Origin of the sequence: Marinobacter maritimus (assembly GCF_007671675.1) — a bacterium.
GTDB lineage: Bacteria > Pseudomonadota > Gammaproteobacteria > Pseudomonadales > Oleiphilaceae > Marinobacter > Marinobacter maritimus.
The window spans coordinates 1-57,463 of sequence record NZ_VCGW01000003.1; the positions used below are offsets into that span (position 1 = coordinate 1).

The following is a 57,463-nucleotide window of genomic DNA, read 5'->3' on the forward strand; positions in this document are numbered from 1 at the left end:
GAGATTGTGGTGGGGTTAATGATGATTGTCATTATATATAAGACTCATATTGGCGCTAAAAAACGCGTTATAACAGTATTCTAGTATACAAATGACAAGATGGTGAAATTAGTAAAATTCAAGAGCGCTCCCTGCAAGCCGACCTGGGCCTGGCTCTGGTGCGTGAAACACAGGAAGCATTGCGGGAAGATCTAAGGGTGCTGGTAATGTCCGCTACGCTGGACACCGGACCCATTGCCCGCCTTCTTGGTGGTGTGCCGGTGCTAAGCAGCGAAGGACGCGCGTTTCCGGTAGACCTGTTCTACCGGCCGGCGCCTGCAGCGCAGCGCAACCCGCGGCTGATGGACCAGGTGGTAGCGGTGGTTTTCGAGGCTTTGGCACAGCAAACTGGCTCGGTATTAGTATTCCTGCCGGGGGCCGGAGAGATTCACCGGGTAGCTCAGGCGCTGGCCGGACAGGTGGCTTCCAACGTCGTGATCGCACCCTTGTTTGGCAATCTCAAAGCGGCCGAGCAGGATCGGGCTATTGCACCGGCGGCATCGGGTACTCGTAAAGTGGTGCTGGCAACCGCCATTGCTGAAACCAGCCTGACCATTGAGGGTGTGCGCGTAGTCGTTGATAGCGGCCAGCAGCGCCGGGCGGTGTTTGACCCCAACAGTGGCATGACGCGATTGCTTACCAGCAGAGTTTCCAAAGCTTCGGCCGAGCAGCGCAAAGGCCGCGCAGGCCGTGTAGAGCCGGGCGTGTGTTACCGGTTATGGAGCGAGTCAGAGCAATTCGGGTTGGCGGAGTTTACGCCTCCGGAGATTCGCGAGGCGGATCTGGCGCCCCTGGTGCTAGAGCTGGCCCAGTGGGGCGCCCGGACGCCGGATAAGCTGGGGTGGATCGACCCGCCGCCTCCCGCCCACTGGCAACAGGCCCTGGAGCTGTTGCAGTGGCTGGATATGTTAGACGATGCAGGTGCAATCACCGAACACGGTAAGTCCGCGCGGGCTTTGGGCATTCACCCCCGGCTGGCGCACATGGTCGTATTAGGACGATCGCTCGGGTTGGGCGGGCTGGCTGCTGAACTGGCCTCGTTACTGGAAGATCGGGATTTGCTGGGCCCAGGCGCCGGTGCCGATATGCATGAGCGCATTCGCGCCCTTCGAGGTGAACGCGGCTTCCAGCGCATAGACCCGCACCGGCTTCAGGCGTTGCGCCATCAGGCAAACCGCTTGTCTGAGCGTGGCGCTGCTAACACAAGCGAGCAGAATAGGGCGCCAACGTCCACGGAAGTTGGTCGTCTGTTAGCGCTCGCTTATCCTGATCGCATCTGCAAACGTCGGTCCGGAGACACGCCGCGCTATCAGCTCAGTAACGGTAAAGGGGCGTTGTTACGGGAAGATGATGGGCTGGTCCGGCATGAATGGCTGGTGGCCGCAGACCTGGACGGCAAAGCCAGAGAAGCCAGGATTTATCTGGCGGCGCCGGTAGATCTGCCAACTCTGGAAACCGATCTGGCGGCCCATATCCTTGAGCAGGATGAGGCGGAATGGGATGACAAACGCGGTACGGTAGTCGCCCGAAAAACCCGCCGGCTGGGAGCCCTGCTTCTTGCCGAGAAACCTTTGACAAAACCCTCGCCCGAGCTGATTCAACAAGGTTTGCTGACAGCCGTGCGGCGTAAAGGGCTTGATAACCTGCCTTGGACACCTGCAACGCGGCAGTGGCAGGCGCGAGTTGCGCTGCTTGCCAGGCACTTTCCCGGGCAGTGGCCCGATGTCCGTGAGCAGGCACTCACAGAATCGCTGGAACACTGGCTGGCGCCCTTCCTGAGCGGCATCAGCCGTTGGTCAGAGTTGGGCAAAATGAACTTGCAGAACGCCCTGAACAGCCTGCTGGAGTATTCGCAACAGCAGCAGCTGGCTGAGCTTGCCCCTACCGCTCTGACCATTCCCACCGGCAACTCCGTTACCCTGGATTACACCGCTGACAATGGCCCGATACTGGCGGCCAAGTTACAGGCGCTGTTCGGCTGGACACGAACGCCTGTAGTGGCGGGCGGCAAGGTGCCTGTTCTGATACACCTGCTGTCTCCGGCTCGAAGACCACTGGCAGTCACGGCCGATCTGGCCAGTTTCTGGGTTAACGTCTATCCACAGGTCCGTAAAGATACCCGTGGCCGCTATCCCAAGCATCCCTGGCCAGAAAATCCGCTAACCGCCTTAGCCCAGCAGGGCGTCAAACGGAAATAATGCGGGTGATTATTTTACAATCTTCCGGCTATTGGTCAGGTACTGCTTGCCGGCAGAGCGAACGGTGTCCGTACCCGCGCGCTCAGAAGCCTTGTGAACCTTCTCGAGTGTATCCTCAAGAGCATCGATTTCGTCATCCAGCTTTTGCAGAGCATTTTCCAGCGTATAGGTGAGCTGGTGAACTTCGTTCATGGCCTCTGGAGTCAGGTCGCCGGCCAGCAGTTTTTCCAACTGGTTGTTGTACTCTGAGAAATTGGCAACCGCTTGTTCGAGAGTGTGTGCGGGGAGGCCTTTAAAGTGATCACTGTCGCTGGCAAAGGCAGGTACCGCGATTAGCATGGAGGCGGCTACAGCAGTGAATTGGCGAAGAATTGTCATGGTATGGTTCCGGAGTAAGGTGAGAGTTAATGTAATGCGAATTATTATCAATGTGTTTAAGATAAACCATGACTGTAATCAAGTTAACTCATAAAAAGCTTGCGCACAGAGCGAAACTGCCTAAAATTTGCCCACTTTTATCTGCGCGACCCCACCCATGCAACTCGTATCGTTTAATGTCTTTCGCACGCTCGGCTTCCCCGACACAACCGTACTCAAGCCGGAGCATTTCCTGCGCCATAAGGAACTGCTGAGCAAGGCAGACTGGGTGCTTTTCCCTGAGTACTGGCAGCTCAATGCACTGGTGCATGGCCTCAAATGCCGTGTGTTTCCCAGCGTTGCCAGTTATCGCATTGGCCATGACAAAGTTGAAATGACCCGGGCTTTTGAGGCGGTAGCGCCGGAGCATATTCCCTGGACAATCATTGAGGCCAACGGCCCCCAGGAGCGTGAACATATCTGGAGTGTTATGGCGCTACCCTTTGTTGCGAAGTTGCCGAAGGCCAGTATGGGCGAAGGCGTTTGGTTGATTGAAACACTGGACGACTGGCGCAAATACTGCGAACGCACAGAGGTTCTGTACGTTCAGGAGTACTTGCCGCTGGATCGCGACGCACGCGTTGTCGTGGTGGGCGATAAGGTCGTAACGGCCTACTGGCGTACTCAGGCTGATCAGGGTTTTTACAACAATGTGTCCAAGGGTGGCCGGATTGACAATAGCCCGGTGCCCACGGTGATGACAGATCTGGCTCTCCGGCTTGCCCGGGAGCTGGAGGTGGATCACGCCGGTTTTGATATTGCCCTGGTGGAAGGTTATCCCTACGTGCTGGAATTTAACCGTTTATTCGGTAACCAGGGTCTGGGTCAGGGCAGTGATCTGAAGGATGCGATTCTGGAATACCTGCAGCAGCAAAGTGAGCCCCGGGATCCCGGCGGGTCAAACTCCCCCGAGCCACTCCACCCTGTGGCGGTCTGAACCCGGGGGTTGGTTCATTACAGGTTGTTGTACCGGTTAATATCAAAAATACCCGCCTGCAGAGGTTTATGCTCCTGCTGCCAGGCAGTGATGTCGTGGAGAATCTCCCAAAAATGCCGATGAGTGCGGCGCACGCCCCATACGCCGACCAGGGCCTCAAAGCTTTTGGGCTCCTCGGCTTTCAGGGCTTTCATCCGGTCTTTGAACAGCCCCAGTTGTGATGCCGGAATATCGAACATGAAGTTTGGGTAGCTGCCGATGATTCCCGGGTAAATGGTGAGTTCATCGTTCTCTGGCTGGTAGCGCAGATCTTCTCCCAGCAGGAAGGCGACGTTGCTGTGGGCGCGATTGCGGATCACCGTGTAGACCGTGCGCTTTCCTTCCTCGTTGTACACCCTGAGGAAGGTCACGTCGGGCAGGTAGTTGATTGCCGGCAGGAACTCAGCGCGTGTTGCGGCCAGCTCCGAGAGCACCTTATCCGCGTTGCGAATCCACTCCGGTTCGTCTTTGCGGCCACAGTTGCTGCCGCCACAACGATTGATGGGGTCATCTCGCTCAGCGTTCAGCTCGTGGAAATTCAGCAGCAGGCGCGCACCCAGCTCCTCATTGAAGGCCGAGGTTGCATAGGGCACCTGCGACGGTGAGGTGTCGTCCATGCTGGCGTAGCTATAGTTCAGCTTCAGTTTGCCTGCACCTTGATACCAGCGCTGCAATACCTTGGATCGCTCGCCTGGCGGGATCAGGCGCAGGTAGTCCTGTTCGCCGCCGTTGCGGATCAGATCAAAGTAGAGCCGTGTCTGGGCTTGATGGGCCACATTTCCGAATACATCAAAATTCACAACCAGCTCGTAATAGGTGCGCTCCAGCAGAGGATAATCCATCCACCAGCTGGTCAATGGAACACGCCCGATCAGGCCGCGTTGCACAGAAGCGTTGTCGTGATGTCTGAAAACGGTTAGCAGCGCATTGGTATTGTTGCCGTCCCCGTCCCAGATATGATCAAGAGAAGCTCCCTTTGGATAGGCTTCCTTGTAGGCGCTGTTCCGCAACTCACGGTATCGGTTGCGCTTGCCTTTGTACTCGCTCCAGTTATCGCCCAGATCGAGCAGTGCGCTGTCCTGCCCTGGCAGCGCCAATAGCGGAGTTACCTTGTCACGATACTCTGCGTTGGTGACAAACAGGTCGTTCTCCGGATCGTGGTAGGCCACCCAGAATTGGTCACGGATCACGTCGGTGGCAATCTGACCACGACATACCGGCCCGCGAATGAAGGTACGGGTAAAATACTCTGCGTTGTCCAGCATGAACTGATAGCGGGCTTTTGCCGGTATGGCGGCAAAAGTGGCAAACGGATTGGCGCGGCTCTCCCGGCTGTAATCCGGTACGGTTTCCACTTGCCAGTCGCCGGTTTCAAACAACTCGCGGGTGCGTTCGAACTGCTGTTCACCGAAATTGAAGGTTATGTGGCGCTTGTGCACGATGCTGCCCGCCACTGGGCGCAAGCGGTAATACACAGGGCCTTCGGGATCGTCGTTGGGGCGTCGGGTGGCAATGATTTCAATGTCTGTCCCTGCAGGGGTGCGGGATCGCACGATTTCAAAAAAGCGGGTATTGGCGCCATTGTCTTCAAAGTACAGGTGCGCAAGATAGAGGTGCTCGTAGGTCCAGCGGGCGACCAGTTGTCGGCGCGGGCTACCTTCGTTGAGCCAGGTTTCCCAGCGTTGGATGTGATTTTGCTCAGCCTCGTTCACGCTGGTAACTATAGGGCTGATGGCACCTCCCTGGTTGAGCCAGCCGGTGAGTGTGGCGTATTCATCGTCGGTGAGGCCTGTCATGGCCAGCGGCATGCCCTCGTAGGGGTGGTCGCTGGCGTAGTCGGAGAAATCGGCGTTGCTGACACACTGGTTGGCGCGCGACAGGCCCAGTTCTATGTCTTCGGGCAATTTGCTGTTGGGTGCAAACTCATACTCTTTGCCCAGGCGAATCATGTTTTCAAACAGGCTGCGGGTCTGGTCGCCTCGAGCCAGTACCGAGAAAAAACCCATTTCTCGCCACTGTTGTTCGGTTTGTGCATCGATGCCCAAGCGGGTGGTTCTTTGGGTTTCGAAGCGGGCACCGTTGTAAACCGGGTCTTTATGGGCACCGCGAATCAGGCCGTCGGAGTATTCCATTTTGAGCTGGCAGGGTGCGTCAAAGCAGCTGTGGCACGCGAGGCATTTGGCTTCCACAATGGGGCGCACGTCTTCGTTGAAGCTGACCGGCTGTTGGGTGGCGGTGGGCAGTGCTTGTTTGAAGGTGGGCGGCGTGGTGTTTTCGGCACAGCCGGCCAGGAACAGCAGGGCCAGGAGTGCTGCAGTGATGAGTCGCGCCATTGGGGGGATCCTGTGGTGATCGTTTTGTGTTGGCGAATTATAGAAGGTTTGGGGGGTGTTCGCTAAGGCTTGCATTGGGGGCAAGCCAGGGAGCGGGGTGTCTTTTCCTCTGGGAAAACAACTCGCTGCGCTCAGACATTTTTTCCCGGCGGAAAAGACACCCCACACCCCGGCTTTTCGACCATTGGCGTAGGCTGGGCGCTGTTTTAATTATGGGTAGATATGCTCATATCAGTAGGGTGAGAAAAGCCCGACTATCGCGATTATTGTCGGGGCCAACCTGATGTTGGCACCTTTTATTTCGCACAGATCCATTATCCTGAGGTGATACACCATCCATGACCGAGTCAGCCAACGCTAACATCGCCGATTACTACACCGCTGAGACTTTTAGCCGGATCAAGGCTTTTGCCGATGATAAAGAGACACCGTTTGTGGTTATCGATACCGCGACCATTGATCGTCAGTACGACGAGTTGGTGGATGGTTTTCCTTATGCCAAGGTGTATTACGCGGTGAAGGCAAACCCGGCTCCGCAGGTTTTGACGATGTTGCGCGACAAGGGTGCGAACTTCGATATTGCGTCGGCGTATGAGCTGGAAAAGGTGATGGGGCTGAACGTCACGGCAGACCGAATCAGTTACGGCAACACCATCAAGAAGGCACGGGATATTCGCACATTCTATGAGAAGGGTGTGCGTCTGTTTGCCACGGATTCCGAGGCGGATTTGCGTAACATTGCCAAGGCGGCACCTGGTTCGAAGATCTACGTGCGCATTCTGACTGATGGCACGCAAACAGCGGATTGGCCGCTGTCCCGCAAGTTTGGTTGCGAGAACGATATGGCCATGGATCTGCTGATCCTGGCTCGGGATCTGGGGTTGGTGCCTTACGGTGTGTCTTTCCACGTAGGTTCACAGCAGCGTGAGATTGGCGCATGGGATTCGGCGCTGAACAAGGTTAAGGTCATTTTCGAGCGTCTGAAAGAAGAAGACGGTATCGAGTTGAAGATGATTAACATGGGCGGTGGTTTCCCGGCCAATTACATTAACCGCACCAACGAGTTGGGTGTGTACGCATCGGAGATCACCCGTTTCCTGAAGGAAGACTTCGGTGATGATCTGCCCGAGATTATTATCGAGCCTGGCCGTTCGTTGATTTCCAACGCCGGTGTTCTGGTCAGCGAGGTTGTTCTGATCGCCCGTAAATCCCGTACTGCATTGCACCGTTGGGTGTTCACCGATGTCGGCAAGTTCAATGGTTTGATTGAAACGCTGGATGAGGCGATCAAATTCCCCATCTGGACGGATAAAAAAGGCGAAGGTGAAGATTGTGTGATTGCCGGACCAACGTGCGATAGCGCCGACATAATGTACGAGCATCACAAATACCCGCTGCCGTTGAACCTGGCAATCGGCGATCGCATGTACTGGCTGTCCACTGGAGCCTACACTACGACATACAGCGCTGTAGAATTCAACGGATTTCCGCCGCTGAAGGATTACTACATCTAAAGTTAGCAAGCCTGCTTTATTGGGGCGGGCCGGGAAGCGGGGTGTCTTTTCTTCTGGGAAAAACAACTCGCTTCGCTCAGACATTTTTTCCCGGCAGAAAAGACACCCCACTCCCCGGCCTTTGGCCATTGGTGGGAGCGCTACTGACGCTGGAGGTTGAGTTTTATTGCAAGCGGCGAAACCAGTATTCCGTAGGCAATCATAACGGCGATTGCGTGTCTTATGTCGCCGGTCCAGTCTGAAAGCAAGCCGCCCAGCATGGGTACGGTGAACGCTATCGTATAACCCACCAGGAAGTTGCCGGCGGATAGTCTGCCGGTGTCGCTGGCGGGTACCAGCAAGGGTGGCAAAGCCACCATCATGATCAGCAATACGCCGGCGGTGAAGCTCATGAAGGTTGCGCTGGCGATTGCCCACCATCCGGTGAACACCAACATTCCTATGGTTCCCAACAGACTGAGTATCAGCATGATGATCAGCGGGGCTTTTTTGCCTACCCAGTAGCGGGCCATTTTCAGCATTAGCAGTGACGCTACCACTTGGGCAAAGTTGTACCAGAACAGGGCTTCGGTGAGGTTGTCGAACTCGCCTCTTTGCTCCAGCAAAGCGCCAAGGTAGGCGTTTACGCCGAAAAACAGGGAGCCTGAAACGCCAAGCAATAGGCCCAGTTTAAGCGTGAGCGGGTTTTTCCAGTCGGGTAGCCAGGCGACTTTTCGTGTGGGCCGGGCCAGGTCGCGTTTGGGCAGGAACAGGGCTGTTACAACCAGCAGTGCGGGTAACGACCAGGCCAGCATGGTTGCGCGCCAGCTGTTGGCCAGTAGCGGCATGATGACCGGCAGAGTGATGCCGGCGCCAATGAATTCGCCCATCAGCATGCCGTTCATGTAGATCGCAGAGCCAAATGCCAGATGTTTTGGTTCCAGCCAACGGGGCAGCAGTGCCGGTAAGGCGGGTTGCATCATTGCAATGCCGAGGCCCATGACCGCGCTGGTGAGCATCAATGTAAGTGTATCTGCCGCCAGGCCCCGGCCTGCGGAGCCGATGACCATCACGACCATGGCGAGGGCCAGCGTGTTTCGCGGGCCAATGCGTGATATGGAAAGCGAGCCGGGCATGGCGCCTATGGCCAGCATCAGGATGGGCAGCGTTGTCAGAGCGCCAGTTAGAGTCTGGGAGAGTGCCAGTTCGCCACCAATAAACGGTGCCAGCGGTGGCGCAACCAGTATCGGGATGCGCAAGTAAACCCCTGCCAGCCAGAGTAACAGCGCCACCGGCAGCAGGCTTGCTGACGATGGCGTTGTGGATGGCACGGAGTGTTCGGTTGCCGACAAGAAAAATCAGTCGTCGCTGGTATCCGGCAGATAAGCACCGTCTGCGTCGTGTACTTCCTGCCCGGTGACGGGCGGGTTGAACGAACAGATCAAACGCATGTCTTCTGTGCCGCCACGGAGGGTATGCTGATCATGTTTGTCGAGGGCGTAGAGCGTGCCATCCGAGATTTCGTGGGTTTCACCCGTGGCTTTGTCGGTAATCGTGCCGTTGCCGGCTACGCAATAAACCGCTTCCAGGTGATGCTTGTACCACAGGTTCAGTTCGGCGCCTGCAGGGATAATTGTTTCGTGGAAAGAGAAGCCCATACCATCTTTTTTCAACAACATACGACGGCTGGTCCAGCCCGGGCCATGCACTTCACGTTCGGTACCGATGATGTCCTTAACTCGTACAATCTTCATGAGCATTCCTCGTTATTTGATGGAATAGCCATACAGTATAAACACTCATTTCAGGTCCGGTTCAACCGCCAGTCGTCATAAACTGCCATGCATTGCTCTATGGCGACGTGAAATCTGTGCTGCTGATTTTCATCCAGAGGCTGTTGTTTACGGCACTTGTCCAGGGTCCTCTGAATTGTCTGACGGCTCTTTTTATCGAGACGCTCGAGCCAGTGATGATCCGCAGGTTGCAGGTCGAGCAGCTCTCTGCCTGCGTGATTGCGATTGCTTATATGCCACCAGTGATCCACAGCTCGCCCCAGCACCACGTAACCAAACTGGCTGTCCTGCACTGGCCCGAACGTGGCTGTTTTCAGCCCGTCCTGGAGCAGGCCGATGTTCAGAACCGGCAGGGTGAACTTGCCGCCGTAAAAATAGCTCCCGGCCGCACCGATCAGACCACCGACCAGCGCCCCGGTGCCCAGCGATGAGCCCAGAGTCAAGGCGTCCAGCCCTGCACCACTGACGGCGCCCGCACCAAAACCGGCTGTGGCCAGATAACGCCTGCTGACAGCCCAGTGTTTGCGGCTGTCTTCGGAGAACAGGTCATGATCGCTGTGCCATTCCAGTTCGGCTTCCTGCCGTCGGATGCTTTGATGTTGATACAGATGCTCGATTTCCACCCGCAGAGTCTGCTCCCGCTGGCGCTGATGCTGGTACCAGCGTTGCCGGAGCTGGTCTGCGAGGGTGCTGTCGCTGGTGCCCGCAACCTGATCCAGAGTCAGGGTGCGTTTCTCCTGGAACGACATCATGTCTTTCAGCGCTCTGGCAATAATGCCCGCTGCCTGGAGTCGACGTTGCTCGCGCTGGGCAGATAGATGATGGGTCGCCTGACCCAGAGCCTTCTCCCAATCCGGCTCGAGCTGGCCAAAGGCGCGTAAAAGACCGAGATGTTGCTCAAATGGGGCACGAACGGCATCGAACTTGCGGACAACCTGAAAGAATTGCCCCAACGCAGCCTGCCAGGTGTCGCTGTAATCGTCGGCCCCGATGCTGTTGATCAGCGCGAGGCTGGGCTGCCCTGTCCAGCGCAAAATGGTCATCTCTGCTTCATGCTGGGCATTATATGGGGAGGAGCCATCCACCACGTAGATAATGCCGGCGCCCTCGATCAACGGAGTCAGCAGTTCGCACTCGTCCGTAAAGCGGCCGTCGCCCTGATGTTGCAAAACAAACGCACGCACGGTTTCGGCATGATCCGAGGCCGACACGCTGTGGGCTTCCAGCCACTCGAGAACCCGTCGGGGGCGCTGGAAGCCGGGCGTGTCCACCAGCGTGTAGAGAATGTTGCCGTCCACGCGTAACGGATACGATTGTCGGGTGCGTGTGGTGCCGGGTTCTAGCGCGATGGCGATGGCATCGTTCTGTGACAGTGTTGCAACGACGCTGGATTTGCCCTTGTTCGGGTGACCCACGACAGCAAAAATGGGTGTGGTACTCATTGGGTAACTCCCTCATCCATATCGGGAACGGCCCCATGAACTGGTATAAGGCTGACCGTCACAAACTCGGGCCCTGCGCGCCTTGCAAACCTCAACCATTGCTGGACCTGGTGGGCATCTGGCTCTCGCTCAATGTTTGTAGCCAGTGGTACCAGGACGACCTGGGTGTCTTCGGGCCAAAGGTTTCTCGCACTGGCCAGCAGGTCTTCCAGCTCGCCGGTGGGCGGCTCCCAGCTGCGGGTAACCAGCAGAACCGACCGCTTGGACCCTCGTGCCAGCTCTGTGGCTATCTGCTCCAGTGTGTGGCGGTCTTCTGCCAGTGTCATCTTGCCGCCTGCCTTGGCTATAAGGCTTTTGCCGGTGCTGAGTGCATCGGGCAGCTCCGGATCGCCCGCGCCGGCCCAGCACAACACTATTTTGGCATCCGGTAAGGGCTGTAATTTCAGATCCGTTGTAGTGTCGGGAAGGTCTGCGGCATCATTATGTTCATTACCGGTTTCGAGAGCCGGAGTTTCCATGCGGTACATTAACGCACGCATCGCCGGGTGGCTGGTTAGCAGGAGCCTGGCTTTGCGCCGAATCAGCACGCCTGCCAAAACAAAAAGAACGAGCCGGGGCAATAGTGCCCAGGTTGTCCAGAGCATGGCAATGAAAGGCCACCACTGCCCCCAGCGAACCGGGTTCAGGGTGGCCTCGCTTGCGCTGGCACGGAAGAACCGGGTCGCCTCTACAAGCGCCAGGTCCGGAACAGCGGCAGGCCAAAGCCAGGCCCAGGGCGCTGCAATTGCTGTGATCAGGCCATAATAGCGACTGGCATCGGTATCCAGTGTGGTGCTCCAGCCGAAAGCAAGGTCCTGTAGCACCACCATAACCAGCAAGGTTGCCAAGCCCGAGGCCGTAAAACACAGCCCGCCCAGCTGAGCAGCCCGCGCCATAAGCACCGGCTGGAGTCTGGCCGAAACGTCAGATTCGGGGTTGTTGTGAAAGCGTTGGAGCAGCCCGCGCCATGGCTGCCAGCCAGCCAGGGATTGAACGGTAGTCAACAGCGCCAGTAACAACTGGAAGACCACAAAGGCCAGAATAACGGTGACGTTGATGCGCTGCCCGCCGTCATAGAACAAAAGGCCGAGCATAGTCAGTATGCCGAAAACAGCGCCTGCAGCCATAAAACCGCTGCTGATCCGGCGCCAGAAACGCAGAGTCTGCTTTGAGGATGATGTGCCTGCGCCGGGGCCGCTGAGATGGTTCATGTGTGCCAGCCAGCGTTTCGGGCCAGGTGTAACGCCCTGCTGTTCGCAGGTTAGTGCAAACTTGCGATCCCGCCGGTGCAGAAATGCCGGGGCCTGGCCGTTGTCTCTCTGGGCGCAGGCGTCAAAATCCAGCAACAGGCGGAGGGGGTGATCTTTCATGAACGGTTCCGGTTGTGAATTCGGTCTGTTGGTCTTTGGTGTTAGGATATCGGTATTACCCTGTCCGATACCAGACAACGAGTCTTCATGCCCCACCACCTGATGAATTTGCGCCACGTGCCCGATGACGAAGCCGAGGAAATACGGGCTCTGTTTGAGGCTCACGATGTGCGATTTTACGAGACGCCGCCTAGCCGTTGGGGTATCAGTATGGGTGGTTTCTGGGTGCACGACACAGAAGAAGCGAATAGAGCCAAAGCTCTACTGCAAGACTATCAGCGCCAACGCCTGGAAAACCAGCGTGAGGCCTATGAGGCTCGACGCCTGAGTGGCGAGAGCGGTGGCGTATGGCAGATGTTCCGGCACAAGCCTGTTCGCACCTTCGCGGCCTGCCTGGCCATTCTGGTAATCACTGGCCTGAGCCTGCTGCCGTTTATCCGGATTTGATCGTTCTCCCCATGTTATGGCGTCAGTGCTCCCTGAGTATTCAATGATTAACCATCCTTTCTGCAGTATCACAACGTAAATTTACGCTTTTCGGGCCGAGCTGGATGTATGTCGCTTTAATCGGCTGTCCGCCAATCACGACGGTGTCTGGATTTCAGGACAATCGGGCTGTACCAGCTGCTGCGGCAAGGGGTTTCGGTACGAATCCGAACGGCGACGAACGGAAGGTTGTCCGGAAGTCTGGACAAAATAGCGCATAAATAGAAAAAAGTTCTGAAAATAACGAACGAAAACAAGCGGATAAAATTATGGCACAGGACGCGCATAGCGATTGTTTCGGGTTGTGGTCCCGACCCGCACTTAACAACAACAAATAAATAAGGAACGACCATGAAACGTATCATGATCTGTGCGCTGATCGGCGCTGCAGGCTTTGGCCTCACTGCCTGTAATGACAGCAACGACGATAACCCGCCTGCCGCAAACCAGGTTCCCGGGTTTATCCAGGGCGATATTCAGCACACCCAATACGACGGTATTACCGATGATCTGCTGACCGCAGGTCTGGGTGCTACGGGGTTGGGCAGTGCTACAGCACCCGCGTTCTCGGATTCACTCAACCCCTCGCCCGGCGAATTGCGCCGGCTTGCCATCTATAACAATTACCGGGCCTTGGTGGATACATCGGCTGGCGGTGGTTATGGGGAGTTCTTTGGCCCCGGCGTGGGCAATAGCACGGAAGGGCTGATTCCAGGGCATGAGTACATTGCCTTTATGACCGTTCCTGGCGACGACGTGCCTGTCACTGTCATGGCTCAAGTGCCCGACACCTTTGATCCACAGAACCCCTGCATGATCACCGCGCCATCATCTGGCTCGCGGGGAATTTATGGCGCGATTGGAACGGCCGGGGAGTGGGGTCTGAAAAAGGGTTGTGCGGTAGTCTACACCGACAAGGGCAGCGGAACCGGTTCGCACAACCTGGAAACCAACGCCGCCCAGCGCATTGATGGCACTTTGACTACTTCCGATGATTCAGTGCAGTTTCGTGCGGATCTGACGGATGCAGAGCGCGATGATTTTAACGCGATCACGCCCGATCGCTTTGCCTGGAAACACGCGCACTCGAAAACCAATCCGGAAGCAGACTGGGGGCGCCATGTGCTGCAGTCTGTGGAGTTCGGATTCTGGGCGCTCAACAAGCAGTTCGGCGGTGACAGCGCAACCAATGCGATTACGCCTATGAACACTCTGGTGATTGCCTCCAGTGTTTCCAACGGTGGCGGTTCATCCGTTCGCGCTGCGGAGCAGGACACCCAAGGTTTGATTGATGGCGTGGCGGTATCCGAACCCAATGTGAACCCGGTTGTGGACACGGGCTTCACCATTGTTCAGGGTACCGGTACCGCAATTACTGAGCATAGTCGCAGCCTGCTCGAATACACAACAGCATTGGCAGTATACCAGGGCTGTGCCAATCAGGCGCCGGCCATTCGCGATATTGCCCCACTGAACGTTTTTAACACACCAGAGGTGCGCGAGAATATCTGTAACTCATTGGCTGGAAAAGGATTGCTTGCCGGTGCCGTGAGCGCAACCATCGACGACTACGCTATCGAGGCACAGCGTATTTTGAACGAGGATTTCGGCATCCAGCCCGAACAGAACCTGCTTGCGCCGGTGCATTTTGCCTCCAAGGTTGCCCAGAGCATTTCCATGACCTACGCCAACGCCTATGGCCGCGCGGGTGTTGAAGATCGCGTGTGCGGTCTAAGCTTTGCCGCAACAGACTCTGCTGGCGCGGTAACGCCGTTCGCAGCTGCCGGGGAAGCGGCAGCCTTCGCAACCAGTAACGGTATTCCGCCCACCGCCGGCGTCGATATTGTTTACGATGACGCTGAAGGCGAGCCCACGGCGCTTCCTACAAGCGTATCTCCAAGCAGTAGCCAGATCGATTACGGCCTGGACGCCCTGTTGTGCCTGCACAGTCTGGCCCTGGGTCGTGATGCCGTTACAGGAGATGCTTTGACAGGTACCGATGCGGCGCTTGCTGCTGCGATCTCCGAGGGCATCGAAGACATCAGGGCAACCGGAAACCTCCGTGGCAAGCCTGCGGTGTTTGTGACCGGTCGGGCGGATGCCATTCTGCCCATCAACCACACATCACGGCCCTACTACGGACTTAATCAGCGAGTTGAGGGAGCTGGCAGCGAACTTCGTTACTACGAAGTACTCAATGCTCACCACCTCGATATCCTGAACCAGTTTCCGGGTATTGGTGACCGCTACGTGCCGCTGCATCATTACTATTTCCAGGCTCTGGATCTGGTTTGGGAGCGCTTGACCAACGGCACCAAGCTACCGCCAAGTCAGGTCGTCCGGACCACGCCACGGGCAGATTTTGCAACACCGCTGGCTCAGAGCAATCTTCCTGAAATTGCACCGCAACCAGCAGATGGAGATCTTATTAGCCTGGTTAATGACGAGTTACGCATCCCGGAATAGGAGCATTCCGGCCGCCGCGCGCGCCCTCTCATTTGCTCAGGCAACTGAGAGGGCCATATACTTCCGACAAATCACCCGCCTTGCCGGGTGTCAGGGCTTTCAACATGAATGATATTGAACCCGGCGGTACGCGCTACATGACACAGTTGTTTGGTGAGAAAAACAAGAACGGGCTGACTCGGGAACTGATCGAAGCGCTCTTCCCCATGTTCGAAGAAGCCAGTGCAGGGGCAATTGCCGTAGATCGTGATGCCCGCATTACCTGGATCAACAGCAGCTACTCTCAGCTATTGGGCGTGAAAGACCCGGCGAGCGCCATCGGCCGCCCGGTGCGACAGGTGATTCCTGAAACCCGCATGCCTGAAGTGGTGGAAACCGGCAACCCCCTGCTGTTGGACATTATGGAGCACCAGCAACAGCAGCTGGTGGTTACCCGGTTACCCTTTTATGACAAGGAAGGGCAGATCGAAGGCGCTGTAGCATTTGTGCTCTACGATGACCTGCAACCGCTCACCCCATTGGTTAGCAAGTACCGGCGGCTGCATCAGGATCTTGCTGCAGCCCGTAAGGCGCTGGCAAAGAAAGCGAGGAGCACGCGATACAGTCTTGGCGATTTTGTTGGCGCCAGCCCGGGTGCCCTCGAAGTGAAGCGCCGTGCTCGTCTGGCAGCAGGCCGTGAGATGGCCGTGCTTTTGCTGGGTGAGACTGGCACAGGCAAGGAGGTGCTGGCCCAGGCAATCCACTCTGTTTCCAGTCGCGCCGAACAACCCTTCGTGGGTGTGAACGTGGCGGCCATTCCCGATAATCTTCTGGAAGCCGAGTTCTTCGGTGTCGCGCCAGGTGCTTATACCGGCGCAGACCGTAAGCACCGGGAAGGCAAGTTCCAGCTCGCCAACGGCGGAACGTTGTTTCTGGACGAGGTCGGCGATATGCCTTTGCCACTGCAGGCGAAGCTGTTGCGAGCGCTGCAGGAAGGTGAAGTCGAACCGCTTGGCTCCAACAAGGTGGCGTCGGTGGATGTCCGGGTTATTGCAGCAACCAGCCGCAACCTCGAAGCCATGATCGCAGATGGCAGTTTCCGCTCGGATTTGTACTACCGGCTCAACGTTCTGGAAATCCCGATACCACCCTTGAGAGAGCGCCTGGCCGACATCGGGTTGCTGTGTGAAACCTTGCTATGGGAAATCAGCGAAGGGCTGGACATGCGGGCGGAAATTACCGATGCCGGCGTGGCGGCCTTGGCCAGTTACGACTGGCCCGGGAACATCCGCGAGCTGCGTAATGTGCTTGAGAGAGCCTTGACCATGAGTGAGGATGGCGGCGTTCTGGATGCCGATGCCATGTTCAAGGTGCTGCCTCGGGTTGGGGTTCGCCCAGCCTCTCAGATTGCGTCGCGCCCCATCAGGCGATTGTCTGAAACTCTGGCAGAGGCGGAAGCTCAGGCTGTGGAAGAGGCCCTGGTCGCAAGCCGGGGTAACCGAACCAAAGCCGCCCGGCTATTGGGCATTTCCCGCTCGGTGTTGTACGAGAAGCTGGCCAAGATGTCCTGATTTCCGGACGGGTGTCTTGATATCTGTACAAGTACGTACGACTATAGCACTGTATTGTCCGGCTTCCCGGACGTTTCGGAAGTTCCAATTCTTTGATTTACTTATTATATCCTTGATTTTAAAGATAAAAGAAGTTTTGGCACAGTCCCTGCTAATTCTTGGGCGCAGGACGTCAGAACAACGCAGAAAACAAGACTGACGCTTTCGTAGGACCCAAAAAACACAAATGTCTGTCTCGTTTCCTGCGATGTCTGACTACACTCAGACCAGGCTTGTCAGGAAAATCATCCTGCCGGCCAATTACAAAAACAATGTTAGGAGACTCGCCAATGAAACTCTTCAAGGCCCTCACCGGAATTGCCGGTGCGATTGCCCTGACAACGGGATCGGTATACGCAGACGATCTGCGTTGGAAAATGCCGGTTGCCTTCTCCACCAATCTCCCCGGCCTTGGTTCGCCTGCCGCCTGGGTTGCCGATAACCTCAACGCAGCTTCCGGCGGCAGCATCCAGGTTCGCGTCTATGAGCCCGGCAAGTTGGTTCCGGCTTTCGATATCCTCCAGTCTGTTTCCGACGGCAAGGTTTCCGCAGGATACACCTGGATCGGTTACGACCAGGGTAAGGTGCCTGCGATTCCGCTGTTTGCGGCTGTTCCCTTTGGCATGAAGCCCTGGGCCTACACCGGCTGGTACTACTACGGTGGTGGCCATGAAATGTTGCAGGAAGTCTATGCCAACAAGGGCTTCAAAGTGCACGCGCAGCTGTGCGGCATTATCGGGCCTGAAACAGCTGGCTGGTATAAAGACAAAATCGACACCCTGGAAGACTACAAAGGTCTGAAAATCCGTTTCGCCGGCCTCGGCGGCAAGGTTCTGGAAAAGCTGGGTGCCTCGGTCACCATGATGCCCGGCGGTGAGCTCTTTCAGGCGTTGGAAAAAGGCACCATCGACGCGACGGAATTTTCCATGCCTGCCATTGACCAGATTCTCGGATTCGACCAGGTGGTCAAATACAACCTCTTCCCCGGCTGGCATCAGCAGTTTACTGCCCAGTACATGCTGATCAACAAGGATGAGTGGAACAACGCGACCGATGCACAGAAAGCGCTGGTTGAAGCTTCTTGCACCGCGGCGACAACTCTGGCTCTGGCCGAAGGCGAGTACAAGAACGGTAAGGTTCTGGCTGGCTTCCAGAAAAAGGGCGTCAACGCTGACCAGATTCCCCGCGAAGTTCTGCAGGAGCTGAAGGCGGTTACCGAGGATGTGCTGAAAGAAGAAGCCTCCAAGGATGCTGATTTCAAGCGCGTCTACGACAGCCAGAACGAGTTCATGGAGACATACAAGGTGTGGGATTCGCGCGCCTATGTTCCATCGGATCTTTAAGGTCCGGGGCTGACCCTGAGCATCGGAAGACATTCCGATGCTCTCTGACCAAGTCTGGATGGCCCTTCGGGGCCATCCTTGTTTCGCAGCATAGACTTTCTGAGCGGGGAATTATTCCATGACGGTGTCTGAACAAGGCTCACCGCAAAACTCGCGGGCACCGGTGCCCGACGCTGGTGAATTTCTTCACCACCACACCGAGCTACCGACAACCCGGGTCAGTCAGCAGATGGACCGCATGATTGCGGCAATCGGCACGGCTGCGTCCTGGCTCTGGGTAGTGCTAACAGGTGTGATCATCTGGGCGGTGGTTGGCCGCTATGCCTTTGACCATGGTTCTGTAACCTTGGAAGAGGTCCAGTGGCACCTGGCCGGCATCGGCTGGATGCTCGGGTTGGCTTATACCCTCGTGGTCGATGATCACGTGAGAGTGGATGTGCTCCACGAACGCATGTCCCTGAAACGTCAGGGCTGGGTTGAACTGCTCGGTCTGTTGTTCCTGTTGTTACCGTTTCTCACATTAGCGATATACGAAATGATCCCCTATGCCTTCAGTTCCTGGCAGCAAGGAGAAACCAGCCAGGCACCTGCCGGGCTTCCATACCGCTGGGTACTCAAAGGTGTGGTGGCGTTGTCTTTTGTTCTTCTGGCTCTGGCTGCGCTATCCCGGTTGTTGAAAGTCACTGCACTGCTTTTCGGTTTTCCGAAGCCAATCCCCGTCAAGACCGGGAATGACAAGAAAGAGGATGCGTCCTGATGGAGCTTGAAACTCTGTTTGTAATCGGTATGTTCCTGACGTTCGGGGCGTTGTTGATGACCGGCTTTCCGGTTGCCTGGGTGCTGGGCGGCACTGCAGTCATCTGGACGTTAGTCGGTGTAGTGGCCGTTGAAAATTTTGGTGCCAATCTCTGGTTCGACTATGCCTCCTCTATGGGGCTCATGCCCGAGCGGGTATGGAAAGTTGTAAACAGCGAGACCCTTGTGGCTCTGCCCATGTTCATCTTCATGGGCATTATGCTGGACCAGTCTGGTGTCGCTGAGCGATTGATGAACAGCATGGTAAAACTGTTTGGCGCTGTTCGCGGCGGATATGCGGTAACAGTGATTATCATCGGCGTACTGTTGGCAGCCACCACCGGTATCATTGGCGCCTCTGTCGTGCTGTTGGGCATGCTCTCTTTGCCCGTGATGATGGAGAACAAGTACGACAAGGGGTTTGCAGTGGGCACTGCCTGTGCCACAGGCACCCTCGGGATTCTGATTCCTCCCTCCATCATGTTGGTACTGATGGCTGACCGGTTGGCGGTTCCGGAAGCCTCCGTGGGTGATCTGTTCATGGGAGCCTTCCTGCCTGGCTTGTTGCTGGGTGCTATGTATGTCGGTTACGCCATGATTCGACCCCTCTTTCAGCCGCACATTGCGCCTGTGCCGGAGGGCACTGAGAAAGTATCCTGGAGTATTGTCTGGGAAGTGGCCAAGGCAGTTCTGCCCACGGCTGCGCTGATTCTCGGTGTGCTTGGATCTATTTTTGCCGGTATAGCCACGCCCACGGAAGCTTCCGGTGTCGGCGCCCTGGGTGCTCTTTTGCTGGCTGTGATGGCAAGGCGGCTGAACATGAAGGTCCTCCGCTCATCAATACAGCAAACCACCCGAACGTCCGCGTTTATCTTTGCAATTTTCCTTGGCGCAACGGCCTTCTCTGTCGTGTTGCGGGGGCTTGGTGGCGACGAGGTGATCAAAGATGCGCTGCTGGGGCTGCCATTCGGGCCCTATGGCGTGGTGTTGAGCATTCTGTTCGCGGTGTTCCTGCTGGGTTTCTTCCTCGACTGGGTTGAGATCACTCTGATTATTCTTCCGCTGGTAGCACCGGTTGTCCAACACCTTGAGTTTAATCTGGTGTGGTTCACCATACTCTTTGCCATGTGCCTGCAGACGTCGTTCCTGACGCCACCGGTAGGCTTTGCGCTGTTCTACATCAAGGGCGTGGCGCCACCGGAAATCACTGTAATCGACATCTACAAGGGCGTCATACCCTTTATTATTATTCAGCTGATAGCGCTGGCGATCGTATTCCTGGTGCCTGAGATCGCAACCTGGCTGCCCAGTGTGGCTTACGACTAAGGAGATAAAACCATGCGTCTAGAAAAACGGATTGCGCTGATTACCGGCGCGGGGCGAGGTATCGGTCGCGCGATCGCCGAGCACTATGGCCGTGAGGGTGCTCGCGTCGCGGTCGCGGATCTTACGCTGGAAAGCGCACAAGAGGCCGTAGATGCCATAGAAAAAGCCGGCGGCACAGCGATGGCTCTGGCGATGGACGTGACGGACGAGGCAGCAGTCGATGCAGGTGTTGCCGCCGTTGTGGAAGCCTGGGGCAGCCTCGACATCGCTGTCGCCAATGCCGGTATCCAGCATATAGACCCGGTGCACAAACTGGCGTATGCGGACTGGCGCCGGGTGATCAATGTGCACCTGGATGGCGCCTTTCTGGTAACCCGGGCCGCGCTCAAGCAGATGTACGCCAGCGGCGGCGGCACTATGCTCTACATGGGGTCTGTGCATTCGCTGGAGGCCTCGCCGCTTAAGTCGCCTTATGTGGCCGCTAAGCACGGCATGTTGGGCTTGTGCCGTGCAGTGGCGAAAGAAGGCGCGGAACACGGCGTGCGCAGCAACATCATCTGCCCGGGCTTTGTGAGAACGCCGCTGGTAGACAAACAGATTCCGGAACAGGCAAAAGAGCTAGGTCTTTCTGAAGAGGAAGTCATCAGCAAGGTCATGCTGAAGAATACAGTGGACGGCAAGTTCACTACGCTTGAAGATGTTTCCGAGATGGCCGTACATCTTGCGGCCTTTCCTTCGGCCGCCCTCACTGGCCAATCTATTGTTGTCAGCCACGGCTGGCACATGCAGTAAGCAACAGGAGCGACGGATGAGCCTTACAGAACAATCACCCGTAGTCTGGTCCCCCTCTGAGGATACGCTGGACAACGCCCATATGGGCCGGTTTAAAACCTGGCTGGAAGGCCAGAACTATGGTCCCTTTGCTGATTATCATGCACTGCACAAGTGGTCCGTTGAAGATCTGGAAACCTTCTGGGCCAAGGTCTGGGATTATTGCGGTCTGATTTGCGAAACACCGGCCAATGCAGTGCTGGGCAAACGGGATATGCCCGGTGCCGAGTGGTTCCCGGGCATGAAGCTGAACTTTGCCGCCAACCTGCTGCGACTGGCAGAAGGCGAGCATGCCAACCAGGAAGCGATCGTCGCCTACTGTGAAACCCGCCCGGTTTTGCGCCGCACTTATGGCGAACTGAAATCTGATGTCGGTGCGCTGGAAGCCTTTCTGCGCGGGAAGGGCATCAAAAAAGGTGACCGGGTAGCCGGAGTTGTCACCAACGGCTACGAAGCTCTCGCCGGTATGCTGGCGGCAACCAGCCTTGGTGCTATCTGGAGCTCCGCCTCGCCGGACTTCGGCATTGGGGCCATCCTTGACCGGTTTGGCCAGATTGAGCCGTCTGCCCTGATCGTGGTAAACGGCTATGGCTACGGCGGTAAGACCTTCGCTCGCCAGAATGATTTTGCGGAACTGATTGCCGGCCTGCCAACGCTCAAATGCGTTGTCAGCGTAGAGCAACTTCCAGGAGAAACAGCGGTTCCGGGTGAGCTGGTTACCACCTGGGATGAGGCACTTGCTTCTGGCGCGGGCCAGGCGCCCTCATTTACGCCGGTTGGCCCTGACCACCCGGTTTATATCCTGTATTCCTCCGGCACCACCGGCAAACCCAAATGCATCGTGCACGGCACCGCCGGCCTGCTGGTTAACCATGCCAAAGAACTCATGCTGCATGGCGATGTAGGCCCGGAAGACCGGTTCCTCTACTTCACCACTTGCGGCTGGATGATGTGGAACTGGCAAGCCTCCGCCCTGCTGACCGGTGCTGCCGTTATCACCGTAGACGGCTCTCCGGGCTATCCCAGCCTGAGCTTCCTGTGGGATACCGTAGCCGAAGAGCGCGTTACCCACTTCGGTACCAGCGCAAGATTCATTGCAGGCTGTCGCAAGGCTGAAATGGCCCCTGCTGAAACCCTGGATCTCAGCAACCTGAGAATCATTTTCTCAACCGGCTCGCCCCTGCTTCCGGAAGACTACGACTGGGTGTACAGCCACGGCGCGCCCAACGTACTGTTGGGCTCCATTGCAGGTGGCACAGACATCTGCGGCTGCTTTGTCGGTTCGACTCCACTGCTCTCGGTACGCCGGGGCGAAATCCAGTGCAGCCTGCTGGGCGTCGACGCTGTTGCTTACGGAGATAACGGCAATCCCGTCGACCAGGGCCGCGGCGAACTCGTCTGCCGTCAGCCTTTGCCCTCAATGCCTGTCGCCTTCTGGGACGACGCCGACGGCGAACGCTACCGCGCAGCCTACTTCGACACCTTCCCGGGCGTGTGGGCACACGGTGACTTCATCGAGTTCACCGAACACGGCGGCGCCATCATCTACGGCCGCTCCGACGCCACACTCAACCCCGGCGGCGTGCGTATCGGCACCGCAGAAATCTACCGCCAGGTAGAAACCGAAGCGGCCATCAAAGACAGTTTGGTAGTCGGGCGCCAGATCGAGGGCGACGTGGAAGTTGTGCTGTTCGTAGTGCCTGCCGAAGGCCAGGAGCTCACCGACGACCTGCTGAACCAGCTAAAAGTCCGGATCCGCAAGGGCGCCAGCCCACGCCATGTTCCCAAACACATAGTTCAGGTGCCGGACATCCCCTACACCCGCAGTGGCAAAAAAGTGGAGCTGGCCGTCGCCCGTCTGATCAACGGCTCCAGCAAAGCCGACAACCGCGATGCCTTGGGCAATCCGGAAGCTCTGGATCAGATTCGGGATCGGCTTGCTGAGGAGAACCTATTGCCGAAAGGCTAGTTTTTAATTGCGAAAGGCTACTTGGAAACTTGAGAAGCGGCGGGATTAACGCCTCCCAAAACTGTGCGGAGCCATGGGTGGAGTGCGAAGCACTTCACGGGCAAGCCAAGGACGGCTTGCCCAGGGCCCTCAGCGCGACGCAGGAGCAATAAGCGCTGAGGGGCGGAGCCCAGGCGTCACAGGGACGTGCCGCAAGGAGCGTATTTTGGGAAGGGCTGCCCCCAACGCGATACTCCCAAGCCAAACAAGCTGTATGCCAAATGATAGAAAGTTTCGTAAATTCCCACCATTTGATGGCCCAGTTACCGAAGATCAGGGGTTATTAGTCCGTTCTTATACTAAGATCGTAACCCGAGATTACAAAAAAATGGTATCTTAGTAGGTCTATTAAAAGCTCCAAAATCAGTCATTGCAAAGATCAGACGCCCAAAAGGCGCAGGATCACGCCATGACCGTCCTGAATCCACCTATCAGCCTGAGGACGAAAATGACATCATCCAAAGCAAAGATTGTCTACACACTGACCGACGAGGCGCCTGCCCTCGCGACGCGGTCTCTTCTTCCGATCCTGGAAACCTACGCCAAGCCGGCTGGCATTGAATTCGAAACCAGCGATATTTCCCTGGCGGCCAGGATTCTGGCGACGTTCCCCGAGCACCTGGAAGAGAATCAGCGGGTACCGGATGCCCTGGCAGAGCTGGGCGAGTACACCAAAGACCCAGATGCCAACATCATCAAGCTGCCGAACATTTCTGCCTCCATACCGCAGCTACGCGCAGCTATTAAAGAACTGAATGATCAGGGTTACAAGGTTCCTGAATACAAGGAAAACCCTGAAACCGACGAAGAAAAAGACGTCACAGCCCGCTATGCAAAAGTACTGGGCAGCGCCGTGAACCCGGTTCTGCGTGAAGGCAACTCCGACCGTCGGGCACCAGCCGCCGTGAAAGCCTTCGCCCGCAAATATCCCCACACCATGGGTGACTGGAGCCCGGCTTCACGCACCCACGTGGCGCACATGCGCGGTGGCGATTTCTACTCCAACGAGCAGTCGCTGACCCTCGACAAGGCGACCAACGCCCGCATTGTTTTCGAGAACAAAAGCGGCAAGCAGACTGTACTGAAATCCGATTTGCCCCTGCTGGAAGGCGAAGTGCTCGACGGCATGTTCATGAGCAAGAAAGCACTCTGCAAATTCTTCGAAGATGCCATCGAGGATTGCGAAAAGACCGGCGTGATGTTCTCCCTGCACGTCAAAGCCACCATGATGAAAATCTCCCACCCGATCGTGTTCGGTCACGCGGTGAAGATTTACTACAAAGAGCTGTTTGACCAATACGGCGACCTGTTCGAAGAAATCGGTGTAAACCCGAACAACGGCCTGTCTTCCGTACTCGAGAAAATCAAGCTGCTGCCCGAATCCAAGCAAGAAGAAATCCAGGAAGCTCTGCACAAAACCTACGAGCATCGCCCGGAAATCGCTATGGTGGATACCGTTAAAGGTATCACCAACCTGCACATGCCCAGCGACGTGATTGTAGACGCCTCCATGCCTGCAATGATCCGTAACTCCGGCAAAATGTGGGCTCGTGATGGCAAGCTCAAGGACACCAAGGCCGTTATGCCGGAGTCCACATACGCCACCATCTATCAGGAAGCGATCAACTTCTGTAAGACTCACGGTGCATTTGACCCCACCACTATGGGCACAGTGCCGAACGTGGGCCTGATGGCGCAAAAAGCAGAAGAGTATGGCTCTCACGACAAGACCTTCGAAATCCAGGAAGACGGTATTGTGCGTGTGGTTGCCGAAGATGGCACCGTGTTGACCGAGCACAACGTCGAAAAGGGCGATATCTGGCGCGCGTGCCAGACCAAAGACCTGCCTATCCGCGACTGGGTCAAGCTGGCCGTTAACCGTGCCCGCGCTACCGGCACGCCTGCTGTATTCTGGCTGGACGACGAGCGTGCTCACGATGCCGAGCTGATCAAGAAGGTTCATACTTACCTTGAAGATCACGACACCGAAGGCCTCCATATCCGTATCGAGTCGCCTGTTCGCGCCATTCGCTGGACCATGGAGCGCCTGATTCGTGGCCTGGATACCATCTCTGTAACCGGCAACGTGCTGCGTGACTACCTTACCGACCTGTTCCCGATTCTGGAGCTGGGTACCAGTGCCAAGATGTTGTCGATTGTTCCGCTGCTGAACGGTGGTGGGCTCTATGAAACCGGCGCTGGCGGTTCTGCACCCAAACACGTGCAGCAACTGCTGCAGGAAGACCATCTGCGCTGGGATTCGCTGGGTGAGTTTCTGGCTATTGCTGTGTCTCTGGATGAGCTGGGCGAGAAGCACGATAACAATCGTGCACGTCTGCTGGGGCAGACTCTCGACAAAGCCACCGAGCGACTGCTGGAAAATAACCAGTCACCTTCCCGTGTAACCGGTGAGCTGGACAACCGTGGCAGTCACTTCCACTTGGCCCGCTACTGGGCAGAGGGTTTGGCAAACCAGGATAGCGACAAGGAGCTCAAAGAGTTCTTCACCAGGATGTCGGCACAACTGGAAGAGAACAAGGACAAGATTCTGGAGGAGATGAGTGTTATCCAGGGTCATCCCGCGGATATTGGCGGCTATTATCACCCACCTGCGGAAAAGGTGAAGGCGGTCATGCAGCCAAGTGCAACACTCAACCGGATTATGGAAGATGCTCGTGCATCGGTGAACTAATCCCGGATGGCACCCGGGAGTTTCTCCTGGCTGCCTGAGACAGAAACCCGGAAAGCCTGTAACACGGCTCTCCGGGTTTTTTTATGTTTGTTGCAGCGGCACCAGTTGCCCTTCGGTCAGCCGGGCCAGATCGTCAGGAGAAAGCTCAATCTCCAGGCCGCGGCGGCCGGCGCTGATATAGATTGTTTCAAAGCCCTCGGCAGAGGCATCTATGAAGGTTCGCAAACGGTTTTTCTGGCCCAGAGGGCTCACTCCCCCTAACACATAACCGGTGCGGCGCTGAACCTCCTGCGGGTCGGCCATGCTTGCCTTTTTTCCGCCTGCGGCCTTGGCGATCAGCTTCATGCTGAGCATGCCGGTGACCGGCACCACGCCAACGGCGAGGGTTTTGCCATCAACGGCGACCACCAGGGTTTTGAATACCCGTGCCGGATCAATTCCCATCTTTTCGGCGGCTTCATTGCCGTAACCGGCGCTGGCAGGGTCATGCTCGTATTCGTGGATCTTGTGGGGAACACGGGCTTTACAGGCCGCATCGATACCGGGCGTCATGGGTTGCTCCTGAAACCATTGGTTTTTTTTATGCTCAACGGTCTATGATAACTTCAGAATTAGCCAATCCGAAGACCGAATAAAAACAGTCACCAATACCAAGGCGCACCCGATGAACCCAATAGCCCGTCGTGCACTGCACAGTTGCAAGGTTCCCAAGGACTTGTCTACCGTTACTCACCGCGATGCTGCCGGTGAAAAGCCGGAAGCCGTGGGCGTTGATACCCGCACAGTAGATACCATCTGGAAAAGCGTCGAAGCCTTGTACCGCACCGGTGTCCACCCAGGCATCCAGATCTCGGTGCGACATCGGGGTGAACAGATACTGCATCGTGCGATTGGGCATGCGAGCGGCAATGGCCCCCAGGATCCTGCCGGCACCCCCAAAGTAGCCATGACCACCGAAACACCCATTTGCTATTTTTCAGCGTCCAAGGCGGTCACCGCTTTGCTGATGCACATGCTGGTTGAGCAGGGGTTGGTCAATCTGATGGACCCGGTGTCTTACTACTGCCCAGAGTTTGCGACAAACGGCAAGCGCACAATTACGGTGCATCAAATCCTGTCGCATCGGGGCGGAATTCCTGCCATTCCGAAAGATACTCCGATTGATGTGCTGTGGAATCAGGATGAAATCTGGCGCCTGCTGTGTGAAGCCAGAGCCGTGGAGGTAGACGGCTCCAAGGTTGCCTACCATGCGGTAACCGGAGGCTACGTACTTCAGCGCGTGCTGGAAAAAGTGACTGGCGATACCATTGAAAACTATCTCGACAAACACCTTCGCAAACCCATGGGTATGAAGTGGTTCACCTACGGGATTCAGCCTGAGAGCCTTCATAAGCTGGCCGCCAATTACGCCACCGGGCTTACCCCACGCTTCCCTGTGTCCTGGATCGTCAACCGCGCGCTTGGCGGTGATATCTCCACCGTGGAGCAGGTGACCAACGACCCGCGCTTTCAGGAGGCTGTGATTCCGGCGGGAAATCTGTGCGGCACGGCCGAGGAAATGGGGCGGTTCTTCCAGATGATGCTTAATGGAGGTACCTGGAATGGCAAGCGTATCTGCAGCGACATCACCGTTCGCCGTGCCATTCAGCAGTTCGGTTCGTTACAGATTGACCGCACCATGATGATTCCCATGCGTTTCAGTGCCGGCATGATGCTGGGCGGCAATCCGGTGGGCTTGTGGGGGCAAAAAAGCCGATACGCGTTCGGGCATGTGGGGTTAATCAACAAGCTCTGCTGGGCAGATGCCGCCCGGGATATCTCCGTAAGCCTGCTCAATACCGGGTTCCCAATTGTCGGGCATCACCTGCCTGCGCTGGGCAAGTTTGTTTATACCATTGCCAGTCAGTTCCCGTTCCGACCGGAAAGCGAGCGCCCCGTGGTCGCCGCCTGAAGCGAGGACCACTCACAGGGTTCTGAGCTGAGCCTCCAGAATGCCAAGCACGGATGACAGAATGTCGCGGAAGTCCGTGAGCGTCTGAGTGCGCTGGATGACTTCCTCGCGGCTCTCGTCCAGCTTTTCAAGCTTGGGCACAACCCGCCGAATGCCTTCAGTGATCACCTCATAAGGATAGTGGTGATCCTGAATGCTGAGTTTGTTTATCTCGGATACTTCCTGGCTGAAAATACTGATGATGTCGTACAGCATGTCCTTGTGCTGAATGCTGGCGGCTTCCCAGTAGGCGTCGTCCAGCAGCTCAAGAAGGGAGAGGTATTCCCGGAGAGTATCGGCAACGGATGTCTGGCTCATAAACAATCCCGGTAGCTGAAAAAGAAACAGTAAGGAGAACTATAGCAGTGGTTCCGTCGGGATTCTTCCGTTGCCGGGACGGTCAGGCGGCGCCGACATAAGAGTGAAAAGCTATTCATTTGTTGCACTTTGTCGGACAGTTGTGCAAACTGCATTCTGATAAAGGAACTGCCGCCACTCAATGGATGAGAGACAATGGACAAGCCCACTACCCCGCATCACGAATACCCTTCAATGGTCAGAAACGTCCGGCTTGACCACCACGATAGCGTGCGGAGCCATGTGCACCAGCAAGTCAGCACGGAAGTAGAGCGGCTGGAACGCCGAATCGAGGTTTTGCGCCTGACCAAGGCACCACACGTCGCCGTTATGATTTCAGCCTATGAGCGGATGATTGATCACAAAAAAAGCTTTTTGCAGACCTGTGATCTTGATGAGCGTTGTGATTACTGACGCACGTATGCTCCCGTTGCAGTCCAGCTCACAGCTGCATCGCTGTTCGGTTGGTTGTCGCAATAAGCCGGGTTGAGGCTGGTTTTGTCTGGCTCTGCGCTGGTCGGGGTTTTAATCCTTGCCGGTTCGTCATTGGAATAGAAGATTCTGAGTGTCGAGCTCGTATAATCCAGCTCAACCCTCAGACAATCAGGGCTTGAATCACTCAGGCTGATGCCGTCATACCGGTTGAGATCCAGTACTGCGTTGTCCGAACTCTTGATAAACAAAGTATCCGTTTTTTCCTGAACGAAATCCTGCCTAAGTTCGATGCTGCCAAAGTTGCGGCTGAGATAATCGGCGGTGGCGTACTCGGGGCTGTTGTAGCCCGATGTTCCGAAACTGTTGGCGCTAAAACGGCTTCCGGCCAACACGCTCACCAGCTCCGGTTGTGCGTTGGCCTCTTCCGGTTCAACGCTTCGGTTCACGTACTGAACGGTTCGGTAAACTTTGGCCTCCACTTCGCTGTCTTCGGGGCCGGCGGGAAGATAGCGCCAGTCAAGAGTCGGGAAAATCCACAGGCTGTCATTAAGCGGTGCATTGCTGAGAACCGCGTTCTGATCTGTAAAGCGAATGAGTGCGCCATTCCCCCGGGTGTTATAGGTGCCTGCAGCGCCCGCCGCTATGCGTTGACTGATGTACTGCCGTCCGTCCCGGAAATTGGTGACCTCGTTGGATGCGATGACCTGATTGATCAAATCCAACGGGTTGCGCACTCTTTCATAGCGGGTTCCGTTATCGGTGCGCGTGGCTCGGATAAAGTTGTCTATGTGGCCGCGCAACTCTTCGGCGGTTTGTTGGTTGTTGGTATTGTTGTCTGCGCCGACGGGCTGAATACCCTGATAAAAATCCCGGAACCGGGTGTGTTCAAGGTTGTCGGGTACATTTTCTGTATTTTCGAGATCAAACGTCGAAAAGGCCAGGTCCACATTGGTTGCCGGGTTAAACGCCGATTCTCCGGTATCCTCCAGGCCGCAGCCGCTCAGGTTCAGCGTCAGGAATAAAATGGCGGCGAAAAAGCAGGAGTGTCTCATTTCAGAAGGCCCTGAGGTGCGCAATTGTCCGTAAACGGCTAAAGTAAAAACCCGCGGGGCTCTCCGCCCCGATCCGACTGCAGACAATAAACCATAAGACAGGCATCTACCCTCGCGGAGATCACATTTTGCAGCAACGGTGTAAACCTGCTTCAGGCAAAGCAGCTCAGTGGCTGCTTGTCGCGCTATTTTTGATCACGGCTCTGGTGCCCGGCATGGCAAGCGCCCAGGAGCAGTGCCAGAATGGCCAGATCGTCCTGGAACGCAGCACCCAAAGCGTCCGTGATTTTGGTGGTTGCATCTCGTACCTGGAAGATGCCGGCCAGCTTTACCTGCTACCGGACATTCTACGTATGGAACCTGAGCGGTTCACCCGCCATGAGAGCGGCGTATTGAATTTCGGCTACACAGAATCGGCGTACTGGACGCGCTTTGATTTGCGTGCAGATACCGGAGAGGCGGGCACAGAGTGGATTCTGGAGCTGGCGCTGCCGCTGGTAGATGAGGTGGTGTTGTATCTGGTGCGCGATGGAAAGCTGATTGACCAGCGCAAGGCAGGCTATCAGGACAACTGGGCAGAGCGTGATCTGGCTGTGCCAAACCCCACGTTCAGGCTGAACCTGGAGCCCGGTAGCGTTACCTCGGTATACCTGCGCATTATCAATACCAACACCTTCCGCTTACCTGTCAGTCTCTGGAACCCCAACAGTTACATCGAAAAGGTGTCGGTGGACGAAATCGTCCGGGGTGCGCTGTTAGGCAGTCTGCTCGCCATTCTGGCCTACAACCTGTTTGTCGCCGTTTCAGTTCGCGAGCGCAGTAACATCTATTACGTGCTCTATCTGGTGTCTGCGGCAGTGTTTATTGCGACCGAACAGGTTCACGGCATTCAACTGCTTGATAGCCGGCCGGTTTTCTTTAACAAGGAGTATCTGCATTTCCAGATCATCATGACCTGGTTCTGGGGCCTTTTGATGGCCCGCGCCCTGCTCGAAACCCGTACCCGTTCATTGGATCTCGACCGGGTTATCAAGATGTGCATTTATTCGGTTGTTCTTACGTTTCTGTTGTCGTTGTTCCTTCCGTACCACGTTGCCATGGAATGGATTGTTATTGGCTCGATGCTGCTCTGTCTTATTCTGATCGTGGTGAGCTACCTGTCCTGGCGCTATTACAACCCTGCGGCCCGCTCCTACTTTTTCGCATGGACGCTGGCACTTATTGGCTTCGGTATATATGCACTGACGGTTATGGGTTACCTGCCGCTTAATACGTTCACCAGTTACGCGCCCCAGATCGGGCTTACCGCTCAGATTATCCTGTTTTCCTTTGCGCTGGCCGACCGGATCAAGCAGGTTCAGGGTCAGGCACTGAGCTGGAGCCGGCGGGCGCTAAACAGCCTGCAGCGTTACCAGTCGTTGTTTGATAACGCCATTGAGGGCGTTTTCCAGATGTCGCCCGCGCGGCAGTTTGTAACGGCCAACCCTGCCATGGCGCGGTTAATGGGGTTCAGCAACAGCCAGGAACTGTTGGCAAACAATCCGGATGTACTGGAGGCGTGCATTGCAGACGACCAGTTGCGGGAGCTGGTGGTGGAACAGCTTGAGGCGCGGGGCACGATAAAAGGGGTGGAGGCCCGCTATCTGACCAACACCGGGGAAGAGCGCTGGGCCATTATTTCACTCCACACAGCCTACGATACTGACGGCGAGCCCACGCACCTGGAAGGAACCTGCGTCGATTCCACAGAAAGCCACCGGCGCCAACGCATCGAGCGTGAACGGGAACAGGAACGGCTGGAGAAGGAGCTTGCGCGCAATTCCGCCGAAGCCAAGAGTCAGTTCCTCGCCAATATGAGCCATGAGATTCGAACGCCGCTGGCGGCCATAATTGGCTACGGGGAGACGCTTATGGACCCGGATCTCGATGAGCAGGAAAAGCGCAGCAGCGCGGAGACCGTTGTTCGGAGCGGGCGACACCTGCTTGATCTGGTGAATGATATCCTCGACCACTCCAAAATCGACGCCAACAAGCTGGATGTGGACGTGATATCGGTGAACCTGCCGGAGCTGTTGGACGAGATTCGTGCTTTTTTCGCCCCCCGGGCGAAGGAAAAAAGTCTCGACTTCAATATACTCTGTGAATTCCCGCTGCCCGAGCAGATCCAGACTGACCCGACGCGCTTGCGCCAGATTATTATCAATTTGTGTGGAAACGCGCTTAAATTTACGGAAAAAGGGTCTATCTCCCTGTCTGTGTATTGTGATCGAGAGCGGGAGATACTGGTTGCCCGGGTTGTCGACACGGGAATCGGTATGAAGCCGGAGCAAATTGGCCGGCTGTTTGATCCCTTTGCCCAGGGCAGTGCCGCGATTTCGCGACAGTATGGCGGCACGGGCCTGGGCTTGAGTATCTCGCGGCGGCTGGCGGAAATGCTGGGCGGCAGTATCCGTGTGAATAGCACCTACGGAGAGGGCAGCGAATTTGAGCTATCGATTCGCACCGGTGCACTGGATAAGGTTCACTTCCTTCGGGACGCGTCTGAGATGAGCCAGCGCCGGCGAACCATTCCAATGGTTGTAGCGCCGCGTCTCTCAGGGCGCATACTCTGTGCGGAGGACAACGACGTAAACCGCCGCCTGGTCTCGTTGCTGGTGAGTCGCACCGGCGCTGAGCTTGTGCATGTGGGCAACGGCGCCGAAGCTCTGGAGATGGCTATCCGAGAGTCTTTCGACGTGATTCTGATGGACATTCAGATGCCGGTGATGAACGGGCGCGATGCCACCGCCGCGTTGCGGGAAGCCGGGGTAAATACGCCCGTTATCGCACTGACCGCCAATGTGATGTCTGAAGACATTGCCGACTACCGGCTTGCCGGCTGCAATGAACACCTGGCTAAACCCATCGACAAGCAGCGCTTTTATGAGGTGCTGGCTCGGTACCTGAAAGTTGATGTTGGCAATGCCACAGACCCGGGCCAGCAATATCGTGGCCGGGTTCTGGTGGCCGAGGACAACGAAGAGAGCCGTCAGCTAGTAGAACGGATGCTGAACCGCCTTGGCCCGGATGTTGTAACGGTTGCCTCGGGCGCTGAAGCTGTACGTAAAGCGCTTTCAGAATCGGTGCAACTGGTACTCATGGACCGGCATATGCCGGATATGGACGGCGTGGCAGCTACGCAGCTGCTCAGGCAGGCGGGTTTCCGGCGCCCGATCATTGCCTTTACGGCGGGCGACCAGCAGGAAACCGATGCACTGCGCGATGCAGGCTGTGATGGAGCGCTGGAAAAACCGATAGATGAGCATCGTTTGCAGGCGTTATTGAGCCGTTTTCTTGAGCCTGGGTTGCCCGGCGAATGCAGTGCGGGGAACGATGAGGATATTGGCCGCCTGGCAGAAAGATTCCTGTCAGGGTTGGGCGAACGCCGGCAGCGCATGAACCAGGCACTGGCAGCCAGTGATCGGGCCGTGCTTGAAACGGAAACCCATCAGATCAAAGGCTCTGCGGGCGCCATGGGGTATCCCTTGATGACCCGTCAGGCGGGTATCGTGGAGGCGCTTGTAAAAGCTACCACCCCTCAGTGGAACCAGGTTCGTAGCGAACTGGCGGTACTGGACGAGATGATAGTGCGTGAACAAACACAGATTAAAACAGGATCGGATCTATGAGTGAGCGCCAGTTACACCGTGAACACCAGTCCATGAGTACGATGTACGGCACCTACGCCGACATTCTGTTCGTGCTTTTTCCTTTCCTCGTTATTGGTATGCAACGCCTTTGGGATGGTCGCCTTTACCAGACTCTTATGAATGCAGATCTGAGCATAGCCGCCGCCATTCTTGCCGGCCTTGCCATCGGGAAGTTTGTACTCGGGTTGGTCACTAACCGGGATCTTGGTCGCTATAAGGAGCGTATTGTATTCTTCATTGCGCTGACACTGTTTGTGGTACTCGGGCCCGCCATAATTCTGATGCTAAGCATCACCGGGGGCGCCGAAGTACCGGGGTTTGTGGCATTTGTGCAGCCTGTACTGTTGATTATTGCGATCTCGCTCTATTCAACCGCTGTCAGCATCAGCAACATACTGACGCAGGATGACGGTCAGGAATCTTATAAGGCTAATGCAGATGAGCACCTGACGGATGGCACCCTCGCTCCGGGAGCCAGGCATGCGCCGCTGGATCTCCCGCGCCATACAGGCACCGACTCTTGGTAATCGCCGTTCTGCAAGGCGCCCGGGCTGCAATACGCCCGGCGAAAATAGGAGACTAAAGATGGGTAATTTGACCGTACTGGTTGTTGAAGATGAGCCAGTGATGCGTGAGCGACTGGTTGAGATGCTTTATAAAGCTGGGGCGACTGATGTAACAGAGTGCGAAAGCGCGGCTTCGGCCAAAAAGGCATTTGATGAAGGCAAGTTCCAGATCGTGCTGCTGGACCTTGGCTTACCGGATGGCGATGGTCATGAGTTGATGAAAGCTTTCAAAGCGGCGCGGGATGGGCAGCATATCGTGCTGGTCACAGCGGACGACTCTATCGACAGCATTCAACGAGCAATCAGCGCCGGAGCCAACGGCTATGTTGTGAAGCCTTACTCCCAGGAAAAAATTTACGACGTAATCGGCAATTATGAAGTAGTGCATGGTGGCGATCCGGAAAAAACACAGGGTCTGAACCGGCACCATTGACCGGTTCAGACGTTTATCTAATCTTTCGTGCACATTATGCCACCTGGCGTGCGATCCAGGAGTTGTGGCGGGTAGCCAGAGCGCGAACGTAGCGGGCCTCTGCGTCGCCGAGAGTGGCAACCGCGCCATTGAATATCCAGCCCCGCTCGTAAACACCAAGCACCCTCTGCTCATCTTCAAGGTTTACGCGTTGGTTCAGCTTTTTGCAGATAGCATCCAGCAACGGCAGTTTCTCCGGGCGGCGGATCGGCCCCGTGCGGTTATTCATCGGCTGGTTAGCGGCACGCGATGTAGCTTGTCTTCTCATGGTGATCTCCTTTTCATTTTGCGGCGGCAAAAATAAAACCCCGGAGCCGAGAGCAACCGGGGTTTCGTGGAGACGCTGACCCGGTCGCTGCATAGGCTCCCGGGAATTGACCGAAAGCCGTTAGATATCTTTTACCAGTGCACGCACACAATGCCCTTCAAGGGAGTCTGCTGCGGCACTCATCAAGTTCTTGGGGTTCATTCGAGTCATAGTCGGCTTTATGGGTTCATTTGAGATAATAGTGTATCCGTTAGTCCAGTGTTTGCAATAGCCCCGTCGCTTCGACAAACGCGTACAGACGCATTCAAAGCGCACCCGTCGTAGCTGCGGTTTTTCGGTAGTGGAAAGTCCGTAGCCACTAACTCGTACAGATATTCGGCGGCGTATGGGAGATAATTTGCACGCTAACTAATACTCATGCTTGAAAATACCCAGAGGTTGAAACCTAAGAAGATGTCCGAAGAATCCGGATCCGCCCGCAATAAGTTCCGTTTCCATTTTGCAGTAGAAATCATTCTGGTAGCCGCGCTGGCCATCTACATGGTGCTGGCACAGGGACAGGTCGTTGGTGATGATCTTGCCTTCACCGTTATAGGGGCCGGGTTAATGGCGCTGGTCACTTACTGGACCTTGTCGACCCTGAGAGGCGGTCTGGAAATGATCGTGCTCAGAGTGCGCGGCCTGAAGCTGAAGCACTGACGTACTCCCAGGTTTTCTGCAGAATCAGAGCATCGTTTGCCGCACGGTGAACGGGTAGGCCCAGGTCTGCAATAACCTGCTGGCGTGCATCTGGCCACAGCTTGACCTGCCGGGAGTCGAGCAACACAGATACCGACTCCAGTTGGAATCCGGGCTCCACACCGGCAGCCCGGAACAGCCGATACAGCCAGAAACTGTCGAATGTCCAGGCGTCACAGAAAACGTGGCCCGACAACAGCTGGTTAAGGTGGTGAGCCACGTCCTTTACGGCATTGCCCTCCGCAGACAAGCTTGCCCTTGAAATACCATGGATCTGCTCTGCGCTTGCAGACCAATCCTGCCAAAGTACGTGGGGCTCAATCAGCCAGCTATGCAGCGTGCTGTCAGGCATGCAGACGCCTACCTCGATCGGGTAACTTGCAATCAGGTCAAGGCTTGATGCCTCGAAATCGATAAACGCCGGGCGCAATTCTGTGGTCATTGGCAATCTGATAGTCAGGTTGTTTTGAGGCCAGTTTACCCGCCCGCCTTCACAGACGCGAACCCAACCCGCCTTTGCACTGATACAATACGCGGATTATATTGCCCGGTTTTTACACAATCGTTTATCGCTTTGCCTGGAGCCTGCATGACTGACACCGTAGTTGTAATCTATTCCGGAGGTATGGACTCCTTTACGCTGCTGCATCGGGCGCGCGCCCGGGGGCTGAAGGTTCATGCGTTGTCATTCAATTATGGCCAGCGTCACGTCCGTGAACTCGATGTTGCCCGCTCAGTGTGCGTTGATCTCGACATTCCCCACAAAGTGATCGATATACGGGCTATGAACGAGGTGATGTCCGGTTCAGCACTGACCTCCGGCGACGCCATACCCGAAGGTCATTATGAAGAAGAAAACATGAAGGCTACGGTGGTGCCCAATCGCAACATGATTCTGCTTTCCCTTGCGACCGGCTATGCCGTAACCGTCAATGCCGGTGCTGTGTGGTACGGCGCCCATGGAGGCGATCATGCAATTTATCCGGACTGCCGGCCTGAGTTTGTGGAAAAAATGGATGCGGTATGCCGCATCGCCAACTACGAACCCGTGGGTATCGAAGCGCCGTTCATGCATATGAGCAAAGGTGACATTCTGGCCGAAGGTCTGAAGCTCAAGCTTGATTACGCCCACACCTGGACTTGTTATAACGGGCGGGAAGAGGCTTGCGGGCTTTGTGGTTCTTGTGTGGAACGGCTTGAAGCTTTTGCGGAAAACGGTCTTGCAGATCCGTTAGCGTATGAGGCGGGGCGCTGATGTACCGGGTCAAGGAAGCGTTTTATACCTTGCAGGGTGAGGGTGCCCAGGCGGGGCGCGCAGCGGTGTTCTGTCGCTTCAGTAAATGCAATTTGTGGACAGGCCGGGAAAAAGACCGCGCAACGGCAGTGTGTAATTTCTGTGATACGGATTTTGTAGGCACGGACGGCCAGAATGGCGGCACGTTTGAAACCGCAGAGGCCCTGGCGGCTCACATCCGTCATCTCTGGCCGGATGCGCCAGGGGCTCCCTATGTGGTTTGTACCGGTGGCGAGCCGCTGTTGCAGCTGGACGACACGCTGATTGATGCGTTTCATCAGCAGGGCTTTGAGGTGGGTGTAGAGACCAACGGCACCCTGCCAGCGCCGGCCGGAATTGACTGGCTGTGCGTAAGCCCGAAGGCGGACGCCCCCGTTGTGATTGAAGCCTGCGATGAGCTGAAGCTGGTGTACCCCCAGCCCAAGGCCATTCCGGAGAGGTTCACCCATATAAAAGCGCGGCACTTTTTCCTGTCGCCTATGGCGTCACCGTCTGCCCCGGATGGCAGCACAGATCCGGTCAAGCAGAGCAATACTCGCAGAGCTACGGATTACTGCCTGGCACACCCTCGCTGGCGCCTGACCCTGCAAATGCACAAAATCATCGGAATCGACTGATCACGCAGTCTCCGGTGAGTGCGCGCGCGGAAATACCGAGGCTGATTTCCGTTCAGCCGCCCTGTAGTGACTTGGGGAGGCGCTTGTCCAGCGCTTGAAGGCACGGGTAAAGTTTGCTGCGTCGGCGTAGCCCAATACTTCCGCAATCTGGTTCAGGCTCAAGCTTGTACCTGTCAGCAATTCCCGTGCGCGTTCCAGCCGAACCTGATCCACAAGGTTCTGGAAGCTGGCGTTTTCTTCCTGAAGCCGGCGCTTCAGCGTGCGTTCAGACACAAACAGAGTGGCTGCTGCCCTTGCCAGCTTTGGCGGGAAAGGGTAGCTGGTTTCAATCACCCGTCGCACGCGGCAGTCAAAGCCCGCATCCCCGGTAAGCTGTTGCAGTGCTTCTTCGCACTGGGTACGGGATGATTCCGCAAGCTGGTCGTCGCTGAAGCGGATGGGCGCTGACAGGCCCTCGGTCGGAATAACCAGTGCATTTTCCGCTGCATCATACTCAACCGGGATCACGATCGACGGTCGAAAGCGGTGAAAATAAGCGGGCTCTGGCCCCATTCTGAGAATTCTCGACCCTTTTATTGTAGTGCCGGTAAGCTGTTCGCCCATGAAGGCGCAGCCAAACAACATGGCGTCCATGACAAACCCTTGCGCCGGCCCCGGATCACCGTCACAGAGAATGCTGTAGTGCATGTTGTCACCGTGTTCATGGCGCCTTACGCTCAGGTCCGGTGCCCGGAGAGTGAGATAGCGGGTCATCAGGTTGAGCGCGTCCTGGAGTGTGCGGCTGCTCATTACGGCTACGCCCAGGGCTCCGTGCAGAGGTAGCTTCAGTTTGCTGGCCAGCATGATGCCAAGGCCCGGCTCACCGCTTTCAACCATGGCGCGGGTGACGAACTCACTGGCCTGCGCCTGGCTTACCCTGACCTCTGCAGACTTCAGTCGCACCGGGTCCAGGCCGACCCGACGCAGCAGATCGCGTTCGTCCAGACCAATACTGTTCAACAGTTCAGCCAGTATATGCAGGTAGATGGCCGGCATACCCAGGTCCTGTGTAATCGAGGCAGAGACACGCATGGGAATCCTTGTTAAAAGCTGTTCTTGTTGTCTGACGGAATGACCACTGACTTCGATTATGACCTTTCCGGCACCTTGCCCCCATGACTTCAATGACGCGTCAATGGGCACGAGAGGCCAATTGGCTTGATTAAGGCCGTCCAAAGGAAGGGTTTTTCAGGATCCGCGGGGAGGTTCAGAGCCGGATATCGGTGATCACCGGGTTGTGATCAGAGGAGCGCCACGGCGATGCAGCGGTGCCCGGCAAATTGTGTTGGTATGCCAAAGCTGATGGCTCGTCGGCATTGATGATCCAGGTTCTGGCACTGATGATCCGTGATTTGAGTGAAGGCGAGGCGAGAGCGTAATCCAGCGAACCTTTTTCACCTTTGTATCGATAAGTGTAGTGCTCACACTGCTGCGCAGTGCAAGGGTGAAAATGATGAACCATGCTGGTGAACCCCGCTTTTTGCAGAGCCTGCAGGGGCGCCTCCTGAAAGTAACTGTTGAGATCACCGGTGATCAGCGTACCCGCAAGATCGGGGATCTGCGGCAATTTTTCAAGCCAATCTGCAAGGGCATGAGCCGCTTCTGTGCGACGCGCGGCATAGCACCCCTGGCCATCATTCCTGTCGCGATTGGCCCCCGTTGCACCTTGGCAGGACTTTGATTTCAGATGTGGCACCACGACCTGAATTGCAAGACGCTGGCCTTCGGGGCGGAAGGTCTGACTCAGCGGCGGGCGGCCCTGTTTCCTGAACGGGCCGGTGTTCAGGCGTTCCGACGTTGCCTCGGCTGCGATGCGATCGCGCCGGTACAGCAAGCCTGTGCGGATCTTGTCCTGGCCATCAGCGCCCGGGGTGGCAACAAAGGCCCACTGAGGCCCGAGGGCCCGTGCCAGTTGTGCAATTGCGCTGACACTGCTGTAGCCGTCATTTTCAAGCTCAGTAATGGCCAGAATATCCGGGTCTGGCCGGCGGAGCGCTTCTATGAGCCGTCGTTGCTGCACCTCCAGAGCCAACGCAGTAGGAGCACCTCGCGCCGTTGGAAAGCCTCCACCCTCGCCATCTCCGTTAAAATAGTTCTCCAGATTCATGGTCATAACCCGGATATGCTTCTCCTCCGGACGGGCGGGTGCGGGCGGCCTCACGTTTACTGACTCAAAAACCGGTGGTTTTTCAGGTTGTATCCGCCAGGCCCCGAACCGGTAATCGAGAATCCCCGTGAGTTCCCGGACCCTATCGCCACTGCGAACGGTGTTCTTGTTGTGCAGGCCGCCGGGTGGCCAGGGTATCGGGCGGGGATCGCGAGCGCTGCGGCCATCGTCCAGCAGTAGTCTCTGCTGCCGGTTCCGGTCGGCGATCTGAGTGGCCTGTGGGCCTGGATCGAGGTATTCCGTGGGCACCACCTGATCGCCAGCTGCCAGTGTGAGCTCGCCGTAACGCGCCAGGTTCCAGGAGTCGATTACCGTCAACGGCTGAGCCACCTGGACTCGCATGTTTTCAAGTGATTCCAGAGCGTCCGGCCAAAGCAGCGTCAGAGTTCGAGCTTTCGGGAGAGGTGCCGAACCGCAGGAGGTGATGGTCTGAACATCTGCCAGTTCGGTCAGGCCATGGAATTCCCTGACGGTGCCGCTAACGCGCAAGCGTTGTCCCGGTGCCCCCGTTTTATTGCGGGTATAAATAAACAGGGCTTCGGATGTCTCGGGTTTACCGTCGGTTTCGCCGTCGGCCTGCTGCAGATAAAAGCCGTTAAACCCATCGGCCATGCGGGCGTCGAATGTGAGAACGCCTTCCACAGTAATGCGATCACCGACGAGCGGAGAGGTGTCACCCCGGCCCTGAATTTCAGAGACCGGTGTCGCCGGCTCGCCACAAGCGGTTGCTGCAAAGCCGTGGGAGGCAGGTAGCAAAAAGACAAGGAACAGGGCACAAACGTGCTTTGTGCTCGGGGCTGTCACCATGCTGATTCGCTTATCTGAGACCCGCAACGGCTTTCAGGGCGCGTTCGCGTTTGCTGCCGAAGCCGAGTTGATCCGGATTGGTCAGTTCAAGTTGCTGAATCAGCGGGTCTGGATGATGGTTGTCCAGGGCGATTCCAAGCCGCGACAAAACGTAAGGTGCAAGAGCGGCCCGGGTATCAACATCCAGAGCACCATTCTCCATGCCGTAGTCCAGAGCGATGATCTTTTGCTGCGCCTCTGTCAGGCGATGGTCCGGAGCGATCGACATGGTGACGTTGCGGTTCCAGTCATCGTCTTGCTGGCTGGAGTGCTTGGCTTTCTGTCGCATCGCGATGGGTGCAGCGTGGAAGCGGCTGAGCGCGAAGTCCCGGAATTCGCGATTGGAGTCACACCAGGCGCGCAGGTGCCAGTTGTTTCCGGTGCAGACCAGCGTATGCGGCTCAAGAATGCCCTCTACAGCTTCCGGGCGGCTCAAGGATGCGTAACTGGCTTTGAGTTGGCGGCCATGGCGAGTGGCGGCTACAACCGCGCGCATGGTTCCGGGTGCGATAATCCGGTTCGGGGCGGAGACAACGGTGCTGTCTGGCAGGCCAATATCGAGGTTTTCGAAAGTGCCGCTGAGGCTTTGCTGGCGCGCGAGCAGGTCCTGGTATTCGCCGACGTGCCCACGTGTAACCACGGGCTTGAAACGGGCCGCGGGCACATAGCCTTTGAGGTGGCGATCATAAACAAGATTACCCGGTGCCAACTCGCGCAGGTAGGTGTTTATATCCTTGGATGCCTGCTGCCGGCCGATACCAAAGCTGTGGCAAATGTGGTTGGTGGTCAGGCGACCTTCCCACAGTGCAATGGTTTCGATGAGTCGGTAGCGAAGCAGCAAATCCCATCGGATGGGCCAGTCCGTTTTCTTCATAACCAGACGCTCACGAGTTTATTGAATAGCTGTAGTTTATGTTACCTCCTATGCCACGGTTGGTCTGTTACGTCACATTAATGTGAAACATTGTGAAACCGCGTCATAGCCACGTTTGGCGCTCCCGGGCTGTGTTCAGACCTGCGGCAAGTGCGTAGTAGTCACATCGCAGAGGTGCTGTTGTAATACGGCCCCAGTAAAGCCCGGAGCTTTCTCAATGACCCGTATGGTCACCTCCCTGTCTGCTCTTCTTTTGAGTATTGTCCTGCTGGTCAGCGGAAATGCGTTTCTGATGACCCTGCTGGGCATTCGCCTGAGCATCGAGTCAGTTTCCCCCGACGTTATCGGCTGGGTGTTGGTGTGCTATTCCATTGGTTTTGTACTGGGTACTCTGTACGTGCACCAGATTATCGGCCGGGTTGGCCATATCCGTGCGTTCGCTGTATTTGCGACGATCGCTGCTGTGACGGCACTCCTTTATCCCATGGCCGTTTCCACGGAGCTTTGGGCATTTTTGCGGGTGCTTTCGGGATTCAGCATTGCCGGAGTGCTGGTTGTTATAGAAAGCTGGTTCTCCAGCCGTGCCACCAACAGCAACCGGGGCGCCCTGTTTGCGGTCTACCAGATCGTATTTTACCTTTCTGCCGCCGGTGGCCAGCTTATTGTCAATGTGGGCGATCCCGCCAACTTCATGCCGTTTTCCCTCGCCGCGATCCTGCTGGCACTGGCGCTGATTCCCTTGTCCCTTACTCAAATGGAAGCGCCGGTCATTGAACAGGTTCAGCGCATCTCGTTTTTCACGCTTGGCCGCGAGTCATTTACAGGCGTTTCCGGCGCCGTGATCTGTGGCATTCTGATTGGTGGTTTTTATGCACTGGGGCCTGTTTACGCAACCCTGATGGGGCTGGATGTTGCCAAAACTTCAACCTTCATGGCCAGCGCCATTATTGCGGCCATGCTTCTTGCCTGGCCACTGGGGCGATTGTGTGACCGCTTTGATCGCCGCCGCGTGATGTTCTGGGTGGTATTTGCGGCGGCAATGGCAGCCGTTGCTGTCAGTTTTACGGGTGCGGGAAACCTCTGGCTGCTCATGCTTCTGGTGGGAATATTCACCGGCCTTTCAGCAATGATTTACCCGATTTCTGTTGCGATAACCAACGATCGCATGGAAAGCTCCCGCATCGTAGCTGCCAGCGCCACCTTGCTACTCAGCTACGGCGTTGGCAGTGTTATCGGCCCCATTGCGATGGCGGAGCTGATTAATCTGATGGGCCCGAAAGGCCTGTTTGTCGGTAATGCCGGGTTCCTGTTCGTTCTTGCGGTGATCACCTCGCTGCGCATTACCTATACCGATGATGTCGCTGTAGCAGATCAGGAGCATTATGTGCCCGCAATGCCCGAAACCTCTTCTGTACTGACAGAAATGGATCCGCGGAATACGCAATTCCATGAATCCCCTGAGGTTGAGGATATACATGAGGAGTCTCTGCGTCATACAGGCTGACGCAGGGTTACCGACAAGGCTTTCGGTTTTTCCCGATTTCGTTATGTTTTAAACCCTGTTTTTATCTCAATGGTTAGCTTACTATTAGTAGCTTTCCCACAATGTAAGTCTTTTGGTCGGCGTTGTGAGGCTCACGAAGCGTGATTCCGGCCCAGGAACGGAGTGTTAACCATGAAAGATCAGTTCCCCTTTGCTGTCGCCCGGGTAACCCGTCGCTGGCGCAAGCTGCTAGACGAGCGTCTGAAAGATCTGGGTGTTACCCAGGCGCGCTGGACTACCATGGTCTATCTCAAGGAAGGCGGTGAAGGTCTCACCCAGCGGGAACTTGCGGGCCTGATGGCTATCGAGAATCCCACGCTTGTCCGTCTGCTGGACAGCCTGGAGCAACAGCATCTGATTGAGCGTCGGGCATGCCCCAATGATCGCCGGGCCCGTCGTTTGCATCTCACGGATCCAGGCCGGGAGTTCATGGAGGTTCTGACCGCTCGAGCCAATACGCTGCGGGACGAAATGCTTGACGGCATCAGCGAGGATGAAATCGAAAGCGCGCTGAAAGTGTTTCACAAAATTCTGGATAACGCTGAAAAGCAAAAGTAAGCTCTTTGGGGCCGTTTGACGTTTGCATGCGAAGTGCGTTGCTCGGGTGGTTGTTAAGCCTGCAGCGATTGCTTAATATAGAACTCTTCTCTTCAGGGGAGTAGCTTCCGCGCTTGGTATCCAGGGGCGGACGGTGGTCAACATACTTGGGGCACATCCTCATGGCCATCGTGTTTCATTGGTTTACCGGTGAAATTGGCAAGACCTGAGGCAGACTTACCTCCAAGGGCGGAAGGTAAGACTGTCTCATGTCTGACTATCCGCCCCGGACTGTTCCATGGATGCATTTCTTACCTCCACCATAGCCGTAGCCATCGCGGAAATTGGTGACAAGACCCAGCTACTCTCGCTCTTTCTGGTTGCCCGCTATTCCCGGCGTTCTGCCATTATCATGGGCATTCTGCTTGCAACGATTTTGAATCACGCTTTGTCCGCCTGGCTGGGCGCCTGGGTTGCTGCTTGGATTCCCGAGGCCTGGTTACCCTGGATTCTCGCGGTAAGCTTCGTGTTGATTGCGCTGTGGCTTCTGATTCCGGACAAGGACGACAGCGACGACTCCCGGTTCCTGGGCATGGGGGCTTTCATGGCAACCACCGTGATGTTCTTCCTGGCAGAGATCGGCGATAAAACCCAGATAGCCACCGTTGTACTGGCAGCCCGTTTTACTGAAACAACCTGGGTTATCATCGGTACAACAGCGGGGATGTTGCTGGCCAATATACCGGTTATCATGGCGGGTCACTGGTTAATGGATCGCATGCCACTGGCGACCGCTCGGGTTAGCGCGAGCATATTGTTTGCCGCCATGGCTGTTGTGACCCTTTCATCGGTGATCTGGAACTCTTGAGAGTGGCCGCTGTCACTGCACGCGTAGAAGCAGGTTTTTCTGGAATGGGATTTATGGGACTCAAAAAGTATTCGGCATTGTTGTTGGCGGGCGCGCTGGCTTTCCAGCCATTGTGGGCCGCTGAACCGGGCAGTGCAGCTGAAAAGCCTGTTGCCGGGAAGGTTCCCGATCGCAGCCCCCGCGTGCCAACGTTCAAAGTGAACGGAGATCTGGCCGGCCAATTGGGCGTGTTTACTACCCGTTACGAAGATACGTTTGCCGAAGTGGGCAGCCAGCTTGCGATGGGCTATCTCGAGCTGGTGAAAGCGAATCCGGGTGTTGATCCCTGGCTGCCCGGTGAAGGCACCACGATCACATTGCCGCGCCAGTACATTATTCCGGAGGCCCGCCGTGAAGGTATTGTGATTAATCTGGCGGAGTACCGGCTTTACTATTTTTCCGAGGATGGCGTGCAGGTTTATCCGGTTGGCGTTGGCACATCGGAAAACCCGTCCCCACTGGCCGATGCAGAGGTCACCATGCCTCTGGAATCACCAGCGTGGTATCCCCCCGCCAGTATTCGCGCAGAGTACGAAGCGTCTGGAGACTTTCTACCGCGAATGATACCGCCCGGCCCTGATAACCCGTTAGGCAGCCATGCCCTTTTGCTGAGTGAAAAGGGCTACCTGATTCACGGCACTAACAAGCGGTTTGGCGTGGGCATGCCGGTCAGCCACGGCTGTTTCCGGATGTATAACGAAGACATTTCCCGCTTCGTGTATCAGGTGAGCAAAGGCACCTCGGTTCAAATCGTCAATGAACCGGTAAAAATGGGGATGTCCGGTGGCGAAGTCTGGCTTGAAGTTCATCGCCCCCATGAAGAATACAGCCAGCAGGACAGAGATCGTTTGTGGCGTGAAGTTACCCTGACCGTCGAAGCCTTTCGCAAGAAGCATCCGGGTGTTGAGGTCCAGCGCAGGTCAATAGAGCTGGCCGTGGACCAGGCGGACGGTATTCCTGCCATGGTTGGTGAGCAGGTTGCACGCCTGGCATCCGACAAAACGACAAAAAACAAACAAGCCCCGATATCGGAGGAGCCCGAGCCGAAGCTGTATTTCTGATTATGCCAGTGCCGACGTTCACGATATTGATAAATCAGGAGAGTTCATGAGTCGCACCATACTGATCACCGGTGCCAGTTCAGGCCTTGGTGAAGGCATGGCCCGTGAGTTTGCGGCGAGAGGTGACAACCTGGCTCTGTGTGCCCGTCGCACTGAGCAGCTGGAGACGTTGCGTGAGGAGCTTACCGCTAGGTACCCGCACGTCACCGTTAGTATCCTGGCGCTCGATGTAAACAACCACGATCAGGTTTTTGAGGTTTTCCGGGCCTTTCAGCAAGAGTTTGGTCGCCTGGACCGTATCGTTGTTAACGCCGGTATCGGCAAAGGCCAGCCCCTTGGCACCGGCAGGTTCGATGCCAACCTCCAAACTGCACAAACCAACTTCGTTGGCGCTCTGGCACAGATGGAAGCGGCGATGAAGATATTCCGTGAGCAAAACCAGGGGCACCTTGTCACTGTGTCTTCAGTAACCGCTGTACGCGGTATGCCGGGCAATGTGAATACCTATGCGGCAACCAAGGTTGGTCTTGCGGCACTTTCAGAGGGTTTGCGTGTCGAACTTGCAAAGGCGAAATCTCCTATCAAGGTGACAACGCTTTATCCGGGTTATATCCGGACGGCAATAAATGAGAAGGTAAAGAACGCGCCCTTTATTGTGGATGCGCAGACCGGTTGCAAGGCTATGGTAAAAGCAATTGAGTCCGGAAAGAGTGAGTGTTTTGTGCCGGGCTGGCCTTGGACGCCTATAGGCTTTTTATTACGGCGATTGCCGGTTTCGGTGCTCGCCAGACTGTTCTGATCAATCTTCCGGATCCAGGGGGGCGATATGCAGCCTTACCATCCCATGAGATCAGGTCGCCAGCCGTGGCTCGGAATATGGACCGTGGTTTTTCTGGTTGGTGCATCGCTCGCCCTGGCTTTGCTGGCTCACCAGGTATTTGCGCAACAAAAGAGCCCCCGCGCTCTGGTTCTGACGGTTGAGGGTGCCATTGGTCCCGCTACCATGGATTATGTGGTGCGCGGAATTCGCCGCGCAGAGACCGAAAGTTTCGAGTTGATGGTTCTCGAGATGGACACGCCCGGCGGGCTTATGGACTCCATGCGCGGAATCATCAAGGCCATCCTTGGGTCCGATGTTCCAGTAGTGACCTATGTGACCCCTCAGGGTGCCCGTGCGGCCAGTGCTGGCACTTATATCCTGTACGCTAGCCACATCGCGGCTATGGCACCTGCAACCAACCTGGGCTCCGCAACGCCGGTTCAGATGGGTGGGTTGCCCGAAAGCCAGGATCCTCCAGCAGATGCCACGCCTGAAAACGACACTGGCAAGGACAGTAAGCGCCGGGGTGGAACGCCCATGGAGCGAAAAGTTCTTGAAGATGCAGTCAGCTACATCCGAGGCTTGGCTGAGCGTCACGGCAGGAATGCTGATTGGGCTGAAGAGGCGGTTCGTGAAGCGGTAAACCTTGGCGCCCGAGAGGCATTGGATAAAAACGTTGTTGATATTGTTGCTTCGGACTTGACCGAGCTCCTGCGCCAGATTGATGAGCGCACCGTGCGCCTGGCTTCCGGCGAGACTACTTTGCAGACCGCTCGTCTTGAGATCATTCGCATGCAGCCGGATTGGCGTACCCGTCTGCTTTCCGTGATTACCCACCCCAATGTTGCCTATTTCCTGATGATTATCGGGTTCTACGGCATTATCTTTGAACTGGCGAGCCCGGGTGCCGTGGTACCAGGTGTGGTTGGCGCCATCTGTCTGGTCCTGGCTATGTTCGCATTCCAGGTGTTGTCCGTTAACTATGCCGGTCTGGCGCTGATACTTTTGGGGTTGGGTTTTATTGTCGGAGAATCTCTGGTGCCCAGTTTCGGCATTCTCGGTGTTGGCGGCATAGTTGCGTTCGTTGCCGGATCAGTCATTCTGATGGATGGGAGTCATCGCGCGATTTCGTTACCAGCTATTGGTGGAACTGCAACCGTAGCGGCAGGCTTTATTCTGTGGACGGTCACCCGGTTTATCGGGTTGCGCAAAAAACATCTGGTCATCGGAAGCGAGCAGATAACCCGGGAAACAGCCGTTGCGCTGGAGGACTTTCAGGAGGCACATGACGGCTACCGGGGACATGTTCGCCTGAGTGGAGAGCGCTGGAAGGCGGTTAGCCGACATCCCGTAAACCGGAATGATGTGGTGCAGGTCACCGGAATTGATGGCCTGACTGTTAGCGTTGAGGAGGCCGTATGATTGGTAATCTGATTTCCTGGCTGGCACCCATTGTGGTGTTGTTGTTGATTCTGGGATCTGCTATTAAAATTCTGCCCGAGTACCAGCGTGGCGTGGTGTTTTTTCTGGGTCGGTTTCAGGGCGTTAAAGGGCCTGGTTTGATCTTTGTGATTCCGGGCATTCAGCAAATTGTGCGGGTGGATTTACGAGTTATCACTCTGGACGTGCCGAGCCAGGACGTAATTTCCCGGGATAACGTTACCGTGCGGGTGAATGCCGTGCTTTATTTTCGGGTGGTGGATCCGGAGCGCGCGATCATCCGTGTTGAGGATTTCAATGCCGCGACCAGCCAACTATCTCAGACCACGCTGCGATCGGTGTTGGGCAAGCACGACCTGGACGAAATGCTGTCAGAGCGGGACAGGCTGAATGCGGACATTCAAGAGATTATTGATACTCAAACTGAAGAATGGGGAATCAAGGTTGCTAACGTTGAAATCAAGCACGTAGACCTTGATGAATCCATGATTCGGGCCATTGCACGGCAAGCTGAAGCCGAACGTGAGCGGCGGGCAAAAGTGATTCATGCGGAAGGCGAGTTGCAGGCGTCGAAGAAGCTGGTGGAGGCAGCAAAAGTAATGTCTGCCGATTCGGGAGCCATGCAATTGCGTTACATGCAAACCCTCTCAGACATGAGCAACACCAACTCATCCACCATCGTATTCCCGCTACCGATGGACATGATCAAAATGTTCATGGAGAAGGCGCCAGATAATAATCAACCAAAGCAGCCGAAACCATAAAGCGGAAATCAAAAAAAAGGCCGGAGTCTCCGGCCTTTTTCGCAGTGCTTAAGCCTTACTTCTGGCTTGCACGCTCAAGCATACGCTTCGCGCGCTCGTTTGCTTCGTCAGCAGACTTCTGAGCTGCCTTCGCAGCGGCCAGAGCCCGGTCAGCAGTCTGCTGGGCAGAGCGTGCAGAGCTGGCAGCGCTGTTAGCGGTGTTCATTGCTTTGTCTGCAGTTTGCTCAGCAGAGTTAGCAGTTGCATTGGCTTCGTCAAGAGCGCCCTGGTCGGAAGTTGCACAACCTGCAGTCAGAGCAGTAGCCAGTGCGATTCCGGCGATCGTCAGTTTACGCATTATAAAACCCCTTATTGGTCGAGTTATTTCCTGTTAGCTTCGGCCCGATAGGCTTTAACTACCGGAGACGTATACCAGTGTAAAACACTCTGGGCAGAAATGTTAACTAAGTATCTTGAATTGTTTCAGGGTATGACAACAACTTAATGCGCGCGTCACAAGAAGGTTGTCGAAGGCTGTCAGGGGATGATGCGTATTGGGGTGCCGTCGTTGACCAATTGCCAGATTTCGTCCATTTCCTGGTTGTTTACGGCTATGCAGCCGTTGGTCCAGTCCAGACCTGCGTAGGCGAACGCCATGTCTTCTGCACCATTGGGCAGGCCGTGAATCATAATGCTGCCACCGGGATCCAGGCCCCAGTTCTCAGCCATTTCACGGTCTTTTCCGCTTGGGTAGGAAATGTGAATGGATTTGTAAAAATCGCTGCCAGAATTGCGCCAGTCCAGCGTGTAGTCGCCTTCCGGCGTGCGCTCGTCGCCCTCAAAGAGCTTGTGCCCTTCAGGGTTGTCTCCCAGCGATATACGATAACTCCGGACCACCACTTCTCCATTCATCAGATAGAGGCGGCGCTGCCCCTTTTTCACCAGCACTTTACTGACCATCAGAGACTCGCTTGGCGAATCGTCCATTGTCGGCATGCGGGAGTCTGCACGGGCCAGCAACTCTGAACTGTAGGCTGGAAAGCTTGCGGCAATAAACAGAGCCAGAAGGCACGAAGTTAACAAACGGGAAATAGTCATAACCTTAACTTACCAATGATTAATCTTTACGCAGAACCTTTTATAACATAACCGGTCTGCCAGAGGTTAAGGGGTTTTGTTAACTTTTATAGCTATCCGATGCAGATCTCAGGCATTTTGTGACTTATCCATTTTCAGGCCAACCTTGGTAACCTGATCCGCCTCGGTGGCCCTCGCTACCAGAGTAACGGGCCCCAGAACCACCGTATCGCCAACAACCGGGTGTCCCTTGGTGCGCTTGGCAAAGCATTCGGCCAGTGACAGTTCCGGGGGCAACTCATTGAACTCAATACCATAGACCTGCTCTACATCACCAAGCAGCGCATCTCCGTTCAGCACGAAATCGCCAAAGAAAGCCCTCTCTGCGAGATATTTCGGGGCATGGCGGCCGCTGAGTGATTTGCCCAGTTCCTGCAAAACGCTGGGCGTGGCAAACATGGCGACCATATCGCCACTGGATACTTCCAGATCCGCCTTGGGTTGCAGGCAAACCCGGTTACGGAACACGCCTGCAACGGCCGTGTTTTCCGGAAAGCGAAGCTGGCCCAGGACTCGAGGAGTTTCCCAGTTTTCTCCCCGCAAGGGGAATAGCATGAGCTCGTGATCGCCGGCCGCAGGTGCGTCCAGTGGCAGGCGCCGGTATGGCTCGCCGTTTGCCGGGACCTCCAGGCGCAGTTTGCGCGCAAGCGGGGTGATCGTGGTGCCTTGAACCAGCAGAGAAACCAACACAATAAAGAAAGCGGCATGGAACACCAGTTGCGCCTCCGGGAGGTTGGCAATAATCGGGAACAGGGCCAGAACAATAGGCACGGCCCCCCGTAGCCCCACCCAGCTAATAAAACCCAGCTCTCGGCGGTTGAAGCCAAAAGGCCAGACAGTGAGCAAAACAGTTAAGGGCCGGATTACAAAAATCAGCGCCAACGCCAGTACCAGGCCGCTGCCGGCCAGAGGAAGCAGGTCTGATGGGTTCACCAGCAAGCCAAGTATCAGGAACAGGCAGAGCTGGGCCAGCCACGCCAGGCCATCGTGCACCTGGAGGATCATAGGCATCATCCGTACCTTGCGGTTGCCAATCACAACACCACACAGGTAGATCGCCAGAAACCCGCTGCCCCCGAGGGCGTTGATAGCAGAAAACACCAGGATACCGGCAGCGACCACCAGCAATGGGTAGAGCGACGGCGTAAGGCGGATGCGATTGGCCAGCTCAGCAATCAGAAAGCCGCCAACGATACCGCCAACGCTGCCAATGCTGAACTGTTTGAATAACAGAATCAGTGAATCCTGTATCGCGTGTTCGCCACCGCTGGCAATCAACGTGACCATCATCAGCGTGAGGAAAATCGCCATGGGGTCGTTACTGCCGGATTCGATTTCCAGCGTCGCGCTTACGCGCTCATTCAAGTGCAGCCCGCGACCTTGCAACAGTGAAAACACCGCGGCGGCATCGGTTGATGAGATGATGGAACCGATAAGCAGGGCCGTCATCCAGTGCAAATCAAAGACCAGCCAGGCAACGAATGCAGCCCCCAAGGCCGTCATGGCTACGCCAACGGTTGCGAGCACCAGGGCGGGCTTCAGACCTACCCGGAAGGTTTCTGCCCGTGTGCGCATGCCGCCATCAAGCAGGATAACGCCCAGCGCCAGATTGGCGACCAGGAAAGAGAGTTGGAAATCGTCGAATTCAATGCCGCCCGGCCCGTCTTTACCCATCATCATGCCCACCGCCAGGAAAATAAGCAGTACCGGCATACCCACCCGGCTGGAAAGCGGGCTCAGAACGATGCTGATGACGAGCATCAGGGCACCTACCAGGGTGAGCGTTGGATCCATCAGAACTCCATATAGAGAATGCTTGCCGGGAACCGGCGGAAGCGCTTATATTGCGCGGGTGGTCACGCCTTCTGGCGGGTGTAGTTCAATGGTAGAACGGCAGCTTCCCAAGCTGCACACGTGGGTTCGATTCCCATCACCCGCTCCATGCCGAATTTTCAATGCCTTTCAGTATCACTGTAAAGCACATTTGTATCAAATGGTTGGCCGCCATCAAAGCAGATGACGTTGTTCTCTGCTGTCGCTGCCCGAAAACTGTTTAACGAGGCTGGCAGTCCGCCGCTTCTTTGCTTCGCGCCACTCTTCGCCGATAGCCGATCAGACTCGACAACCAACGAGTAACGGAGATATACGACAACAGTCGCAAAACTCCATGATTGTTGGACTGCATAGCTTACAACTCTATGAAAAATATGGAACAGTCAGCTTGGACCGGTGGTAGATAAGCGAACAGATATTTTTGGGGAAATCTGACAATAGACCCTTATTTCCGGGCGGGCTACCTTTTGAAGTAGGTAGTTTTCTGATAATAAAGACAAATTTGGTGGGTCACACCCGCGACGCGGGGGAATGGACACGTTTAGTATAGATATCATTTGTCGTTGAGTTCGCTGTTATGGATGCTGGATGATTATGCAAATCAGTCGAGTAGCAGCAATTCTAGGGATCACACTTTTTAGCGGTGTTGCACTTTGGCTGCTCTTTTTCAGCCATCCCGGCGAGGCTTCGCCAAGCCATTCTTGTTCATCTGCCAACACTTCTCGTGGCCGGCGATCAACAAAACGGCATTATTTTATGGCTTCATTCTAAGTGTCTCGGGTGTCGCCTTTATCTTGAATGACTATTCGGGCCAGCCGGCTAATGGAGCATGGCACCATAACAAGGCCAGGCACGGCGACGCCTTTTTCGTTGCGGCTTTGCTTCCACTACAAGGCCGCGCATGCTGGCTGCGTTATGTGAGCACACAAATTTTGAGGATTAGTGTATGAAATTAAGGGTTGTCGGCACCGTTGGAACATTTCTTTTAGTTTTTCTGGGGTTAATGTATAAAGTTGGCGACTTTAACGTCGAAGAATTCTTTGTTTTTCTGGGCTTGGGGTCTATAGCGGGCTTAATCGCTTGGTTTAAACTTTTTAAGCCAGGTTCTCAGCGTGAAGGCAGCTAAGTCCAGATATACGCGAAAGGCAGGCGCGTGAGACGCGCCGCGTGGTTTAGCGTGTTGTTTCAGAGTGGCATGGGCGTAACCTGGATTCTTTGTAAAAACACAACAATTTGCGCAAGCGGTACCTAGCCTTTCTTGAGCAGTAATTCAATCCGGCTATCGCTTTATGCGCTAAACCACACCCTTTCTCTTTAGCGCTTCAATCTCACTGGCAGTCTTTTGCAGCACGCGCTCAAGCACTGCGGAAGTGTCTTCTCCCAGCGTGGGCGGTGCTTTGTGGTATTCAATCGCAGTTTTCGAGTATTTGATCGGATTGGCCACGCTCCTCACTGGGCCGTGAGCTGAATCCAGGGTCACTTCCATGCCGCGTGCCTGCACTTGCGGATCATCGAATACCTGGGCGATGTCCTGAATCGGGCCGCAGGGTACCCCAATCTCGTTGAGAAGCAGGGTCCATTGTTTCAGCGTCCGTGTTTTGGTCGCGCTTACTAATACCTTGATCAGCTCAACGCGGTGCTTCACTCGTTCGGCGTTGGTAGCAAAACGCGCGTCTTGGGCAAGCTGGCCCTGGCCAATGGCCTCGCAGAAGCTCTGAAACTGCCCGTTGTTTCCGATGGCAATGATGATCTGTTGATCATCAGCGGTGGGAAAAGGCTGATAGGGCACGAGATTGGGATGATAGTCGCCCGTGCGCGTTGGGGGTTCGCCGCTGCAGAAATAGTTCTGCGCCTGGTTCGCTAGCCAACTCACCTGGACATCAAGCAACGCGAGATCGATATGCTGCCCCTCTCCTGTCTGGGTTCTATGGTACAGCGCGCCCAGGATGGCGATGGTGGCGTTCATGCCAGTGGTCAAATCTGCTACCGCGACACCGACGCGCTTTGGGCCTGCGCCGGGTTGGTCGTCCGCTGCCCCGGTAATGCTCATCAGTCCGCCCTGGGCCTGAATCAGGTAGTCGTAACCCGGCATTTCGGCCATGGGCCCGGTGTGTCCAAAGCCGGTGATCGAGCAATAGATCAAGCCGGGGTTTAGGGCCGAGAGCGTGGCGTAGTCCAAGCCCTTTTTCGCCAGGCCGCCGCTTTTGAAGTTCTCCACCAGGATGTCACTTTGGCTCGCGAGCTCACGGATTAATTCCTGACCCTCGGGCTGGCCAATATCTATCGTCAGTGAGTGCTTACCGCGGTTGGCCGCGAGAAAGTAAGCAGACTCGCGGCTGTTCTCGCCATTTTCGGCCTTGAGCCAGGGCGGGCCCCAGAGGCGGGTATCATCGCCGCTATCGGGCCTTTCGATCTTTATAACCTCGGCCCCCATGTCCGCCAGAATCTGGGTGCTCCAGGGACCCGCCAACACGCGGCTGAGGTCAAGTACGCGCAACTTATTTAAGGGACCTGCCATGGTGCACACCTGCCGTTAGAAAAAAATCAGTAAAAGGCCTGGAGCCCAGTTTGCGCACGACCCAGGATCAGTGCATGAACGTCGTGCGTGCCCTCATAAGTGTTAACCGACTCCAGGTTCACCATGTGGCGAATCACGCCATACTCGTCGGAAACGCCGTTCCCGCCATGCATGTCACGGGACTGGCGAGCGATGTCCAGTGCCTTCCCACAGTTATTGCGCTTGATCAACGACACCATTTCTGGTGCCCAGTTGCCGCTGTCCATCAAGCGACCTACCTGCAACGCGGCCTGCAAGCCCAGGGTGATCTCGGTCTGCATATCGGCAAGTTTTTTCTGAATCAATTGGTTAGCGGCCAATGGGCGGCCAAACTGCTTGCGGTCCAGGGTGTACTGGCGCGCTGCGTGCCAGCAGAATTCAGCCGTGCCCATTACGCCCCAGGCGATACCGAAGCGGGCTTTGTTCAGGCAACCGAACGGGCCTTTGAGTCCGCTGACGTTGGGCAGCAGGTTTTCTTCGGGAACAAAAGCACTATCAAGTACGATTTCGCCGGTGATGGAAGCACGCAGAGAAACTTTGCCCTCAATTTTCGGTGTGCTGAAACCTTCTGTGCCGCGCTCGACGATAAAGCCTTTAATCTGGTTGTCATGGGCAGCGGATTTCGCCCATACCACTGCAATGTCGGCAATAGGGCTGTTGGTAATCCAGATTTTGGCGCCAGAGAGGCGATAGCCACCATCCACTTTTTCGGCGCGTGTGATCATTGAGCCGGGGTCGGAGCCGTGATCGGGTTCTGTCAGGCCAAAACAGCCTACGGTTTCGCCGCTGGCAAGTTTGGGCAAATATTTCTGTTTCTGCTCTTCCGAACCATAAGCTTCGATGGGATACATCACCAACGACGACTGTACGCTCATAGCCGAGCGATAACCGGAATCTACACGCTCCACTTCCCGCGCAATCAACCCGTAAGCAACGTGGTTGACGCCCGCACCGCCGTATTCCGGTGCAACCGTTGCACCCAGTAAGCCGAGTTCACCCATCTCGCGCATGATCTCACGGTCAAAACGTTCCTCGCGAAATGCGGACAAGACGCGCGGCTGGAGTTTTTCCTGACAGTAGTCGTAGGCAGCGTCACGAATCTGGCGCTCTTCGTCAGTCAACTGGTGTTCCAGCAGTAGTGGGTCGTCCCAATTAAAACGGCTCATCGTCAAAGCTCCTAAGCTGATAGCGGCGGTTGGTGTGAAGGAAATGTTCTGACAAAATATCGACATTTTGATAAAACGTCAAAATAATTATCCAAGAAAAACGCATGTCCTCCTTATAGTCGAATGGTCGCATCGACAGAAAGCCTGCGTTGCGCGGCATAAGGCCAAGTTAAGCCAGGGTGAATGCAGATGTGATTTAATTGCTGTCGATCAAATAACGTGGATATTTTTCAAATTTGTAGAAATTTTGTGGCATGTTTTATTTATATGGGGCTACACTGAATGCGGTTTAGATGTTCCGGAAACTTGATGTACCCATAACAAACAACAACATTCCATACAGATAAGGGTCCTCCTATGAATCTTTCTGCATTCGTGAAAAGCCTTCTTGCCACCTCCCTCACTGTTTCCGTGCTGGCCAGCCAAGCGGCCTACGCTGATACAGTGCGTCTGCGCATGCATACGTTTTACGGCACAGAAGTTGATCAAATTGCCTCCGACCTGCGCGATCGGATAAAAGAAGCCAGTGACGGCTCTATCCGAATTCAGTTCTTCCGTGGTGGTGAGCTGGTAGACAGCGATCAGTTTGTAGAAGCTGTTGCGCGTGGCAGTATCGATATCGCCCACGGTGTAGGTAGCTATTGGCCGGGCACGGTTGGTATCGGCACCATTGAAGCTGGCTTGCCAGGCGCTTGGGTAAACGTGGAAGAAGCGCGTGACATTTTCGCCAATCAAGGCCTGGACGAGATAATTGCTGAAGCTTATGAAGAAAAAGGGGTCAAGCTGATCGGTCGGGGTTTCGGTAGTGATTATGGTCTGGTTACTCGTGAACCGATCACCAGCCTTGAAGATCTTGCAGACATGCGCATTCGTGCCACCAGCTCGATTGCCACCGTGCTTGAGAAGTTTGATATTCCCACGGCCTTCATCCCTGGAGAAGAAATCTACATTGCTCTTTCTACCGGTGTAATTGACGGTGCGGTATATGGTGGCCCGGTAGAATATGAGCAGCTGCGGATCAATGAAGTTGCTGGCTACTATACTGACATAAACCTGCTCAATCCGGGCTGGACAGAAAGCGTGCTTATCAATCCTGATAGTTGGGAAAAGATGAGTACCGAGCAACAGAAGATTGTCCAGACAGAAATAGACCAATACCTTTTGGACGTCCATAACTGGCTTGAAGAAGGCAATCAGCGCCTTATCGATGAAGGCACTATTTTTCAATTCTCCACTTTGCCAGAAGACGATTCCCGCGGCTTGGCAGAAGCTTCCCTTCCTATCTGGGAGGCAGAAGCGGCCCGTTCTGAGCGTAACGCCCGTGCTATCGAGATCCTGATTAAAAATGCCAAAGCGAAAGGGCGCATCAGTGAGTAAGATTACCCGCTATCTTCGTTTTCAGGACGGGCTCTCCGAATGGATTGGCCGAGCCACCTCCTGGCTGACGTTAGGTATCATCGGCGTACTGCTCTATGAAGTTGTTGCTCGCTATATTTTCAATGCCCCCACCGTGTGGGGGCACGAGTTGGCAACGATGTTCTTCGGTGCATTGGCCATACTGGCCGGGAGTTATACGTTGCTCCATCGGCAGCATGTGTGCAGCGATGTCATCTACCGTTTGTTTCCGGTGCGCGTTCAGGCCCTTTGTGACGTGATCGTGTTTTCGTTGGGCATTCTCGTTTTGGCTGTGTTTTTCAAAATGGCGGTGGAATTTGCCTATCGTTCCTGGGAAATAGGCGAGTACTCCAACAGCAGCATATGGCGCCCAATGGTATGGCCCGTTAAAACAACAATCCCTGTTGCTGTCGGTTTTCTGATTCTGCAGTCCATTGCAGAGCTTGTCCGCGCCTTGGCCCGTTTGTCGGGCGTGCAGTATGACGACCCGCGCGACGAGCGTGATGAGCAAGGCGCCTGATCGAGGCGCCCCGGTAAGACAGACAACGCAGCCCTGTTGATCGTGACGCACCAAGAAACACATTTGGGTCTATCCCTGAGATAGTCCCCGGAAAGGCTTTTTCTATGATAGATCTAGATCCCCTTGCCATCACTGCCATCATGTTTTCCTCCATGATTATCTTGATGGTGATGGGTGCTCCGCTGGCATGGGCACTCATGATATCTGGCATGGGCAGTGCCTACTTGATGTTTGGCCCTGGTGGCCTGCAATTTCTGCTTTCGTCAGCCTACAGCACCATGGACAATTTTTTGCTGGCGGCACTTCCGTTGTTCATATTCATGGGGCTGGTGCTTGAGCGCTCAGGAATAACGGACGATCTTTTCGAGATGATACACAAGCTGATGGGCCGGCTTCCTGGTGGTCTAGGCGTTGGTACCATTCTGATTTGTGCCCTTATAGCCGCTATGGCTGGTGTCTCGGGTGCGGCGACCGTGAGCCTTGGCATCATTGCGCTCCCTGCAATGCTGAAGCGAGGCTACGACAAGCGGTTGGCTACGGGGACCATCATGGCCGGCGGGGCACTCGGCTTTCTCATCCCGCCAAGTGTGTTGATGATTGTTTATGCCTTTCTTGCACGTGAGTCTGTGGGCAAATTGTTCGCTGCGGGTTTGATGCCCGGTTTGATGTTGGCGGGCATCTATATGGCCTATATATTGATTCGCTGCCGCCTGAACCCGGCGCTAGGCCCTGCCGCGCCGGTGGAGGATCGCTTCACCGCCAAA

At 55.8% G+C, this 57,463-nt stretch carries 50 protein-coding genes and 1 tRNA gene (1 of these 51 cut by a window edge); 32 read left to right on the forward strand and 19 right to left on the reverse strand.

Features of this window, described 5'->3' with window-relative positions:
• Positions 1–158: 158 nt before the first annotated feature.
• A complete protein-coding gene (hrpB, locus tag FFI90_RS12200) occupies positions 159–2,237 on the forward strand; it encodes an ATP-dependent helicase HrpB (protein WP_246123558.1) in 2,079 nt (692 codons plus the stop codon).
• Between the two features lie 9 nt (positions 2,238–2,246).
• Here the strand turns inward: hrpB and FFI90_RS12205 are convergent, their stop codons facing one another.
• A complete protein-coding gene (locus FFI90_RS12205) occupies positions 2,247–2,615 on the reverse strand; it encodes a DUF6746 family protein (RefSeq protein ID WP_144778355.1) in 369 nt (122 codons plus the stop codon).
• 157 nt (positions 2,616–2,772) lie between these two features.
• Here FFI90_RS12205 and FFI90_RS12210 point away from each other — a divergent pair, with 157 nt between their 5' ends.
• A complete protein-coding gene (locus FFI90_RS12210; RefSeq protein ID WP_144778356.1) occupies positions 2,773–3,591 on the forward strand; it encodes an ATP-grasp domain-containing protein in 819 nt (272 codons plus the stop codon).
• A gap of 17 nt (positions 3,592–3,608) precedes the next feature.
• Here FFI90_RS12210 and FFI90_RS12215 read toward each other — a convergent pair whose 3' ends face one another.
• Positions 3,609–5,963: a fatty acid cis/trans isomerase gene (locus FFI90_RS12215; RefSeq protein ID WP_144778357.1), complete on the reverse strand. Its 2,355-nt coding sequence runs from the start codon at positions 5,961–5,963 to the stop codon at positions 3,609–3,611.
• Positions 5,964–6,301: 338 nt separating this feature from the next.
• Here FFI90_RS12215 and FFI90_RS12220 point away from each other — a divergent pair, with 338 nt between their 5' ends.
• Entirely contained in the window at positions 6,302–7,477 is a 1,176-nt protein-coding gene (locus tag FFI90_RS12220) for a type III PLP-dependent enzyme (protein ID WP_144778358.1), read from the forward strand.
• A gap of 140 nt (positions 7,478–7,617) precedes the next feature.
• On the opposite strand, the gene FFI90_RS12225 is transcribed toward FFI90_RS12220, so the two are convergent.
• From FFI90_RS12225 to FFI90_RS12240, 4 genes are read right to left on the reverse strand one after another with little or no spacing between them, the layout of a single operon-like run.
• On the reverse strand, positions 7,618–8,787 hold the full coding sequence (locus FFI90_RS12225) for an MFS transporter (RefSeq protein ID WP_246123560.1): 1,170 nt from the start codon (positions 8,785–8,787) through the stop codon (positions 7,618–7,620).
• Positions 8,788–8,814: 27 nt separating this feature from the next.
• The gene (locus tag FFI90_RS12230; RefSeq protein ID WP_144778359.1) at positions 8,815–9,210 is read right to left on the reverse strand and encodes an ectoine synthase; all 396 of its coding nucleotides are present in this window, start codon (positions 9,208–9,210) and stop codon (positions 8,815–8,817) included.
• A 50-nt stretch (positions 9,211–9,260) separates the two neighbouring features.
• A complete protein-coding gene (locus FFI90_RS12235; RefSeq protein ID WP_144778360.1) occupies positions 9,261–10,691 on the reverse strand; it encodes a GTPase/DUF3482 domain-containing protein in 1,431 nt (476 codons plus the stop codon).
• A complete protein-coding gene (locus tag FFI90_RS12240; RefSeq protein WP_144778361.1) occupies positions 10,688–12,100 on the reverse strand; it encodes a DUF2868 domain-containing protein in 1,413 nt (470 codons plus the stop codon). The genes FFI90_RS12235 and FFI90_RS12240 overlap by 4 nt, the downstream gene beginning before the upstream one ends.
• Positions 12,101–12,187: 87 nt before the next feature.
• On the opposite strand from FFI90_RS12240, the gene FFI90_RS12245 reads away from it, so the two are divergent.
• The 9 genes from FFI90_RS12245 to FFI90_RS12285 all read left to right on the forward strand — a co-directional run bounded on the left by FFI90_RS12245 (position 12,188) and on the right by FFI90_RS12285 (position 25,636).
• Positions 12,188–12,547 carry a DUF6164 family protein gene (locus FFI90_RS12245; protein WP_144778362.1) on the forward strand — a complete coding sequence of 120 codons (360 nt, stop codon included), beginning with the start codon at positions 12,188–12,190 and terminating at the stop codon, positions 12,545–12,547.
• A 390-nt stretch (positions 12,548–12,937) separates the two neighbouring features.
• Entirely contained in the window at positions 12,938–15,052 is a 2,115-nt protein-coding gene (locus FFI90_RS12250) for a 3-hydroxybutyrate oligomer hydrolase family protein (protein ID WP_144778363.1), read from the forward strand.
• 137 nt (positions 15,053–15,189) lie between these two features.
• Positions 15,190–16,602: a sigma-54 interaction domain-containing protein gene (locus FFI90_RS12255; RefSeq protein ID WP_144778970.1), complete on the forward strand. Its 1,413-nt coding sequence runs from the start codon at positions 15,190–15,192 to the stop codon at positions 16,600–16,602.
• Between the two features lie 329 nt (positions 16,603–16,931).
• On the forward strand, positions 16,932–17,984 hold the full coding sequence (locus FFI90_RS12260; RefSeq protein ID WP_144778364.1) for a TRAP transporter substrate-binding protein: 1,053 nt from the start codon (positions 16,932–16,934) through the stop codon (positions 17,982–17,984).
• Positions 17,985–18,102: 118 nt separating this feature from the next.
• Positions 18,103–18,741 (forward strand): TRAP transporter small permease subunit, encoded by a 639-nt coding sequence (locus FFI90_RS12265; RefSeq protein WP_144778365.1) that lies wholly within the window; start codon positions 18,103–18,105, stop codon positions 18,739–18,741.
• A complete protein-coding gene (locus FFI90_RS12270) occupies positions 18,741–20,105 on the forward strand; it encodes a TRAP transporter large permease (RefSeq protein WP_144778366.1) in 1,365 nt (454 codons plus the stop codon). Before FFI90_RS12265 ends, FFI90_RS12270 begins: the two co-directional genes overlap by 1 nt.
• 12 nt (positions 20,106–20,117) lie before the next feature.
• A complete protein-coding gene (locus FFI90_RS12275; RefSeq protein WP_144778367.1) occupies positions 20,118–20,897 on the forward strand; it encodes a 3-hydroxybutyrate dehydrogenase in 780 nt (259 codons plus the stop codon).
• Between the two features lie 16 nt (positions 20,898–20,913).
• Positions 20,914–22,905, forward strand: coding sequence for an acetoacetate--CoA ligase (locus FFI90_RS12280; protein WP_144778368.1), 1,992 nt, complete (start codon positions 20,914–20,916; stop codon positions 22,903–22,905).
• A 487-nt stretch (positions 22,906–23,392) separates the two neighbouring features.
• Positions 23,393–25,636: an NADP-dependent isocitrate dehydrogenase gene (locus FFI90_RS12285; protein WP_144778369.1), complete on the forward strand. Its 2,244-nt coding sequence runs from the start codon at positions 23,393–23,395 to the stop codon at positions 25,634–25,636.
• A gap of 81 nt (positions 25,637–25,717) precedes the next feature.
• Here the strand turns inward: FFI90_RS12285 and ybaK are convergent, their stop codons facing one another.
• Positions 25,718–26,188, reverse strand: a complete 471-nt coding sequence (gene ybaK, locus FFI90_RS12290) for a Cys-tRNA(Pro) deacylase (RefSeq protein WP_144778370.1) — start codon at positions 26,186–26,188, stop codon at positions 25,718–25,720.
• Positions 26,189–26,300: 112 nt separating this feature from the next.
• On the opposite strand from ybaK, the gene FFI90_RS12295 reads away from it, so the two are divergent.
• A complete protein-coding gene (locus FFI90_RS12295) occupies positions 26,301–27,587 on the forward strand; it encodes a serine hydrolase domain-containing protein (protein WP_144778371.1) in 1,287 nt (428 codons plus the stop codon).
• A 12-nt stretch (positions 27,588–27,599) separates the two neighbouring features.
• Here FFI90_RS12295 and FFI90_RS12300 read toward each other — a convergent pair whose 3' ends face one another.
• Positions 27,600–27,944, reverse strand: coding sequence for a hypothetical protein (locus FFI90_RS12300; protein WP_144778372.1), 345 nt, complete (start codon positions 27,942–27,944; stop codon positions 27,600–27,602).
• Between the two features lie 195 nt (positions 27,945–28,139).
• Between FFI90_RS12300 and FFI90_RS12305 the strand changes: the two genes are divergently transcribed.
• Entirely contained in the window at positions 28,140–28,397 is a 258-nt protein-coding gene (locus tag FFI90_RS12305) for a hypothetical protein (RefSeq protein WP_144778373.1), read from the forward strand.
• On the opposite strand, the gene FFI90_RS12310 is transcribed toward FFI90_RS12305, so the two are convergent.
• Positions 28,391–29,470 carry a hypothetical protein gene (locus FFI90_RS12310; protein WP_144778374.1) on the reverse strand — a complete coding sequence of 360 codons (1,080 nt, stop codon included), beginning with the start codon at positions 29,468–29,470 and terminating at the stop codon, positions 28,391–28,393. The genes FFI90_RS12305 and FFI90_RS12310 overlap by 7 nt on opposite strands.
• 215 nt (positions 29,471–29,685) lie before the next feature.
• Here FFI90_RS12310 and FFI90_RS12315 point away from each other — a divergent pair, with 215 nt between their 5' ends.
• The 3 genes from FFI90_RS12315 to FFI90_RS12325 are packed head-to-tail and all read left to right on the forward strand — an operon-like array spanning position 29,686 to position 34,158.
• Positions 29,686–33,138, forward strand: coding sequence for a response regulator (locus tag FFI90_RS12315; RefSeq protein ID WP_144778375.1), 3,453 nt, complete (start codon positions 29,686–29,688; stop codon positions 33,136–33,138).
• Positions 33,135–33,686 carry a hypothetical protein gene (locus tag FFI90_RS12320; RefSeq protein ID WP_144778376.1) on the forward strand — a complete coding sequence of 184 codons (552 nt, stop codon included), beginning with the start codon at positions 33,135–33,137 and terminating at the stop codon, positions 33,684–33,686. The genes FFI90_RS12315 and FFI90_RS12320 overlap by 4 nt, the downstream gene beginning before the upstream one ends.
• A gap of 58 nt (positions 33,687–33,744) precedes the next feature.
• The gene (locus tag FFI90_RS12325) at positions 33,745–34,158 is read left to right on the forward strand and encodes a response regulator (protein WP_144778377.1); all 414 of its coding nucleotides are present in this window, start codon (positions 33,745–33,747) and stop codon (positions 34,156–34,158) included.
• 34 nt (positions 34,159–34,192) lie between these two features.
• Here the strand turns inward: FFI90_RS12325 and FFI90_RS12330 are convergent, their stop codons facing one another.
• A complete protein-coding gene (locus tag FFI90_RS12330; protein WP_144778378.1) occupies positions 34,193–34,465 on the reverse strand; it encodes a hypothetical protein in 273 nt (90 codons plus the stop codon).
• Positions 34,466–34,918: 453 nt separating this feature from the next.
• On the opposite strand from FFI90_RS12330, the gene FFI90_RS12335 reads away from it, so the two are divergent.
• Positions 34,919–35,164 carry a hypothetical protein gene (locus FFI90_RS12335; protein ID WP_144778379.1) on the forward strand — a complete coding sequence of 82 codons (246 nt, stop codon included), beginning with the start codon at positions 34,919–34,921 and terminating at the stop codon, positions 35,162–35,164.
• On the opposite strand, the gene FFI90_RS12340 is transcribed toward FFI90_RS12335, so the two are convergent.
• A complete protein-coding gene (locus FFI90_RS12340; RefSeq protein WP_144778380.1) occupies positions 35,133–35,645 on the reverse strand; it encodes a 3'-5' exonuclease in 513 nt (170 codons plus the stop codon). The two genes, FFI90_RS12335 and FFI90_RS12340, sit on opposite strands and share 32 nt — an antisense overlap.
• 147 nt (positions 35,646–35,792) lie before the next feature.
• On the opposite strand from FFI90_RS12340, the gene queC reads away from it, so the two are divergent.
• Positions 35,793–36,458: a 7-cyano-7-deazaguanine synthase QueC gene (gene queC, locus FFI90_RS12345; RefSeq protein ID WP_144778381.1), complete on the forward strand. Its 666-nt coding sequence runs from the start codon at positions 35,793–35,795 to the stop codon at positions 36,456–36,458.
• Positions 36,458–37,114 carry a 7-carboxy-7-deazaguanine synthase gene (gene queE, locus FFI90_RS12350; RefSeq protein WP_144778382.1) on the forward strand — a complete coding sequence of 219 codons (657 nt, stop codon included), beginning with the start codon at positions 36,458–36,460 and terminating at the stop codon, positions 37,112–37,114. The genes queC and queE overlap by 1 nt, the downstream gene beginning before the upstream one ends.
• Here the strand turns inward: queE and FFI90_RS12355 are convergent, their stop codons facing one another.
• The 3 genes from FFI90_RS12355 to FFI90_RS12365 all read right to left on the reverse strand — a co-directional run bounded on the left by FFI90_RS12355 (position 37,115) and on the right by FFI90_RS12365 (position 41,040).
• Positions 37,115–38,185, reverse strand: coding sequence for an AraC family transcriptional regulator (locus tag FFI90_RS12355; protein ID WP_144778383.1), 1,071 nt, complete (start codon positions 38,183–38,185; stop codon positions 37,115–37,117).
• A gap of 175 nt (positions 38,186–38,360) precedes the next feature.
• Entirely contained in the window at positions 38,361–40,127 is a 1,767-nt protein-coding gene (locus tag FFI90_RS12360; RefSeq protein WP_144778384.1) for an ExeM/NucH family extracellular endonuclease, read from the reverse strand.
• A 10-nt stretch (positions 40,128–40,137) separates the two neighbouring features.
• A complete protein-coding gene (locus tag FFI90_RS12365; RefSeq protein WP_144778385.1) occupies positions 40,138–41,040 on the reverse strand; it encodes a BrxR family helix-turn-helix transcriptional regulator in 903 nt (300 codons plus the stop codon).
• A 217-nt stretch (positions 41,041–41,257) separates the two neighbouring features.
• Here FFI90_RS12365 and FFI90_RS12370 point away from each other — a divergent pair, with 217 nt between their 5' ends.
• From FFI90_RS12370 to FFI90_RS12400, 7 genes are all read left to right on the forward strand, one after another.
• Positions 41,258–42,544 carry an MFS transporter gene (locus tag FFI90_RS12370; RefSeq protein ID WP_144778386.1) on the forward strand — a complete coding sequence of 429 codons (1,287 nt, stop codon included), beginning with the start codon at positions 41,258–41,260 and terminating at the stop codon, positions 42,542–42,544.
• Positions 42,545–42,715: 171 nt separating this feature from the next.
• Entirely contained in the window at positions 42,716–43,141 is a 426-nt protein-coding gene (locus tag FFI90_RS12375) for a MarR family transcriptional regulator (RefSeq protein ID WP_144778387.1), read from the forward strand.
• A 277-nt stretch (positions 43,142–43,418) separates the two neighbouring features.
• A complete protein-coding gene (locus FFI90_RS12380) occupies positions 43,419–43,988 on the forward strand; it encodes a TMEM165/GDT1 family protein (RefSeq protein WP_144778388.1) in 570 nt (189 codons plus the stop codon).
• Positions 43,989–44,041: 53 nt separating this feature from the next.
• Positions 44,042–45,088 (forward strand): L,D-transpeptidase family protein, encoded by a 1,047-nt coding sequence (locus FFI90_RS12385; protein ID WP_144778389.1) that lies wholly within the window; start codon positions 44,042–44,044, stop codon positions 45,086–45,088.
• A 46-nt stretch (positions 45,089–45,134) separates the two neighbouring features.
• The gene (locus FFI90_RS12390) at positions 45,135–45,887 is read left to right on the forward strand and encodes an SDR family oxidoreductase (RefSeq protein WP_144778390.1); all 753 of its coding nucleotides are present in this window, start codon (positions 45,135–45,137) and stop codon (positions 45,885–45,887) included.
• A 27-nt stretch (positions 45,888–45,914) separates the two neighbouring features.
• On the forward strand, positions 45,915–47,330 hold the full coding sequence (locus FFI90_RS12395; RefSeq protein WP_144778391.1) for an NfeD family protein: 1,416 nt from the start codon (positions 45,915–45,917) through the stop codon (positions 47,328–47,330).
• Entirely contained in the window at positions 47,327–48,112 is a 786-nt protein-coding gene (locus FFI90_RS12400; RefSeq protein WP_144778392.1) for a slipin family protein, read from the forward strand. Before FFI90_RS12395 ends, FFI90_RS12400 begins: the two co-directional genes overlap by 4 nt.
• A 55-nt stretch (positions 48,113–48,167) precedes the next feature.
• Here FFI90_RS12400 and FFI90_RS12405 read toward each other — a convergent pair whose 3' ends face one another.
• From FFI90_RS12405 to FFI90_RS12415, 3 genes are all read right to left on the reverse strand, one after another.
• A complete protein-coding gene (locus FFI90_RS12405) occupies positions 48,168–48,449 on the reverse strand; it encodes an Lpp/OprI family alanine-zipper lipoprotein (protein WP_144778393.1) in 282 nt (93 codons plus the stop codon).
• A gap of 179 nt (positions 48,450–48,628) precedes the next feature.
• A complete protein-coding gene (locus FFI90_RS12410; RefSeq protein ID WP_144778394.1) occupies positions 48,629–49,189 on the reverse strand; it encodes a L,D-transpeptidase family protein in 561 nt (186 codons plus the stop codon).
• A gap of 108 nt (positions 49,190–49,297) precedes the next feature.
• Positions 49,298–51,022, reverse strand: a complete 1,725-nt coding sequence (locus FFI90_RS12415) for a potassium/proton antiporter (protein ID WP_144778395.1) — start codon at positions 51,020–51,022, stop codon at positions 49,298–49,300.
• 74 nt (positions 51,023–51,096) lie between these two features.
• Between FFI90_RS12415 and FFI90_RS12420 the strand changes: the two genes are divergently transcribed.
• Positions 51,097–51,170: transfer RNA gene (locus FFI90_RS12420), tRNA-Gly, on the forward strand.
• An 837-nt stretch (positions 51,171–52,007) separates the two neighbouring features.
• Positions 52,008–52,187: a hypothetical protein gene (locus FFI90_RS12425; protein WP_144778396.1), complete on the forward strand. Its 180-nt coding sequence runs from the start codon at positions 52,008–52,010 to the stop codon at positions 52,185–52,187.
• A 168-nt stretch (positions 52,188–52,355) separates the two neighbouring features.
• Here the strand turns inward: FFI90_RS12425 and FFI90_RS12430 are convergent, their stop codons facing one another.
• Complete coding sequence (locus FFI90_RS12430) at positions 52,356–53,579, reverse strand: CaiB/BaiF CoA transferase family protein (RefSeq protein WP_144778397.1); 1,224 nt, start codon at positions 53,577–53,579, stop codon at positions 52,356–52,358.
• Positions 53,580–53,605: 26 nt separating this feature from the next.
• Positions 53,606–54,784 carry an acyl-CoA dehydrogenase gene (locus tag FFI90_RS12435; RefSeq protein ID WP_144778398.1) on the reverse strand — a complete coding sequence of 393 codons (1,179 nt, stop codon included), beginning with the start codon at positions 54,782–54,784 and terminating at the stop codon, positions 53,606–53,608.
• Between the two features lie 357 nt (positions 54,785–55,141).
• Between FFI90_RS12435 and dctP the strand changes: the two genes are divergently transcribed.
• The 3 genes from dctP to FFI90_RS12450 form a co-directional block, all read left to right on the forward strand.
• Positions 55,142–56,161 carry a TRAP transporter substrate-binding protein DctP gene (dctP, locus tag FFI90_RS12440; protein WP_144778399.1) on the forward strand — a complete coding sequence of 340 codons (1,020 nt, stop codon included), beginning with the start codon at positions 55,142–55,144 and terminating at the stop codon, positions 56,159–56,161.
• On the forward strand, positions 56,154–56,699 hold the full coding sequence (locus FFI90_RS12445) for a TRAP transporter small permease subunit (RefSeq protein ID WP_144778400.1): 546 nt from the start codon (positions 56,154–56,156) through the stop codon (positions 56,697–56,699). Before dctP ends, FFI90_RS12445 begins: the two co-directional genes overlap by 8 nt.
• A 104-nt stretch (positions 56,700–56,803) precedes the next feature.
• Positions 56,804–57,463, forward strand: partial view of a TRAP transporter large permease gene (locus FFI90_RS12450; RefSeq protein ID WP_144778401.1) — the beginning only. Its footprint extends 660 nt past the window's final position; only the first 660 of its 1,320 coding nucleotides appear in the window; its start codon is at positions 56,804–56,806; its stop codon lies beyond the right edge, outside the window.

Bases quoted from the DNA above. Each gene is read 5' to 3' on its own strand.
- FFI90_RS12205 (WP_144778355.1), bottom strand. From the start codon at position 2,615: ATGACAATTCTTCGCCAATTCACTGCTGTAGCCGCCTCCATGCTAATC.
- FFI90_RS12210 (WP_144778356.1), top strand. From the start codon at position 2,773: ATGCAACTCGTATCGTTTAATGTCTTTCGCACGCTCGGCTTCCCCGAC.
- FFI90_RS12215 (WP_144778357.1), bottom strand. From the start codon at position 5,963: ATGGCGCGACTCATCACTGCAGCACTCCTGGCCCTGCTGTTCCTGGCC.
- FFI90_RS12220 (WP_144778358.1), top strand. From the start codon at position 6,302: ATGACCGAGTCAGCCAACGCTAACATCGCCGATTACTACACCGCTGAG.
- FFI90_RS12230 (WP_144778359.1), bottom strand. From the start codon at position 9,210: ATGAAGATTGTACGAGTTAAGGACATCATCGGTACCGAACGTGAAGTG.
- FFI90_RS12235 (WP_144778360.1), bottom strand. From the start codon at position 10,691: ATGAGTACCACACCCATTTTTGCTGTCGTGGGTCACCCGAACAAGGGC.
- FFI90_RS12240 (WP_144778361.1), bottom strand. From the start codon at position 12,100: ATGAAAGATCACCCCCTCCGCCTGTTGCTGGATTTTGACGCCTGCGCC.
- FFI90_RS12245 (WP_144778362.1), top strand. From the start codon at position 12,188: ATGCCCCACCACCTGATGAATTTGCGCCACGTGCCCGATGACGAAGCC.
- FFI90_RS12250 (WP_144778363.1), top strand. From the start codon at position 12,938: ATGAAACGTATCATGATCTGTGCGCTGATCGGCGCTGCAGGCTTTGGC.
- FFI90_RS12255 (WP_144778970.1), top strand. From the start codon at position 15,190: ATGACACAGTTGTTTGGTGAGAAAAACAAGAACGGGCTGACTCGGGAA.
- FFI90_RS12260 (WP_144778364.1), top strand. From the start codon at position 16,932: ATGAAACTCTTCAAGGCCCTCACCGGAATTGCCGGTGCGATTGCCCTG.
- FFI90_RS12265 (WP_144778365.1), top strand. From the start codon at position 18,103: ATGACGGTGTCTGAACAAGGCTCACCGCAAAACTCGCGGGCACCGGTG.
- FFI90_RS12270 (WP_144778366.1), top strand. From the start codon at position 18,741: ATGGAGCTTGAAACTCTGTTTGTAATCGGTATGTTCCTGACGTTCGGG.
- FFI90_RS12275 (WP_144778367.1), top strand. From the start codon at position 20,118: ATGCGTCTAGAAAAACGGATTGCGCTGATTACCGGCGCGGGGCGAGGT.
- FFI90_RS12280 (WP_144778368.1), top strand. From the start codon at position 20,914: ATGAGCCTTACAGAACAATCACCCGTAGTCTGGTCCCCCTCTGAGGAT.
- FFI90_RS12285 (WP_144778369.1), top strand. From the start codon at position 23,393: ATGACATCATCCAAAGCAAAGATTGTCTACACACTGACCGACGAGGCG.
- ybaK (WP_144778370.1), bottom strand. From the start codon at position 26,188: ATGACGCCCGGTATCGATGCGGCCTGTAAAGCCCGTGTTCCCCACAAG.
- FFI90_RS12295 (WP_144778371.1), top strand. From the start codon at position 26,301: ATGAACCCAATAGCCCGTCGTGCACTGCACAGTTGCAAGGTTCCCAAG.
- FFI90_RS12300 (WP_144778372.1), bottom strand. From the start codon at position 27,944: ATGAGCCAGACATCCGTTGCCGATACTCTCCGGGAATACCTCTCCCTT.
- FFI90_RS12305 (WP_144778373.1), top strand. From the start codon at position 28,140: ATGGACAAGCCCACTACCCCGCATCACGAATACCCTTCAATGGTCAGA.
- FFI90_RS12310 (WP_144778374.1), bottom strand. From the start codon at position 29,470: ATGAGACACTCCTGCTTTTTCGCCGCCATTTTATTCCTGACGCTGAAC.
- FFI90_RS12315 (WP_144778375.1), top strand. From the start codon at position 29,686: ATGGCAAGCGCCCAGGAGCAGTGCCAGAATGGCCAGATCGTCCTGGAA.
- FFI90_RS12320 (WP_144778376.1), top strand. From the start codon at position 33,135: ATGAGTGAGCGCCAGTTACACCGTGAACACCAGTCCATGAGTACGATG.
- FFI90_RS12325 (WP_144778377.1), top strand. From the start codon at position 33,745: ATGGGTAATTTGACCGTACTGGTTGTTGAAGATGAGCCAGTGATGCGT.
- FFI90_RS12330 (WP_144778378.1), bottom strand. From the start codon at position 34,465: ATGAGAAGACAAGCTACATCGCGTGCCGCTAACCAGCCGATGAATAAC.
- FFI90_RS12335 (WP_144778379.1), top strand. From the start codon at position 34,919: ATGTCCGAAGAATCCGGATCCGCCCGCAATAAGTTCCGTTTCCATTTT.
- FFI90_RS12340 (WP_144778380.1), bottom strand. From the start codon at position 35,645: ATGACCACAGAATTGCGCCCGGCGTTTATCGATTTCGAGGCATCAAGC.
- queC (WP_144778381.1), top strand. From the start codon at position 35,793: ATGACTGACACCGTAGTTGTAATCTATTCCGGAGGTATGGACTCCTTT.
- queE (WP_144778382.1), top strand. From the start codon at position 36,458: ATGTACCGGGTCAAGGAAGCGTTTTATACCTTGCAGGGTGAGGGTGCC.
- FFI90_RS12355 (WP_144778383.1), bottom strand. From the start codon at position 38,185: ATGCGTGTCTCTGCCTCGATTACACAGGACCTGGGTATGCCGGCCATC.
- FFI90_RS12360 (WP_144778384.1), bottom strand. From the start codon at position 40,127: ATGGTGACAGCCCCGAGCACAAAGCACGTTTGTGCCCTGTTCCTTGTC.
- FFI90_RS12365 (WP_144778385.1), bottom strand. From the start codon at position 41,040: ATGAAGAAAACGGACTGGCCCATCCGATGGGATTTGCTGCTTCGCTAC.
- FFI90_RS12370 (WP_144778386.1), top strand. From the start codon at position 41,258: ATGACCCGTATGGTCACCTCCCTGTCTGCTCTTCTTTTGAGTATTGTC.
- FFI90_RS12375 (WP_144778387.1), top strand. From the start codon at position 42,716: ATGAAAGATCAGTTCCCCTTTGCTGTCGCCCGGGTAACCCGTCGCTGG.
- FFI90_RS12380 (WP_144778388.1), top strand. From the start codon at position 43,419: ATGGATGCATTTCTTACCTCCACCATAGCCGTAGCCATCGCGGAAATT.
- FFI90_RS12385 (WP_144778389.1), top strand. From the start codon at position 44,042: ATGGGACTCAAAAAGTATTCGGCATTGTTGTTGGCGGGCGCGCTGGCT.
- FFI90_RS12390 (WP_144778390.1), top strand. From the start codon at position 45,135: ATGAGTCGCACCATACTGATCACCGGTGCCAGTTCAGGCCTTGGTGAA.
- FFI90_RS12395 (WP_144778391.1), top strand. From the start codon at position 45,915: ATGCAGCCTTACCATCCCATGAGATCAGGTCGCCAGCCGTGGCTCGGA.
- FFI90_RS12400 (WP_144778392.1), top strand. From the start codon at position 47,327: ATGATTGGTAATCTGATTTCCTGGCTGGCACCCATTGTGGTGTTGTTG.
- FFI90_RS12405 (WP_144778393.1), bottom strand. From the start codon at position 48,449: ATGCGTAAACTGACGATCGCCGGAATCGCACTGGCTACTGCTCTGACT.
- FFI90_RS12410 (WP_144778394.1), bottom strand. From the start codon at position 49,189: ATGACTATTTCCCGTTTGTTAACTTCGTGCCTTCTGGCTCTGTTTATT.
- FFI90_RS12415 (WP_144778395.1), bottom strand. From the start codon at position 51,022: ATGGATCCAACGCTCACCCTGGTAGGTGCCCTGATGCTCGTCATCAGC.
- FFI90_RS12425 (WP_144778396.1), top strand. From the start codon at position 52,008: ATGAAATTAAGGGTTGTCGGCACCGTTGGAACATTTCTTTTAGTTTTT.
- FFI90_RS12430 (WP_144778397.1), bottom strand. From the start codon at position 53,579: ATGGCAGGTCCCTTAAATAAGTTGCGCGTACTTGACCTCAGCCGCGTG.
- FFI90_RS12435 (WP_144778398.1), bottom strand. From the start codon at position 54,784: ATGAGCCGTTTTAATTGGGACGACCCACTACTGCTGGAACACCAGTTG.
- dctP (WP_144778399.1), top strand. From the start codon at position 55,142: ATGAATCTTTCTGCATTCGTGAAAAGCCTTCTTGCCACCTCCCTCACT.